Source organism: Nostocoides vanveenii (assembly GCF_039531165.1).
Classification (GTDB): domain Bacteria; phylum Actinomycetota; class Actinomycetes; order Actinomycetales; family Dermatophilaceae; genus Nostocoides_A; species Nostocoides_A vanveenii.
Genome location: NZ_BAAAPN010000043.1, coordinates 1 through 55,910 on the forward strand (window position 1 = coordinate 1; position 55,910 = coordinate 55,910).

Annotated in this window: 57 protein-coding genes (1 of these 57 running past the window's edge); 36 read left to right on the forward strand and 21 right to left on the reverse strand. The window is 69.6% G+C overall.

The window, feature by feature from the left end; translation table 11 throughout:
* Positions 1 to 458: 458 nt before the first annotated feature.
* On the reverse strand, positions 459 to 1,826 hold the full coding sequence (locus tag ABD209_RS08125; protein WP_344064579.1) for a transaminase: 1,368 nt from the start codon (positions 1,824 to 1,826) through the stop codon (positions 459 to 461).
* 136 nt (positions 1,827 to 1,962) lie between these two features.
* Complete coding sequence (locus ABD209_RS08130) at positions 1,963 to 2,583, reverse strand: inorganic diphosphatase (RefSeq protein ID WP_344064581.1); 621 nt, start codon at positions 2,581 to 2,583, stop codon at positions 1,963 to 1,965.
* 86 nt (positions 2,584 to 2,669) lie between these two features.
* On the opposite strand from ABD209_RS08130, the gene ABD209_RS08135 reads away from it, so the two are divergent.
* From ABD209_RS08135 to ABD209_RS08175, 9 genes are all read left to right on the forward strand, one after another.
* A complete protein-coding gene (locus tag ABD209_RS08135) occupies positions 2,670 to 4,139 on the forward strand; it encodes a D-alanyl-D-alanine carboxypeptidase/D-alanyl-D-alanine-endopeptidase (RefSeq protein WP_344064584.1) in 1,470 nt (489 codons plus the stop codon).
* 23 nt (positions 4,140 to 4,162) lie between these two features.
* Complete coding sequence (locus ABD209_RS08140; RefSeq protein WP_344064587.1) at positions 4,163 to 5,338, forward strand: zinc-dependent metalloprotease; 1,176 nt, start codon at positions 4,163 to 4,165, stop codon at positions 5,336 to 5,338.
* A 37-nt stretch (positions 5,339 to 5,375) separates the two neighbouring features.
* The gene (gene tilS / locus ABD209_RS08145) at positions 5,376 to 6,356 is read left to right on the forward strand and encodes a tRNA lysidine(34) synthetase TilS (protein ID WP_344064590.1); all 981 of its coding nucleotides are present in this window, start codon (positions 5,376 to 5,378) and stop codon (positions 6,354 to 6,356) included.
* Positions 6,357 to 6,365: 9 nt separating this feature from the next.
* Positions 6,366 to 6,917, forward strand: coding sequence for a hypoxanthine phosphoribosyltransferase (gene hpt, locus ABD209_RS08150; protein WP_324388574.1), 552 nt, complete (start codon positions 6,366 to 6,368; stop codon positions 6,915 to 6,917).
* 175 nt (positions 6,918 to 7,092) lie between these two features.
* Positions 7,093 to 9,204 carry an ATP-dependent zinc metalloprotease FtsH gene (ftsH, locus tag ABD209_RS08155; protein ID WP_344064593.1) on the forward strand — a complete coding sequence of 704 codons (2,112 nt, stop codon included), beginning with the start codon at positions 7,093 to 7,095 and terminating at the stop codon, positions 9,202 to 9,204.
* On the forward strand, positions 9,128 to 9,811 hold the full coding sequence (folE, locus tag ABD209_RS08160; RefSeq protein WP_425564620.1) for a GTP cyclohydrolase I FolE: 684 nt from the start codon (positions 9,128 to 9,130) through the stop codon (positions 9,809 to 9,811). Before ftsH ends, folE begins: the two co-directional genes overlap by 77 nt.
* Before the next feature lie 19 nt (positions 9,812 to 9,830).
* Positions 9,831 to 10,655: a dihydropteroate synthase gene (folP, locus tag ABD209_RS08165; protein ID WP_344064596.1), complete on the forward strand. Its 825-nt coding sequence runs from the start codon at positions 9,831 to 9,833 to the stop codon at positions 10,653 to 10,655.
* The gene (gene folK, locus ABD209_RS08170) at positions 10,652 to 11,821 is read left to right on the forward strand and encodes a 2-amino-4-hydroxy-6-hydroxymethyldihydropteridine diphosphokinase (protein WP_344064599.1); all 1,170 of its coding nucleotides are present in this window, start codon (positions 10,652 to 10,654) and stop codon (positions 11,819 to 11,821) included. The genes folP and folK overlap by 4 nt, the downstream gene beginning before the upstream one ends.
* Positions 11,808 to 12,284 (forward strand): DUF3180 domain-containing protein, encoded by a 477-nt coding sequence (locus ABD209_RS08175; protein WP_344064602.1) that lies wholly within the window; start codon positions 11,808 to 11,810, stop codon positions 12,282 to 12,284. The genes folK and ABD209_RS08175 overlap by 14 nt, the downstream gene beginning before the upstream one ends.
* A gap of 382 nt (positions 12,285 to 12,666) precedes the next feature.
* Here the strand turns inward: ABD209_RS08175 and ABD209_RS08180 are convergent, their stop codons facing one another.
* Complete coding sequence (locus ABD209_RS08180; RefSeq protein WP_344064753.1) at positions 12,667 to 13,770, reverse strand: NADH-quinone oxidoreductase subunit D; 1,104 nt, start codon at positions 13,768 to 13,770, stop codon at positions 12,667 to 12,669.
* Between the two features lie 149 nt (positions 13,771 to 13,919).
* Here ABD209_RS08180 and ABD209_RS08185 point away from each other — a divergent pair, with 149 nt between their 5' ends.
* The 3 genes from ABD209_RS08185 to ABD209_RS08195 are packed head-to-tail and all read left to right on the forward strand — an operon-like array spanning position 13,920 to position 15,800.
* A complete protein-coding gene (locus tag ABD209_RS08185; RefSeq protein ID WP_344064605.1) occupies positions 13,920 to 15,110 on the forward strand; it encodes a cytochrome P450 in 1,191 nt (396 codons plus the stop codon).
* A gap of 28 nt (positions 15,111 to 15,138) precedes the next feature.
* A complete protein-coding gene (locus ABD209_RS08190) occupies positions 15,139 to 15,399 on the forward strand; it encodes a type II toxin-antitoxin system VapB family antitoxin (protein WP_344064608.1) in 261 nt (86 codons plus the stop codon).
* Complete coding sequence (locus tag ABD209_RS08195) at positions 15,396 to 15,800, forward strand: type II toxin-antitoxin system VapC family toxin (protein WP_344064611.1); 405 nt, start codon at positions 15,396 to 15,398, stop codon at positions 15,798 to 15,800. The genes ABD209_RS08190 and ABD209_RS08195 overlap by 4 nt, the downstream gene beginning before the upstream one ends.
* Here the strand turns inward: ABD209_RS08195 and ABD209_RS08200 are convergent.
* Positions 15,784 to 16,737, reverse strand: coding sequence for an SAM-dependent methyltransferase (locus ABD209_RS08200; RefSeq protein ID WP_344064614.1), 954 nt, complete (start codon positions 16,735 to 16,737; stop codon positions 15,784 to 15,786). The genes ABD209_RS08195 and ABD209_RS08200 overlap by 17 nt on opposite strands.
* Positions 16,738 to 16,746: 9 nt before the next feature.
* Positions 16,747 to 17,010 carry a hypothetical protein gene (locus tag ABD209_RS08205; protein WP_344064617.1) on the reverse strand — a complete coding sequence of 88 codons (264 nt, stop codon included), beginning with the start codon at positions 17,008 to 17,010 and terminating at the stop codon, positions 16,747 to 16,749.
* A 53-nt stretch (positions 17,011 to 17,063) separates the two neighbouring features.
* Here ABD209_RS08205 and ABD209_RS08210 point away from each other — a divergent pair, with 53 nt between their 5' ends.
* The 5 genes from ABD209_RS08210 to nadC are packed head-to-tail and all read left to right on the forward strand — an operon-like array spanning position 17,064 to position 21,876.
* Positions 17,064 to 17,969 carry a Rossmann-like and DUF2520 domain-containing protein gene (locus tag ABD209_RS08210; RefSeq protein ID WP_344064619.1) on the forward strand — a complete coding sequence of 302 codons (906 nt, stop codon included), beginning with the start codon at positions 17,064 to 17,066 and terminating at the stop codon, positions 17,967 to 17,969.
* Complete coding sequence (gene panC / locus ABD209_RS08215; protein WP_344064622.1) at positions 17,966 to 18,892, forward strand: pantoate--beta-alanine ligase; 927 nt, start codon at positions 17,966 to 17,968, stop codon at positions 18,890 to 18,892. The genes ABD209_RS08210 and panC overlap by 4 nt, the downstream gene beginning before the upstream one ends.
* Positions 18,893 to 18,900: 8 nt before the next feature.
* Positions 18,901 to 19,326 carry an aspartate 1-decarboxylase gene (panD, locus tag ABD209_RS08220; protein ID WP_324387929.1) on the forward strand — a complete coding sequence of 142 codons (426 nt, stop codon included), beginning with the start codon at positions 18,901 to 18,903 and terminating at the stop codon, positions 19,324 to 19,326.
* Entirely contained in the window at positions 19,319 to 21,007 is a 1,689-nt protein-coding gene (locus ABD209_RS08225; protein WP_344064626.1) for an L-aspartate oxidase, read from the forward strand. Before panD ends, ABD209_RS08225 begins: the two co-directional genes overlap by 8 nt.
* Entirely contained in the window at positions 21,004 to 21,876 is an 873-nt protein-coding gene (nadC, locus tag ABD209_RS08230) for a carboxylating nicotinate-nucleotide diphosphorylase (protein ID WP_344064629.1), read from the forward strand. The genes ABD209_RS08225 and nadC overlap by 4 nt, the downstream gene beginning before the upstream one ends.
* 114 nt (positions 21,877 to 21,990) lie before the next feature.
* Here nadC and ABD209_RS08235 read toward each other — a convergent pair whose 3' ends face one another.
* Both ABD209_RS08235 and ABD209_RS08240 read right to left on the reverse strand, forming a co-directional pair.
* Complete coding sequence (locus tag ABD209_RS08235) at positions 21,991 to 22,701, reverse strand: phosphotransferase (protein WP_344064632.1); 711 nt, start codon at positions 22,699 to 22,701, stop codon at positions 21,991 to 21,993.
* Between the two features lie 285 nt (positions 22,702 to 22,986).
* The gene (locus ABD209_RS08240; protein WP_344064635.1) at positions 22,987 to 23,715 is read right to left on the reverse strand and encodes an AAA family ATPase; all 729 of its coding nucleotides are present in this window, start codon (positions 23,713 to 23,715) and stop codon (positions 22,987 to 22,989) included.
* A gap of 122 nt (positions 23,716 to 23,837) precedes the next feature.
* Between ABD209_RS08240 and ABD209_RS08245 the strand changes: the two genes are divergently transcribed.
* The 3 genes from ABD209_RS08245 (at position 23,838) to ABD209_RS08255 (ending at position 26,006) form a co-directional block, all read left to right on the forward strand.
* Positions 23,838 to 25,364 (forward strand): lysine--tRNA ligase, encoded by a 1,527-nt coding sequence (locus ABD209_RS08245; protein WP_425564621.1) that lies wholly within the window; start codon positions 23,838 to 23,840, stop codon positions 25,362 to 25,364.
* A 3-nt stretch (positions 25,365 to 25,367) separates the two neighbouring features.
* The gene (locus tag ABD209_RS08250) at positions 25,368 to 25,541 is read left to right on the forward strand and encodes a hypothetical protein (protein WP_344064638.1); all 174 of its coding nucleotides are present in this window, start codon (positions 25,368 to 25,370) and stop codon (positions 25,539 to 25,541) included.
* 135 nt (positions 25,542 to 25,676) lie between these two features.
* Positions 25,677 to 26,006, forward strand: coding sequence for a histone-like nucleoid-structuring protein Lsr2 (locus ABD209_RS08255; protein ID WP_344064641.1), 330 nt, complete (start codon positions 25,677 to 25,679; stop codon positions 26,004 to 26,006).
* Positions 26,007 to 26,022: 16 nt separating this feature from the next.
* Here the strand turns inward: ABD209_RS08255 and ligD (ABD209_RS08260) are convergent, their stop codons facing one another.
* Positions 26,023 to 26,907 carry a non-homologous end-joining DNA ligase gene (ligD, locus tag ABD209_RS08260; protein WP_344064643.1) on the reverse strand — a complete coding sequence of 295 codons (885 nt, stop codon included), beginning with the start codon at positions 26,905 to 26,907 and terminating at the stop codon, positions 26,023 to 26,025.
* A 13-nt stretch (positions 26,908 to 26,920) separates the two neighbouring features.
* Complete coding sequence (gene ligD, locus ABD209_RS08265; RefSeq protein WP_344064646.1) at positions 26,921 to 27,850, reverse strand: non-homologous end-joining DNA ligase; 930 nt, start codon at positions 27,848 to 27,850, stop codon at positions 26,921 to 26,923.
* Between the two features lie 46 nt (positions 27,851 to 27,896).
* On the opposite strand from ligD (ABD209_RS08265), the gene ku reads away from it, so the two are divergent.
* A complete protein-coding gene (gene ku / locus ABD209_RS08270) occupies positions 27,897 to 28,742 on the forward strand; it encodes a non-homologous end joining protein Ku (protein ID WP_344064650.1) in 846 nt (281 codons plus the stop codon).
* Between the two features lie 42 nt (positions 28,743 to 28,784).
* On the opposite strand, the gene ABD209_RS08275 is transcribed toward ku, so the two are convergent.
* Positions 28,785 to 30,185, reverse strand: a complete 1,401-nt coding sequence (locus ABD209_RS08275) for an FGGY-family carbohydrate kinase (RefSeq protein WP_344064653.1) — start codon at positions 30,183 to 30,185, stop codon at positions 28,785 to 28,787.
* A gap of 135 nt (positions 30,186 to 30,320) precedes the next feature.
* On the opposite strand from ABD209_RS08275, the gene ABD209_RS08280 reads away from it, so the two are divergent.
* Together ABD209_RS08280 and ABD209_RS08285 are read left to right on the forward strand one after the other, a co-directional pair.
* On the forward strand, positions 30,321 to 31,316 hold the full coding sequence (locus ABD209_RS08280; RefSeq protein WP_344064656.1) for a hypothetical protein: 996 nt from the start codon (positions 30,321 to 30,323) through the stop codon (positions 31,314 to 31,316).
* 62 nt (positions 31,317 to 31,378) lie between these two features.
* Positions 31,379 to 32,284 carry an Fpg/Nei family DNA glycosylase gene (locus tag ABD209_RS08285; RefSeq protein ID WP_324386270.1) on the forward strand — a complete coding sequence of 302 codons (906 nt, stop codon included), beginning with the start codon at positions 31,379 to 31,381 and terminating at the stop codon, positions 32,282 to 32,284.
* A gap of 82 nt (positions 32,285 to 32,366) precedes the next feature.
* On the opposite strand, the gene ABD209_RS08290 is transcribed toward ABD209_RS08285, so the two are convergent.
* Positions 32,367 to 32,993: a TetR/AcrR family transcriptional regulator gene (locus ABD209_RS08290; RefSeq protein ID WP_344064661.1), complete on the reverse strand. Its 627-nt coding sequence runs from the start codon at positions 32,991 to 32,993 to the stop codon at positions 32,367 to 32,369.
* A 132-nt stretch (positions 32,994 to 33,125) separates the two neighbouring features.
* Here ABD209_RS08290 and ABD209_RS08295 point away from each other — a divergent pair, with 132 nt between their 5' ends.
* From ABD209_RS08295 to ABD209_RS08315, 5 genes are all read left to right on the forward strand, one after another.
* Positions 33,126 to 33,917, forward strand: a complete 792-nt coding sequence (locus ABD209_RS08295) for an SDR family NAD(P)-dependent oxidoreductase (RefSeq protein ID WP_344064664.1) — start codon at positions 33,126 to 33,128, stop codon at positions 33,915 to 33,917.
* A gap of 79 nt (positions 33,918 to 33,996) precedes the next feature.
* Positions 33,997 to 35,529 carry an AMP-binding protein gene (locus ABD209_RS08300; RefSeq protein WP_344064667.1) on the forward strand — a complete coding sequence of 511 codons (1,533 nt, stop codon included), beginning with the start codon at positions 33,997 to 33,999 and terminating at the stop codon, positions 35,527 to 35,529.
* A gap of 104 nt (positions 35,530 to 35,633) precedes the next feature.
* Entirely contained in the window at positions 35,634 to 35,867 is a 234-nt protein-coding gene (locus ABD209_RS08305; protein ID WP_344064670.1) for a type II toxin-antitoxin system Phd/YefM family antitoxin, read from the forward strand.
* On the forward strand, positions 35,864 to 36,247 hold the full coding sequence (locus ABD209_RS08310; protein ID WP_344064673.1) for a type II toxin-antitoxin system VapC family toxin: 384 nt from the start codon (positions 35,864 to 35,866) through the stop codon (positions 36,245 to 36,247). Before ABD209_RS08305 ends, ABD209_RS08310 begins: the two co-directional genes overlap by 4 nt.
* Before the next feature lie 332 nt (positions 36,248 to 36,579).
* Positions 36,580 to 39,093: an ATP-dependent Clp protease ATP-binding subunit gene (locus ABD209_RS08315; protein WP_324386276.1), complete on the forward strand. Its 2,514-nt coding sequence runs from the start codon at positions 36,580 to 36,582 to the stop codon at positions 39,091 to 39,093.
* Positions 39,094 to 39,678: 585 nt separating this feature from the next.
* Here the strand turns inward: ABD209_RS08315 and ABD209_RS08320 are convergent.
* The 6 genes from ABD209_RS08320 to disA form a co-directional block, all read right to left on the reverse strand.
* Positions 39,679 to 40,227 carry a hypothetical protein gene (locus tag ABD209_RS08320; RefSeq protein ID WP_344064676.1) on the reverse strand — a complete coding sequence of 183 codons (549 nt, stop codon included), beginning with the start codon at positions 40,225 to 40,227 and terminating at the stop codon, positions 39,679 to 39,681.
* A gap of 170 nt (positions 40,228 to 40,397) precedes the next feature.
* Positions 40,398 to 40,520: a hypothetical protein gene (locus ABD209_RS08325; RefSeq protein ID WP_344064678.1), complete on the reverse strand. Its 123-nt coding sequence runs from the start codon at positions 40,518 to 40,520 to the stop codon at positions 40,398 to 40,400.
* 406 nt (positions 40,521 to 40,926) lie between these two features.
* On the reverse strand, positions 40,927 to 41,463 hold the full coding sequence (locus ABD209_RS08330; protein WP_344064682.1) for a hypothetical protein: 537 nt from the start codon (positions 41,461 to 41,463) through the stop codon (positions 40,927 to 40,929).
* Positions 41,464 to 41,879: 416 nt separating this feature from the next.
* Positions 41,880 to 43,373: an LCP family protein gene (locus ABD209_RS08335; protein ID WP_344064685.1), complete on the reverse strand. Its 1,494-nt coding sequence runs from the start codon at positions 43,371 to 43,373 to the stop codon at positions 41,880 to 41,882.
* Between the two features lie 109 nt (positions 43,374 to 43,482).
* Entirely contained in the window at positions 43,483 to 44,373 is an 891-nt protein-coding gene (locus ABD209_RS08340) for an HhH-GPD family protein (protein WP_344064688.1), read from the reverse strand.
* Positions 44,370 to 45,476 carry a DNA integrity scanning diadenylate cyclase DisA gene (gene disA, locus ABD209_RS08345; RefSeq protein WP_344064691.1) on the reverse strand — a complete coding sequence of 369 codons (1,107 nt, stop codon included), beginning with the start codon at positions 45,474 to 45,476 and terminating at the stop codon, positions 44,370 to 44,372. The genes ABD209_RS08340 and disA overlap by 4 nt, the downstream gene beginning before the upstream one ends.
* Positions 45,477 to 45,595: 119 nt before the next feature.
* Between disA and radA the strand changes: the two genes are divergently transcribed.
* Complete coding sequence (radA, locus tag ABD209_RS08350; RefSeq protein ID WP_344064696.1) at positions 45,596 to 46,984, forward strand: DNA repair protein RadA; 1,389 nt, start codon at positions 45,596 to 45,598, stop codon at positions 46,982 to 46,984.
* A 164-nt stretch (positions 46,985 to 47,148) separates the two neighbouring features.
* Here the strand turns inward: radA and ABD209_RS08355 are convergent, their stop codons facing one another.
* Together ABD209_RS08355 and ABD209_RS08360 are read right to left on the reverse strand one after the other, a co-directional pair.
* Positions 47,149 to 47,907 carry a class I SAM-dependent methyltransferase gene (locus ABD209_RS08355; RefSeq protein ID WP_344064700.1) on the reverse strand — a complete coding sequence of 253 codons (759 nt, stop codon included), beginning with the start codon at positions 47,905 to 47,907 and terminating at the stop codon, positions 47,149 to 47,151.
* 100 nt (positions 47,908 to 48,007) lie between these two features.
* Positions 48,008 to 48,817 (reverse strand): DUF3109 family protein, encoded by an 810-nt coding sequence (locus ABD209_RS08360; protein ID WP_344064703.1) that lies wholly within the window; start codon positions 48,815 to 48,817, stop codon positions 48,008 to 48,010.
* An 86-nt stretch (positions 48,818 to 48,903) separates the two neighbouring features.
* On the opposite strand from ABD209_RS08360, the gene ABD209_RS08365 reads away from it, so the two are divergent.
* From ABD209_RS08365 to ABD209_RS08375, 3 genes are read left to right on the forward strand one after another with little or no spacing between them, the layout of a single operon-like run.
* Positions 48,904 to 49,857 (forward strand): Ppx/GppA family phosphatase, encoded by a 954-nt coding sequence (locus ABD209_RS08365; protein WP_344064706.1) that lies wholly within the window; start codon positions 48,904 to 48,906, stop codon positions 49,855 to 49,857.
* A complete protein-coding gene (locus ABD209_RS08370) occupies positions 49,850 to 50,893 on the forward strand; it encodes a sugar phosphate isomerase/epimerase family protein (RefSeq protein ID WP_344064709.1) in 1,044 nt (347 codons plus the stop codon). The genes ABD209_RS08365 and ABD209_RS08370 overlap by 8 nt, the downstream gene beginning before the upstream one ends.
* Complete coding sequence (locus ABD209_RS08375; protein ID WP_344064711.1) at positions 50,890 to 51,507, forward strand: TetR/AcrR family transcriptional regulator; 618 nt, start codon at positions 50,890 to 50,892, stop codon at positions 51,505 to 51,507. Before ABD209_RS08370 ends, ABD209_RS08375 begins: the two co-directional genes overlap by 4 nt.
* Before the next feature lie 18 nt (positions 51,508 to 51,525).
* On the opposite strand, the gene ABD209_RS08380 is transcribed toward ABD209_RS08375, so the two are convergent.
* Together ABD209_RS08380 and ABD209_RS08385 are read right to left on the reverse strand one after the other, a co-directional pair.
* Entirely contained in the window at positions 51,526 to 52,260 is a 735-nt protein-coding gene (locus tag ABD209_RS08380) for an ABC transporter permease (RefSeq protein WP_344064714.1), read from the reverse strand.
* Positions 52,257 to 52,985, reverse strand: a complete 729-nt coding sequence (locus tag ABD209_RS08385) for an ABC transporter ATP-binding protein (protein WP_344064717.1) — start codon at positions 52,983 to 52,985, stop codon at positions 52,257 to 52,259. Before ABD209_RS08385 ends, ABD209_RS08380 begins: the two co-directional genes overlap by 4 nt.
* A 72-nt stretch (positions 52,986 to 53,057) precedes the next feature.
* Here ABD209_RS08385 and ABD209_RS08390 point away from each other — a divergent pair, with 72 nt between their 5' ends.
* The 4 genes from ABD209_RS08390 to ABD209_RS08405 form a co-directional block, all read left to right on the forward strand.
* The gene (locus ABD209_RS08390; RefSeq protein ID WP_344064720.1) at positions 53,058 to 54,008 is read left to right on the forward strand and encodes a proline dehydrogenase family protein; all 951 of its coding nucleotides are present in this window, start codon (positions 53,058 to 53,060) and stop codon (positions 54,006 to 54,008) included.
* Between the two features lie 14 nt (positions 54,009 to 54,022).
* Positions 54,023 to 54,820 carry a pyrroline-5-carboxylate reductase gene (gene proC / locus ABD209_RS08395; RefSeq protein ID WP_324387501.1) on the forward strand — a complete coding sequence of 266 codons (798 nt, stop codon included), beginning with the start codon at positions 54,023 to 54,025 and terminating at the stop codon, positions 54,818 to 54,820.
* Positions 54,821 to 54,893: 73 nt separating this feature from the next.
* Positions 54,894 to 55,409 carry a GNAT family N-acetyltransferase gene (locus ABD209_RS08400; RefSeq protein WP_344064724.1) on the forward strand — a complete coding sequence of 172 codons (516 nt, stop codon included), beginning with the start codon at positions 54,894 to 54,896 and terminating at the stop codon, positions 55,407 to 55,409.
* Positions 55,410 to 55,443: 34 nt separating this feature from the next.
* Positions 55,444 to 55,910: the beginning of an acetoin utilization protein AcuC gene (locus ABD209_RS08405; protein ID WP_344064726.1), read on the forward strand. Its footprint extends 724 nt past the window's final position; 467 of the gene's 1,191 nt are visible here — the first part of the coding sequence; it begins with the start codon at positions 55,444 to 55,446; the stop codon falls past the right edge of the window.

The following is a 55,910-nucleotide window of genomic DNA, read 5'->3' on the forward strand; positions in this document are numbered from 1 at the left end:
GCGGCTCCGCCCTCGGCTTCCGCAACCTCACCAACTACATCGCCCGCTCCCTACTCGAAACCGGCGGATTCAGACCACAACTACACCCTCGTTTGGGATGAGCCGATATTCAGCCAGGGACGCCAAGAAAGCGTCCCAACGCTCATCTCCGGTCGGCTGCGGTTGATCGGCCAAAAGGGCGAGGCGGTCGCCCACCGGCTCCCACGCAAACTCCTCGAGAAACTCGGCTACCAGCCGCCACCTCAGCGCATCGTCCGGCGCTTCGGCAAGGTGACCCGACAATTGCGCCAGGCGCATCGGTCGGTAGGCCATCACGCCGCGACCGTCCGCTTCCGTATAGCCGATCCTTCGGCTGGCCGCGGCGGGGGCTTCGGGACGACGTCGCCCCCCGACCTGTCCGGCGCGCCGCCTGACTCCCTTAAGCGCGGAGGGCGGTGACTAAGCGCGGAGGGCGGTGACTAAGCGCGGAGGGCGGCGACGACCTCGCGGAAGACCTCGGTGTGGCGCTCGACGTCGGCCGCGTCAGTGTCGGGGCACATCAGCGCCATATTGTGGAAGGGCGTCATCAGGATGCCGCGGTTGCACATCGCCAAGTGCATATAGGCGTCGAGTTCGTCGTCGGCCGCCGCCGCCGACTCCTCGCCGGTGCGCGGGGCGGGGGAGGTGAAGCGGTATTCGGCGCGGGCGCCGAGTTGCGCGATCGACCAGGGCAGCTCGAACTCGTCGATGGCGGCCTGCACCCCCGCGCTGAAGACTGTCGCGAGGTCGATCATCCCCTCGAAGGCTTCCGGGGTGAGCACCTCACCGAGGGTTGCCCGCATCGCCGCGAGCGAGAGCGCATTGCCGGCGAGCGTGCCGCCGACCCCGCCGACGTCGACGATGTCGGCGTCACCTGCGTCCGTATGCCGCGTCACCGCCGCCGCGACCGCCTCGCTGAGTCCGTAGGTGCCGCAAGGGATTCCGCCGCCGATCGACTTGCCGATCACGAAGATGTCCGGCTCCAGCCCCCAGGCGCGCGTCGCTCCACCCCAGCCCGTCGAGAAGGTGTGCGTCTCGTCGATCATCAGCAGCGCGCCATACCGCGTTGCCAGCGTGCGCAGGCCCTCCATGAACCCGGGCTCAGGCAGCACGATGCCGATATTGGTCAGCGCCGGCTCGGTGAGGATGGCCGCGACATCGCCGTGCGCGAGCGCGGTCTCGACCGAGGCGAGGTCGTTCCAGACGGCGGCCCGGGTGGTCAGTCCGACCGGGACCGGCGGGGCGACGTTGCCCGGGCGCGAGATGGTGGTTCCGTCAGGGCCGGCGAGCGCAAAGGCCTCATCGACCGACCCGTGATAGCTGTAGCCGAAGACCAGCACCTTGGGCCGTCCGGTGGCCAAGCGCGCCAGCCGAATCGCCCAGCGGTTGGCATCGGTGGCCGAGAGCGTGAAGCTCCACAGCGGCATACCGAAGCGGGCGGTCAACTCCGCGCCGACCCACTGGGCGTCGGCAGTGGGCAGCATCGTCGTCAGGCCACCACGATCGCCGGCCCGGCCGGCGACGGCCTTGCGGGTGGGCTCGGGGGAGTGGCCGGCCATGGCGCCGGTGTCGCCGAGGGCGAAATCGGCATACGTATGCCCGTCCACGTCGGTGATGCGCGCGCCGCGCGCGTGATCGAGATAGAGCGGGAAGCCGCCGGACCACACATTCATCCAGGTCATCGGCACGTGCCCGAAAAGGTTGGTCGCCTCCTCGTAGAGCGCGCGCGAGCGGGGGTTGGCGGCGGCATACGTGCCCTGCTCCGCGGCGAGGAGGCCGGCGAGGCGAGCGCGATCAACGGCGATCATGGCGGCCAGCGTAGGGGGCGGACGAACGCATGCCCAGCGGCGGGGTGGGCCCGGACAGGGCAAGCGAAAGGCGGGTCGCGCACGGGCTGATGTCTAGACATCAGCCCGTGCGCGACCCGCCACGACAGGGTGCGGGTCAGCGTGAGTCGCTGAGCGGCTTGTCCTTCGTTGCCGGCTCCTTGATCTGCCCGGCCGACTGCGCTTGAGAGGGTCCGGCGGGCGCAGCATGCGAGCGGGACTCGTGGGTCGGCATCCGCCAGCGGGCGGTCGTCATACCGGCGGCCTGCGCACGGGCGAGGGCCTCGTTGACCGTCTGCTCGGCCTCCTCTCGACCGGTCCAGTGAGCGCCTTCGACGGACTTGCCGGGCTCGAGGTCCTTGTAGGTCTCGAAGAAGTGCTGGATCTCGAGGATGTCGAACTTGCTGACGTCCTCCAGATCGCGGATGTGGTTTTTGCGGAGGTCACCCGCGGGGACGCACAGGAGCTTGTCGTCGCCGCCGGCCTCGTCCTTCATCCGGAACATCCCGATCGGCCGGGCGCGAACCAGGCAGCCGGGCCAGGTCGGCTCGTCCAGGAGCACCAGCGCGTCCAGGGGGTCGCCGTCCTCACCGAGCGAGTCCTCGACATAGCCGTAGTCGGCCGGGTAGGCCATGGACGTGAACAGCAGGCGGTCCAGCCGGATGCGGCCGGTCTCGTGGTCCACTTCGTACTTGTTGCGGGCACCCTTGGGGATCTCCACGGTGACGTCGAACTCCACGTTCCGGCTCCTTCGCGTTCGATGACCTAATCTCGACCGGCACAGTCTTCCGCACGAGGCGCGTTTTTGCGCAAGGGGGTTCGCGCGTGGGCAAGCGTCTCGCTGTGACCCTCGCCAGTCTCGCACTGGTGGGCGGGTATGCCGCCGCCGACATCTATGACGTGGCCCCCGGCATCCTGACGCGCACGACCGTCACGCCGCTGCCCGCGCCCCCCGCGTCGGGCGGGCCGAGCCCGACGTTCGTCCCTCTCCCGACCGCCGGTGCGGCGACCGTGCTGTCCGAGCCGCCGCCGGACGCGCCGGAGCCGAAGGCCGCTGCGCTCGCCGAGCGTCTGACGACGGCGCTGGCCGACCCTGCGCTCGGTCCGTCCGTCGGCGTCAGTGTCCGCGATGCCGTCACCGGCACCGAGCTGTATGCCCGCGACACCGCCACCGCGCGCGTGGTCGCCTCGACCCAGAAGATCCTGACCGCGGCGGCCGTGACCCAGGTGCTCGATCCGACGCAGGTGATGACCACCAAGGTGGTCTCGCCCGAGCCCGGGGAGTTGGTACTCGTCGCGGGGGGCGACACTCTGCTGGCTCGGGGCGCGGGCGATCCCGAGGTCACCGCTGGCCACGCGGGACTGGGCGACCTGGCCGCCCAGGTCGCCGCCCGGATCGCGAGGTCCGGAGCCCGCTCCTGGAGGCTTCGCCTCGACAACACGTATGCCGCGGGCCCCGGCTACCCCGACACCCCCGCCTACCCCACCGGCTGGAACCCCGCCGACGTCGCGGCCGGCTACACCCAGAGCGTCGCAATGCTCGGCTTCGCCGACCAGCGGCCCAAGCCGGGCAAACCGTCGCCGAGCGATCCGGCTGGCGCAGTGCTCGCGGCGTTCGCCGACATGGTGCGCGCCGCGCTGGCGGAGGCCGGGTCCGAGGTCGAGGTCACGGTGAGCGATACGCCGAAGCTTCGGGCGACACCGGTGCCGGCGGCCGCCACCGAACTCGGCGCGGTCGAATCGGCTCCCTATCGCGATGTGCTCGCCGAAGCGCTCGACGAGAGCGACAACGCGCTGACCGAGAACCTCGCCCGCCAGGCGGCCGTGCGGGCCGGTGAGGACGGCAGCTTCAGCGGGAATGCCGCCTTCGTCACCGCGCAACTGCGCACGCTGGGCTTCGACCTGACGGGGACCACCCTCACCGACACGTCCGGGCTGGCTCGGGGGCAGCACAGCACGGTCGCTCTGCTCTCGGCTGTCACCGCGAAGGCCGTGGCCGGCGGCCTGCCCGGGCTCGACGATGCCCTGGGCCGGCTGCCCGTTGCCGGTCTGGACGGCACTCTCTATGACCGCTTCCGCACCGAACCCGCGTCGCAGGCGGCCGGACTGGCGCGGGCCAAGACCGGCACGCTGACCGGCATTTCGGGGCTCCTGGGCACTACGGTCGATGCGGACGACCGGCAATTGATCTTTGTCATCGTGGCCGACCAGGTCCCGCCGAGCATGGGAACGTTGGCGGCCCGGGCGGCGTTGGACCGGTTCGTCGCCGCGCTCACGGCCTGTGGGTGCGGCTAACGCCCGAAAGGACGGCCGCGCCCGTGACCCACGACCCCTCGGACCTGCCCCCTGAACCGCAGGAGGGGCCGAGTGCCACGCCCCCGCGGGACGCCCTCGCCTCCTCGGCTGATCCGAATGATCAGGGCCTAGGTGGCGCCGGGGGATCGGCTCAGGCCCCGGCCTTCGTCGACTGGGAGTTCGCCAAGGCAACCGGGCGCCGGTTGACCCCGGCCGGCCCCGAGGTCAGCCCAGCTGAAGCCCAGGAGATCGTTGCGGCCATCCGGGCCGCCGCTGCGCGCGCGCAGGAGCCCGTCGCCGAGACCTCACGGATGCACGCGCCGGGCCAGGCCCCGCCCGCACTGGTCGTCGACCGGCCCACGTGGATCGCGCTCAACCTCGACTCGATGGCCGCCCTGATGAGCCCGGTCTTCGAGAAGGTCGCGGCCGACCGGCGTCTCCCGGCCACCGGGGCCGGCATGAGCGTGGGCAGCAAGATCACCGGCGCCGAGGCCGGCGCCCTGCTCGCGTTCATGGCGAACAAGATCCTCGGGCAGTACGACCTGGCCCCCCAGGGCACGCCCCGCCTCCTGCTCGTCGCGCCGAACCTCGTTGCCGTGCAGCGCGAACTGCAGGTCGATGCCGCGGACTTCCGGGCGTGGGTCTGCATGCACGAGGAGACCCACCGCGTGCAGTTCACCGCCGTCCCGTGGCTGCGGGCGCACCTGATCGAGCGTGCGACCAGCCTCGCCGGCGATATGACCCCGACCCCGAGCGAACTCGCGGCCCGGCTGCGGGAGGTCGTCGGACGGCTGCCCGACGCCCTCGGCAGCGGGGGCGGCGGCCTGGCCGATCTGTTCGCGACCCCGGAGCAGCGCGCCAAGATCGCCGAGGTCACGGCGATCATGAGCCTGCTCGAAGGCCACGCCGATGTCGTGATGGACGACGTCGGCCCCAAGGTCATCCCGACCGTGGCCGAGATCCGCGGCAAGTTCACCGAGCGCCGCAAGGGCGTCGGCGCCGCCGACCGCCTGCTGCGCCGACTGCTCGGGCTGGAGGCCAAGATGGCCCAGTACAAGGACGGCGCGGGCTTCGTGCGCGGCGTCACCGACGAGGTCGGCGTCGATGGTTTCAACGCGGTCTGGTCCTCGCCCGAAACCTTGCCCAAGCCCGCCGAGATCCACGACCCCGCGGCCTGGGTTCGCCGGGTCCACGGCTGACTCGCCGGCACCGAAGTATCGAGCGGACGCCAGAGAGATGGGCGGCGAACCGGCGTCGATGGCCTGTCGGCGGGCCGTCCGCGCCGAGCTCGCCGACCTCGCCCCGGGCACTCTCGTCCTCGCCGCGTGCTCGGGCGGCGCCGACTCCCTGGCCCTCGCTGCGGCCCTGGCGTGGGTCGCGCCGCGCGCCGGCCTGCGCGCTGGTGCCGTGTGCGTCGATCACCGTCTGCAGGAAGACTCGGCCGCAGTGGCGGGGCGGGCCGCGGCCACCTGCCGGGAGTTGGGTCTGGATCCGGTTCATGTCGTCAGCGTGACAGTGGCCACCGACAGCCCCTCCGGGCTTGAGGCCGCGGCGCGCACGGCGCGTCATACGGCGCTCACCGCGACCGCCGCGGACCTCGGCCGGGCCGTGGTCGTCCTGCTCGGGCATACGGCCGATGACCAGGCCGAACAAGTGCTCCTCGGGCTCACCCGCGGCTCCGGTGCCCGATCGCTCGCCGGCATGCCTCGCCGTCGGGACTGCTTCCGGCGCCCCTTGCTCGACCTCGACCGCACCACCACCGAAGCGTCCTGCGACGAACTCGGCCTGACACCCTGGCGCGACCCGCACAACGACGAACCCGCCTACCTGCGCGTCCGCGCCCGTGCGGCGCTGGCCGACCTGACCCGCGATCTCGGGCCGGGGGTGCGCGCGGGTCTGCTGCGCACGGCCGAGCTGGCCCGCGCGGACGCGGACTTCCTGGAGGGGGAGGCGCAGCGGCATACGGCACGATTGGGCACCCCGCCATGGGCGGTTGCCGATCTGGAAAAGCTCCCGCAGGCCCTGCGCGGGCGGGTCTGGCGAGCCGCCCTCCTCGCCGCGGGCGCACCGCCGACCGATCTGACTCGCGACCACGTCCGCGAATGCGACCGGCTCCTCACCCACTGGCATGGGCAAGGCCCGATCACCGTCCCGGGGCGGGTGTGGGTCCGGCGCTCCCAGGGGCTGATCCACGTCGATGCCGATCCTTACGGTTAGATAACAGGCGTGGACGCTGCGGACATGGGTGCCGACCTCGAGAAGGTCCTGATCACCGAGGAAGAGATCCAGGCCCGCCTGGCCGAGCTGGCAACCGAGATCTGGGAGAACTACGCGGGCGAGCCCTTCCTGCTCGTCGGCATCCTCAAGGGCGCCGTGCTGGTGATGGCCGACCTCATGCGCGCCATCCCCGGCAGCGTCCCAATGGACTGGATGGCGGTCTCCTCCTATGGCTCCGGCACCAAGTCCTCCGGGGTCGTGCGCATCCTGAAGGATCTCGACACCGACATCACCGGGCGGCACGTCGTGATCGTCGAGGACATCATCGACTCCGGCCTGACCTTGTCGTGGATCCGCGCGAACCTGGAGTCCCGCGGCCCGAAGTCGGTCGAGATCTGCACCCTGCTGCGCAAACCCGATGCGGCCAAGGTCGCCATCGACTGCCGGTGGGTGGGCTTCGACATCCCCAACGACTTCGTCGTCGGCTACGGGCTCGATTTCGCCGAGGCCTACCGCAACCTGCGCGTCGTCGGCACCCTCGCCCCGCACGTCTACTCCTGAGGCCTCATTCGCCGGCTGCGGAACACGCCCGCGCGGTCGTGCGTTTGCCTGCGTGGACGTGAACGCGCCGGGTGTCTGTAGGTCCGGGTAGTGTCGTCCTCCGATCGACCCCGTTCCCGGTCGGCCTCACCCGAGGCCGCCCGACACCGCAAGGAGCAGGCCACAGGGCCCCACGATGTCCACGAATGCCAAGCGAATCGTCCGCAACCCGCTGTTGTGGGTCCTTGCCATGTTCACGCTCATGGTCGTCCTGTTCTCCTTCAATGGAGACGGCGGGTATGCCCGCATCGACACCTCGGCGGCTGCGCAGCTGATCTCCAACAAACAGGTCGAGTCGGCCAAGTTCACCAGCGACAACGTCCTCGACCTGACGTTGAAGTCGGGCCAGACCTACACTGGTGAGGGCGTCAAGGACGCCACCAAGGTCCGCACCGAGTTCATCGATGCGCGCGCCGACGAGTTGGTGACCCTCGTCAATGAGAACGTCCCCACGGCATACAACGATGCGATCGAGCACCCCAGTCTCCTGGGCTCGCTGCTCGTCTCGATCCTGCCGCTGATCATCCTGGTCGGCCTGTTCTGGTTCCTGATGAGCCAGATGCAAGGCGGCGGGTCGCGGGTGATGCAGTTCGGCAAGTCGCGGGCCAAGCTCGCCTCCAAGGACACCCCGAAGGTCACCTTCGCCGATGTCGCGGGCGCCGACGAGGCCGTCGAAGAGTTGCAGGAGATCAAGGAGTTCCTCGCGGAGCCGGCGAAATTCCTCGCGGTCGGGGCCAAGATCCCCAAGGGCGTGCTGCTCTACGGCCCGCCCGGCACCGGTAAGACCCTGCTCGCACGGGCCGTCGCCGGTGAGGCGGGCGTGCCCTTCTACTCCATCTCGGGGTCCGACTTCGTCGAGATGTTCGTCGGTGTCGGTGCTTCTCGCGTGCGTGACCTGTTCGAGCAGGCCAAGGCCAATGCCCCGGCGATCGTCTTCGTCGACGAGATCGACGCGGTCGGCCGGCACCGCGGTGCCGGTCTCGGCGGTGGCCATGACGAGCGCGAGCAGACGCTCAACCAGCTCCTGGTCGAGATGGACGGCTTCGACGTCAAGACCAATGTCATCCTCATCGCCGCGACCAACCGGCCCGACATCCTCGACCCCGCGCTGCTTCGACCGGGCCGCTTCGACCGGCAGATCGCGGTCGAGGCCCCGGACATGATCGGCCGCCACCGCATCCTGGAGGTGCACGCCCAGGGCAAACCGATGGCTCCCGGCGTTGACCTGCTCGCCGTGGCCCGGCGCACGCCCGGCTTCACCGGTGCCGATCTGGCCAATGTCTTGAACGAGGCGGCGCTGCTGACAGCGCGCAGTTCGGGCCACCTGATCACCGACGCCACGCTCGATGAGGCCATTGACCGAGTGATGGCCGGCCCGCAGAAGCGCACCCGGATCATGAGTGCCAAGGAGCGCAAGATCACCGCCTATCACGAGGGCGGGCACGCGCTCGTCGCCGCGGCGATGAATCACACTGACCCGGTCAACAAGATCACGATCCTGCCGCGTGGCCGTGCGCTGGGCTACACGATGGTGCTGCCGAGCGACGACAAGTACTCCACGACGCGCAACGAGATCCTCGACCAGCTGGCGTATGCCTTGGGTGGCCGGGTCGCCGAGGAAATCATCTTCCACGACCCCACCACGGGTGCCGCGAACGACATCGAGAAGGCCACGGCGATGGCCCGCAAGATGGTCACCGAATACGGCATGTCCGAGCGGGTCGGCGCGATCAAGCTCGGCCAGAGCCAGGGGGAGGTCTTCCTCGGGCGCGACTACGGCCACCAGCGCGACTACTCCGAGCACGTCGCTGGGATCGTCGACGAGGAGGTCCGCCGCCTGATCGAGTCGGCCCACGATGAGGCCTGGCACGCGCTCAACGACAACCGCGATGTCCTCGACCGCCTCGTCCTGGAGTTGCTCGAGCGCGAGACACTAAACGCCAAGGACATCGCCGCGATCTTTCACGACGTGCGCAAGCGGCCGGTCCGGCCGACCTGGCTCTCCTCGGAGCACCGCCTCATCTCGGACAAGCCCCCGGTCCTGACGCCTGCCGAGCAAGCGGCGCTCAACGGCTCGGGCGCCCCCGTGGGTGCAGTCGCCAGTCCGGGGAACCGGGCGACCGAGCGGGCCATCGACGCGGCCGCGGCCGTCGGCGCCTCGCCGTATGCCGATGACAAGCCGCCCGCACAGATCGTCGAAACCCCCGAGGGCCAGCCGGTCGACCCCCGGGCCGGCGACCCCTACTGAGCCTGCAGAAAGGGCGCCCGTGAGCGAGTCAGCCGTGAGCGGCTTCGACCAGGCCCGGATCGAGGCCGCCGTCCGCGAGATCCTCGCGGCCATCGGTGAGGATCCCGACCGTGACGGCCTGATCGAAACGCCGGCACGAGTCGCGCGCGCGTATGCCGAGGCGTTCGCCGGTCTCCACCAGCACGCCGGCGATGTGCTCGCCAAGAAGTTCGAGGTCGATCACGACGAGTTGGTGATCGTCCGCGATATCGCTCTCTACAGCACCTGCGAGCACCACTTGCTGCCCTTTCACGGCGTCGCGCACATCGGCTACCTCCCCAGCGGCGGCCAGGTCACCGGCCTGTCCAAACTCGCGCGCCTCGTCGACGTCTATGCCCGGCGTCCGCAGGTCCAGGAGCGTTTGACCAGCCAGATTGCCGACGCCCTCGTGGAGCACCTGAGCGTGATGGGCTGCATCGTGGTCGTCGAGGCGGAGCACCTGTGCATGTCGATGCGCGGGGTGCGCAAGCCCGGCGCGCAGACCATCACCTCCGCCGTGCGCGGCAGCCTCCGGCACCCTGCCACGCGCGCCGAAGCCATGTCGTTGCTGCTCGGCGGGGCGCGGTGATCCGTCCGGGCGGGGCACCTTGAGCGGCCCGGTGCTGGTGGGCGTCGTCAATGTCACCCCCGACTCGTTCTCCGATGGTGGGGCGTGGTTCGACGCGGATGCCGCCGTCGAGCACGGCCGCGAGCTGATGGCTGCGGGAGCCGACGTCGTGGATGTCGGGGGGGAGTCCACCCGACCTGGTGCCCTGCGTCCGGACCTCGATGAGGAGTTGCGCCGGACCATCCCGGTCGTCGCGGCGCTCGCGACGTCCGGTGCGATGGTTTCGATCGATACCATGCGCGCCGAGGTCGCCCAGGCGGCGATCGCTGCGGGCGCGCGGATCGTCAACGACGTCTCAGGTGCCTTGGCCGACCCAGGGATGGCGTCCGTCGTCGCTGACGCGGGCGTCGACTTCGTCGCCATGCACTGGCGCGGACACTCCGCGACCATGCAGGCGCGTGCCCATTACGACGATGTCATGGCGGACGTATGCCGTGAGCTCACCACCCGCATCGACGCCCTGACCTCCCAGGGTGTGCGCCCGGAGCAGATCATCCTCGACCCGGGTCTCGGCTTTGCCAAGCTGCCCGAGCACAACTGGGCCCTGCTGCGCGGTCTCCCGGAGATCATGGCGCTCGGGCACCGGGTGCTGGTTGGCACATCCCGCAAGCGCTTTCTCGGCCTGGTCGGCCGGAGCGAGGAGACGATCCGCGGTGCCGATGAGCGCGAGGTGGCCACCGCCGTCACCTCGGCCTACGCCGCCGAGGCGGGTGTGTGGGGGATCCGCGTGCACGACATCACGGCCACGCGCGACGCGCTCGACGTGGCGACCGCCTGGGGGAAGCTGCCCGGGGGTGGGGAGTGACGGCATACGGCCCGGAGCGGGACGCGATCACGCTGACGGGGCTGCGCGGCAAGGGTTTTCACGGTGTCTTCGACTTCGAGAAGGCGACCGGCCAAGAGTTCGTCGTCGACATCGTGCTGCACGCCGACCTGCGGGCAGCGGGCGCCAGCGACGATCTGGCGGACACGGTCAACTACGGCGTCGTCGCGGATCTGGCCATGGCCCGGCTGACCGGGCCGAGCTTCGATCTGATCGAAGCGCTCGCCGAGGCGATCGCTTCGGATGTCCTCGCCCTGGGCGAGCTCGTCGCGGTGGATGTCACCGTGCACAAGCCGACCGCGCCGATCGCGCACGCCTTCGCCGATGTCAGCGTGACGATCCGGCGGCGTCGGACGGCCGAATTCGTCGTCGCGCTGGGGAGCAACCTAGGTGACCGGGTCGCGACCCTGGGCGCCGCTGTCGAGGAACTTCGGGCCGCCCCGGGCGTGCGCGTTGATGCGGTCTCCCAGCTCGTCGAGACCGACCCGGTGGGTGGCCCGGAGCAGGCCGACTACCTCAACGCCGCGCTCGTCGGGCACACCGAGTTGACCCCCCCCGACCTGCTGGCCGCGCTGCACCGGATCGAGGCGCGACACGGCCGCGTGCGCGCGGTGCGCTGGGGTGAGCGCACGCTCGACCTGGACTTGATCCAGTACGGCACGCCGGGCGGCCCCGACGAGGTCAGCAGTGACGACCCGGCGCTCCTCCTGCCCCACCCGCGGGCGAATGAGCGCGCCTTCGTCCTCGTGACGTGGTCGGATGCCGACCCGAGCGCGCGCGTGCGGGTCGGTGAGCGCGTCGTTGGCGTCGCCGAGCGCCTGGCCAAACTCGACCGCACCGGCGTGCGGCCCGGCCCGCCCTGGCCGGGTGGCGACTCGGCCGCGGCCGCGGGCAACAGCGCCGGGGCCAGCGGTGACCAGGCGACCGGCGGTGACCACGCGGACGCCGATACCCCGCCGGCAACCGGTGACCACGCGGCAGCCGGTGACCCGTCGGTCGCCGGTGACCACGCGGCAGCCGGTGACCCTTCGCTCGCCGGTGACCACGCGGCAGCCGGTGACCACGCGGCCGCCGGTGACCACGCGGCCGCCGGTGACCACGCGGCCGCCGGCAACCCCGCGGCGGGAGGCGCGCATGGGGACCGGTAATCGCGGACTGTCCTGGCGGGTGCCTGTGCTGGTCACACTCGTGGTCGGCGTGATTTCGGCGCTGCTGACGCACCGGCTGATGGCAGGGGGCACCTTTCCGCCCGCGGTGCCGACGCTCGCGCTCGTGCTGCTCGGAGGCGTCGGCCTGCTCGTGCTGTGGTTCGGTTGGGCGGTTCGCGGCTATCTGCGCGGTCGCAAGGCGAACCTCGACCCGATGCGCGCCGCCCGCACCCTCGCACTCGCCCAGGCTGCCGCCCTCACCGGAGCCGCTCTCGTCGGCCTCTACGCCGGGAACGCGCTCGGGCTGCTGCCGGACTGGGATCTCACGATTTCGGAACGCCTGCTGTGGAGCTATCTCGGCGGCACGCTCGCCGGCGGCTATCTCGTCGTGTGCGGTCTCCTTTCCCAGCACTGGTGCCGCATCCCACCGCGGGAGAACGGCGGCGCCGGCGAGGCGGCGTGACCAGGCGCGCCTGATCTTCGCGCGGGCGGAGCACCGCGCATCCGACGCGCTCTTGATTGGCGTCGATCACCAGCCAATGCAGGAGACGCAGATGCGTCACGTCACGACCTCAGTCCTCCTGGCCCTGAGCCTGGCCAGCCTCACCATCGCCACCCAAGGGCCGGCAGGTATCCAGGACCTCGCGAGGACGTCAATGGCGGTGGCCTGATTCGTTGCGACGCCACGGGAGCGGAGAAGACCCTCGGCGTCGGCTACCACCTCGTCATGTCCGCCGACGGCGAGATGGTCGCCTTCCCGGACGGACCGCAGTTCAAACTGTGGAATGTGACCACGGGCGCGGTGGCGCTGCTCAGCCGCACCACCGGCTGACCGGCGGCACTGGCTACTTGTCGACGTCGCCGACGACGAAGAACATCGAGCCCAGGATGCTGACCATGTCGGCGACCAGACACCCGGGCAGCAACCGCGAGAGCACCTGGACATTGTTGAAGGATGCCGAGCGCAACTTCAGGCGGTGCGGGGTCTTCTCGCCGCGCGAGACCAGGTAGTAGCCGTTGAAGCCCAAGGGGTTCTCGGTGGCGGTGTAGAGATCGCCCTCGGGCACCTTGAGCACCTTGGGCAGTTTGACGTTGACCGGGCCCTGGGGCAGGGCGGCGAGCTTCTCGACGCACGCCTGCGCGAGGTCGAGGCTGACCTCGACCTGCTCATAGAGCACCTCGAGGCGGGCCAGGGCGTCGCCCGCTTTGCGCGTGACGACGCGGCCGGGGCCGCCAGGGGTGAACAACTCGGCATACGCCAAGTAGGGCGCGTCGCGCCGCAGGTCGATGTCGATGCCGCTCGCCCGCGCAATCGGGCCAGAGACCCCGTATGCCGCACCCACGTCCGCGCTCAGCACGCCGACGCCGCGGGTGCGGGCATTGACGATCTCGTTGCCAAGGATCAGCGAGGCGATATCCGGCAGGCGCCGGCGGACGACGGCGATGGCGTCGGCCACCCGGTCGAGCCACCCCGACGGCAGGTCCTCCTTTAGGCCCCCGACGCGGTTGAACATGTAGTGCATGCGGCCACCCGAGGCCTCTTCGAGGACGGCCTGGATCTCCTCCCGCTCACGGAAGGCGTAGAAGACCGGCGTGATCGCGCCCAGTTCCAGCGGATAGGACCCGAGGAACATCAGGTGGTTGAGCACGCGGTTGAGTTCGGCGAGGAGGGTGCGCGCCCAGACCGCGCGGACCGGCACCTCCATTCCGAGCATCTCCTCGACGCCGAGCACGACGCCGAGTTCGTTGCTGAAGGCGCTCAGCCAGTCATGCCGGTTGGCGAGCACGACGATCTGGCGATAGTCGCGCACCTCGAAGAGCTTCTCGGCGCCCCGGTGCATATAGCCGATGATCGGGTCGGCGCTGACGATGCGTTCGCCGTCGAGGACGATCTTCAGGCGCAGGACGCCGTGGGTGGCCGGATGCTGGGGCCCGATATTGAGGACCATGTCGGCGGTGGTGAGCCCGCCGGCTCCGACACCGACGGTCAGTTCGGTGGGCGTCGACGTGGTCACCTGCTCATGCTAGGCGGCGCACGCCGCGCGTGGTCCGGGCGGCCGGAGGCGGCGGGACCCGCGGGCCTGGCAAGGTAGGCGCCATGCCTGGATTCGACGCCGCGACCGTCCTCGACCTCAGCGACCCGGCCACCCTCGCCGATCCGTATGCCGGCTTCGCCGCCGCCCGTGCGCAGGCGCCGGTCGCGTGGCACTCCGGCTTGGGGATGTATATCGCAACCTCGCACGCGGCGTGCTCCGCCCTGCTCCGGGATCGCCGCCTGGGCCGGATCTTCCGCGATCGCGAGCCGGTGGCCGACTGGGACACCTTCAACTGGTTGCATGCGGATTCGATCCTCGACTGCGAGCCGCCTAAGCACACCCGCTTGCGGCGGCTGGTGGCCGGAGCATTCGGCCGCGGGCATGTGCAGCGATTGCAGCCGCGCATCGAGGAGTTGTCGCGGCAGCTGCTCGACGAGGTCGGTGGTGTCGAGGAGTTCGATGTCATCGCCGGGCTGGCCGAGCCCCTGCCGGTCATGGTGATCGCCGATTTGCTGGGCTTCCCCAACACCGATCTGCACTTGCTGCGCCCGTGGAGCCAAGCCATCGTGAAGATGTACGAGCCCGACCGCTCCCCGGCCGACGACGCGCGTGCGCAGCAGGCATGTGGTGAGTTCGCGGCATACGTGCGGGAGTTGGCGGCCCACCGGGCGGCGCATCCGGGGGAGGATCTGCTGACCGATCTGGTGCAGGTGCGCGACGGCAGCGACAAGCTGAGCGAGCGCGAGCTGATCGCGACCGCGGTGCTGCTGCTCAACGCCGGGCACGAGGCGAGCGTCAACGGTTTCGGCAACGGGCTGCACTCGTGGCTGGCGGCCGGACAGCCGCCCATCGACGCCGCCGACCCGGCTGCGGTCGAGCGGCTGGTCGAGGAATTTCTGCGGCACGACAGCCCGTCGCAGCTCTTTGACCGGACGGCGACCGAGCCCGTCGACCTGCTCGGGGTGCATATCGAGCCAGGGGAAAAGATTGCGGCGCTGCTCGGGGCGGCGAATCGTGACCCGGCAGTTTTCGCTGAGCCCGAACGGTTCGACCCGGCGCGCGAGCCCAACAACCACCTGGCTTTCGGCCTCGGGATCCACTTCTGCATCGGCGCCCCGCTGGCCCGGCTGGAGATGCAGACCTCGGTGCGCGAGTTGCTGGCGCGTCACCCCCGGCTGCGGGTGGTCGAGGCCGAGCGTCGCCCGACCTTCGTGCTGCGCGGTTTCGAGCGGCTGATCATCGCGTCTTACTGACTTCAGTAGTGACAGCTAGCATTACTGCATGACCATCACGATCAAGAACGACGAGGTCGAGCGCAAGGTGCGTGAACTCGCCCTGCGTACCGGTCAGACCCTCACCGGTGCCATCGCGTCTGCTGTGGCTCGCGAACTGGCTGCCACGCCCAGGACGCACGAGACGCGCCAAGAGCGCTATGACCGGCTTCGTCGGTTGAGCCAAGAAACGGGCCGCTACATTCGCGAGCGCAACCTGCGTTTCCTGACCGACGACGATCTCTACGACGAGCTCGGCTTGCCCAAATGATTGTGGATGCCTCGGCGATCATCGCCGTCCTGAGAGATGAGGCTGATGCGCCTCAGCTGACATCGGCCCTCGTTGGCGCGCAGAGCTTGCTGTTCTCCGCGGCAAGCTATCTCGAAGCAGGGATCGTGATCGACAGTCCGCGCGACCCCACGCTCTCGCGTCGGCTCGATGAACTGCTCGAGGATTTCGACATCACCGTCGTGCCGGTCACGCCCGAGCAGGCCCGCATCGCGCGGGACGCCTATCGCGACTTCGGTCGCGGGTCAGGGCATCCGGCGCGGCTGACTTTCGGCGACTGCTTCAGCTATGCGCTGGCCAGCGAGCGGCGCGAGCCGCTGCTCTTCAAGGGCGACGATTTCGGTCACACCGACGTGCGGTCGGCGCTCACGGCACCCGACTGATCGCCCACCAGAAATCGCCGAGGCCAGGGCCGCGAAGAGCGCTGATCGCGGAATTGCGTTCCAGCGCAGCGAGATAGCCGCGTGGATCGCTCCGCGCCTGCTCGTATGACGCCCGCTCGCCCACCAGCCCTAGCTCGCCGAGTGCGTCGCGCTGGGTGATCAGACGGTCCGCGCCAAGCGCGTCCATCGCGACGTGCGCGGTCAGATCACAGGTCGCGTCGGGGACCGGGCTGACCTGGTGGCCGGCGCGATAGCCGGTCAGCGTGCCACCCGCCGGCCGGTCGGCGCGCAGGTGGCCGTAGTCGATCGCGACGACCAGCGAGCCCGGGGCGCAGGCGGCGAGCAGGCGGGCATACGCCTCGTCGCGTGAGCGGCCGATCTCGATCCGCTCGCCGCGCACCCATCGGTCGACGCCGCGGCGGGCGGGCCACCAGCGCGACGCCCAGGCACGGTCGCCTGCGGACACCGCCGACCCGAGCGACTCCCTTCCGGCACCGTCGACGAGCACCTCCCGCACTCGGCCGGAGGCATCCGCTTCGGCGACCAGGCAGGGCACGACGTCCAGCCACTCATTCGCGATAACGAGCGCCGTCCCGAGGTCGTGCAGGTCGGGAATATCGGACCCTCCATCGGAACGACGCCACTCCACGGGCTGCGGAAGCCCTTGTGGTGCCACGACATCCACGCCGAGCAATCGCACATCAGCGGCAACCGGCGATGCCGCCAGGAACCCGAGCAACTCGCCCCGGCCGCTGCCGACATCGACGATCGTCGCGAGTCCCTCCCGCTCGGCCAGGCGTCCGATCGCGGAGGCGAAGACGACGCCAAGGGCGCCGTGACAGGACGTCGTGAAGTGACCGGCCGGACCGGAGGCGTCACGATAGAAGCCGCCCTCGGCATACAGGGCGTGCTGCCACGCCGTCGCCCAGGGGATCACCGGGTGAGGCTACGGCCGGGTGGGGTCCGCGTCATACTCGCCGATCGCATAGCGCAAGCGCTGGCCGATGTCCTCGAGGATGGCGGCGACCGAGTCCAGCCGGGCCGGCTCGTGCGGGTCGAGCAGCCCGACCGAGCGGCAGCGAGCGCCGAGGGTCTCGATGGCGGGGCCGGACATCGCCCCGCCACGCAGTTCTGCTTCGAATCGCCCCAGCACGGCGATCAGGACCAGGGCATCGCTGGTCAGGATGGGATTGGGCGTCGCCTCGGACATCGCAGTCCACCTCTCTCACGTGAGGCTGGCTTCCAGGATGACAGACTTGGCCGGTGACGTCGCCGCCGCCGCTGCTGCCTCCGGGCCGCCTTCGCGTCGGCATTGTCGGTGCCGGGAAGGTCGGCGCGGTCCTCGGTGCCGCCCTGGCCAATGCCGGTCATCTCGTCATCGGGGCCAGCGCCGTCAGCGCCGCGTCCCTTGCTCGCGCCGAAGCGCTGCTCCCCGATGTCCCGATCCTGCCGGTCGATGACGTGGTCGCGACCTGCGATTTGGCGGTTCTCGCCGTTCCCGACGACGCTCTCGCGCCGCTCGTCGCCGGCCTCGCGACCACGGACGTATGGCAGCGTGGGCAGCTCGCGCTGCACACCTCTGGGCGCAGCGGGCTGGGTCCGCTCGCCCCCGCGATCGCCCTCGGCGTGGGCGGCATGGCCATCCATCCGGCGATGTCCTTCACCGGGACGGTGATGGACATCACGCGCCTGCGGGACTGCTGCTTCGGTGTGACGGCGCCTCCAGACCTGCTGGCCCCCGCCCAGGCCCTGGTCGTCGAGATGGGCGGCGAGCCGGTGATCGTCGACGAGTTCGACCGGACGCGCTATCACCTCGGCCTGGTCCACGGCTCGAACTACCTGATCACTCTCGCCGCCCAGGCTGCGCAGATCCTGCGCGGAGCCGGGATCGAGGACACCGACCGCATGCTGCGACCTCTGATGAGCGCTGCCCTCGACAACGCGCTGCGCTCGGGTGACGCCGCTCTCACCGGACCCGTCGCCCGCGGCGATGCCGGTACGGTTTCCGAGCACCTCCACGTGCTCGCTTCCGAGTCCCCGGATGTGCAGGCGGTCTACCGCGTCCTCGCGGAGGCCACCCTTCGCCGGGCGATCGACGGTGGCCGATTGGCGCCCCACTCCGCTTCGACGCTCGACCAGGTTCTCCACCCCCAGGAGGAAGCACCGTGACTGCGACCACAACGACGACGCCGGTTGTCGCCCGGACCCGCGATGAGCTGCGTGCGGCGCGAGCCGCGTTGAGCGGCAAGGAGATCGCCGTCGTGATGACGATGGGTGCCCTTCATGAGGGCCATGCGACGCTGATCGAGCAAGCTCGCGCAGAGGCCGACCACGTGATCGTGACGATCTTCCTCAATCCGCTGCAATTCGGGCCGAAAGAGGATCTCTCGCGCTATCCGCGGACCTTCGACTCCGACCTGGAGATCTGCAGCCGGTATGGGGCCGATCTGGTCTTCGCACCTACGCCCGATGTCATCTATCAGGACGGCGACCCGGGCGTCCGGATCTCAGCCGGGCCCTTGGGGACGCTGCTCGAAGGACATTCGCGCCCAGGGCATTTCGACGGCATGCTCACCGTCGTCGCCAAACTCATGCACCTGAGCGCAGGCACTCGCTTCTATTTCGGGCAGAAGGATGCCCAGCAGTTGCTGCTCATCCGGCGGATGGTGCGCGATCTCGATTTCCCGGCCCGAGTCATCTCGGTGCCCACGGTCCGGGAGCCCGACGGACTGGCGATGTCGAGCCGCAATACCTACCTGACCGAGAGCGATCGCGAGGTCGCGTTGTCCCTCTCCCGGGCCCTGCGCGCCGGAGCGGCAGCGGCACCCGAGGGACCCTCGGCCATTCGTCGCGCAGCCCGTGGAGTCCTGGTCGCCGAGCCGCTCGTGCTCGTCGACTATCTCGTGCTCGTCCATGCGACGACCCTGCGTGACGTCCCGGAGTGGTATCGCGGCGAGGCCCTGCTCGCGGTGGCCGGCAAGGTCGGCACCACCCGGTTGATCGACAATCTGCCCGTGCTCGTGGGTCCGGGCGGCGGAGCCCTGGACGTCTTCAGCAATCCCGACGATCTCGGCGCCGCCGAGCCGATGTGAGGACACCGATGCAACGCATCATGCTGCACAGCAAAATCCATCGAGCCACCGTCACTCAGGCCGACCTGCACTACGTCGGCTCGATGACAATCGACCGCGACCTGATGGACGCCGCGAACCTCCTTCCGGGACAACAGGTCGACGTCGTCGATGTCGACAACGGCAACCGGCTGACGACCTATGCCATCGAGGGCAAGCGAGGCTCTGGCACCGTCTGCATCAATGGCGCCGCGGCCCGGCTGATCTCCCCGGGCGATCTGGTCATCGTGATCGCCTACGCGATGATGGACGATAAGGAGGCGCGCAGCTTCGAGCCGCAGGTCGTCTTCGTCGACACGTTCAACCGGATCGTCGAGGTCGGCCACGACGGCGGCGACGTCCCGGACGGCTACGGTCTCAAGACGTCGGCCGTGACCAAGCGGCGTCATGGCTGACCACACGGAGTTGCCCGAGGTGCGGATCCCCCGCTATCTGCTGGCAGGGGAGCCGGGGTGGAGGACCGAGGCCGATGTCATCGTCGTCGGCTCGGGGATCGCCGGGCTGACCTGCGCGCTGCGACTGCGCGAGCAGGTGGACCGGGTGTTGCTCGTGACCAAGACCGTGCTCTCTGCCGGGTCAACGGCCTGGGCCCAGGGCGGCATCGCGGCCGCGCTCGACCCGGAGGACTCACCCGAGGAGCACCTCCAGGACACACTGGTCGCCGGCGTCGGGCTGTGCGACGAAGCCGCAGTCCGGGCCTTGGTCACCGAAGGGCCGGAGCGCGTGCGCGAACTCGTCGCTCTCGGGACGGAATTCGATCGTGCCGCGGACGGCGGGATCCTATTGACCCGCGAGGGTGGGCATCACCGCGACCGGATCGCGCATGCCGGCGGGGACGCCACGGGGGCCGAGATCTCGCGCGCATTGATCGCCGCGCTCGATCGCGTCATCACCGACCCGGGCATCGAGGTCATTGAGCACGCCCTCGTCGTCGACCTGCTGCAGGATGCCGGCGGACGGGTGGCGGGCGTGACCTTGCACGTGATCGGCGAGGGCGACCACGACGGGGTGGGCGCGGCATACGCCCGCGCGGTGGTGCTCGCCACCGGCGGACTGGGGCAGATCTACGTCTCGACCACCAATCCCAGCGTCGCGACCGGTGACGGCATGGCGGCGGCGCTGCGGGCCGGGGCCCTGCTGACCGACCTTGAGTTCGTCCAGTTCCATCCCACGGTGCTCTTCCTCGGTGAGGGCGCGCAGGGGCAGCAGCCGCTGATCTCGGAAGCCGTCCGCGGCGAAGGGGCCTTCCTCGTCGACAAGGACGGCATGCGTTTCATGCAGGGCGTGCACCCGATGGCCGACCTGGCGCCGCGCGATGTCGTGGCGCGGGCCATCGTCGCGCGGACGGCGCAGACGGGCAGCGATCACGTGTGGCTCGATGCGCGGCACCTCGGAGCCGTGTTCTTGGAGAAGCGATTTCCGTCGATCGTTGCGCGCTGCCGGGAGCTCGGCATCGATCCCGCAACACAACTCATCCCCGTCGCGCCCGCGCAGCACTACGCCTCCGGCGGCGTGTGGACCGACGTCGCCGGCCGCTCCACTCTCGACGGCCTGTATGCCTGCGGTGAGACCGCCTGCACCGGCGTCCACGGCGCCAACCGGCTCGCGTCGAACTCCCTGCTCGAAGGTCTGGTCTTCGCACACCGGATCGCGGACGACATCGCTGCGCGGGTGACGGCGGGCGAGTTGGCGCCCGGCGCGCCGTTGCCGCCCGGCGGCGACACGGGCCTGCTCGATCCCGCGAACCGGGCGGAGGTTCAGCGGGCCATGACAGCGGGAGCCGGACCGGTGCGCACGGCGGAGTCGACGCGGCATACGCACGCGGTGCTTGCGGAGCTAGTCGGGAGGTCCAGCGCTGAGCAGCCGACGACACAGGCGTGGGAGACAACGAATCTCGCGCATGTGGGGCTGGCCTTGTGTGTCGGCGCGCACGCGCGCGAGGAGACGCGGGGCGGGCACGAGCGTGCCGACTTCCCCGAGCGCGACGACCGGCATTGGCTCGGCCATCTCTCGCACGTGCGGACCGAGGATGGGGTCGCACTGACGTATATGGCGCAGGAGGAGTCGCGGCGATGACGGTGGAATTCCCGGTGGCGGACGCCCGGCGGGTGGTGCGCGAGGCGCTGATCGAGGATCTCGGCGGACTCGACGGCATCGATGTGACGACGGCCGCGACGATCGACCCGGCGGGCCGTGAGCGCGGGCACGTCGTCGCCCGGGAGGCCGGCGTCATCGCCGGATTGCCGGTGATCGCGCTCGTGGTGGACGAGGTCGCGGGCATCACCCGAGGCGGCACCGTGGACGTGCATCTGCTGGGTGCGGACGGCGACCGGGTCGTGGCCGGGCAGGTGATGGCCGAGCTGGACGGGCCGGCGACGACGATCCTGACCGCGGAGCGGACCCTGCTCAACATCATTTCCCGGCTCTCGGGAGTCGCCACCGTGACCCGGCAATGGGCCGATGCCCTGGCCGGCACCGGCACGACCGTGCTCGACACGCGCAAGACGACACCGGGGTTGCGGGCGCTGGAGAAGTATGCCGTGCGTGCCGGTGGCGGCACCAACAAGCGCATGGGCCTGTATGACGTGGCGATGATCAAGGACAACCACAAACTGGCGGCGGGCTCGATCACCGCGGCCTACGAGCGGATCCGGGCACGCTTCCCCGACGTGCCCATCCAGGTCGAGGTCACGACCGTCGACGAGGCCCGTGAAGCGGTGGCCGCCGGCGCGCGATTCGTGATGTGCGACAACATGTCGCCGGAGTTGCTCGGCGAGACGGTCGCCGCGATCCGCGCGAGCGGTGAGAGCGTCGAGATCGAAGCCACCGGCGGCCTGACGCTCGTCAAGGCCCCCGCCTATGCCGCCACCGGCGTCGACTATCTGTCCGTTGGCGCCTTGACGCATTCCGCGCCGATCCTCGACGTCGCCCTCGACCTGGTCTGAGACGGCGTTTTGGGGCACAGCTTTCCCGCCCGATGCCACAAACCCCTTGGTCGGGCGAAAAAACTTCCGTTGCCTACGAGAGCCTTCCCGCGCGGATGCCGTTGGGTTGCCGCGTCAGGGGCCCCCGAGCACTTCGCGTATGGTGCGCATTCCGAGGGCGTACATGCCCAGGTTGCTCTTCTCGTCGTAGTGCACGAGGCCCATCGCCTGGACGAAGGCCCAGGCGCGGCCGCGTTCCCACTCCAGATCCGATGACGCGATTGCCGCGCGGAGCCGCCCGCGGCGTGGGGTGTCGAGCACATGCCATGCGGCCACGAGGTCCAGCGCCGGGTCCGCCGGCCCGAAGCCGCCGCCGTCGAGGACGCCGATCAGTTTGCCGCCGCCGACAAGGAGATTGCCGGGCACGAGGTCACCGTGGTTCATGACATCCGGGTCTTCGCGAGCAAGCTCGCGCAGGTGGCCCCAGAGCGCCGCGGTGCGGGCAGGGTCGAACCAGGGGGCGTTCCGCCGGATGCACTCCGCGACCCAGTCGTCGTGGTCGGTCAGCGCGCCGCCGCGACCATCGCCGCGAAATCGCCGGCCACGCGTCGGCGCGCTGCGTAAGGCGAGGACGAGGGCGGCGAGGTCGTCGGCGAGTTGGTCGGAATCGGCATACTGGCCGATCCGCGGAACGCTGCCGGGCACCCAGGTCTGGATGGCGAAGGGCATCGGATAGCCGATCCCTGGCCTGCCCAGGGCGACCGGTCGCGGGGCAGGAACGGGACTGACCTCGGCCAGTTCGGCCTGCGCCGCGCACTCGGCCGTGAGCCAATCGGGGCGCGGCAACGGCATCCTGAGGCCGCAGTGGCAATCGCGCGGTGAGCGATGCGCCCAGCCGGAAGATCGCGTTGACAGTGCCAGCGGTGACCAGTCGGGTGACGGGCAGATCGCGCCACCGCGGGAACTGATCGGCCACGAGGGCGCGCACGGTTGTGGTCTCGATAACGAGTTCATCGTCGTGCATCGGCACAGCAGACGATACGCATGGCAAACCCCTTGTCGGCAAGGGAAATCGTCCCGTGCGCACGAGGGGTTTGTGGCATCGGGCGGGAAGCAGTGACGCCTGTGGTTTCAGTCGATGACGTGGCGGAGGTACTGGCCCGGGGTGGCCAGGAACCGGCGGTAGTGGTCCACGACATCGAGATCGGACCAGTCGCGAGGGTGCAGGCCCTCGTGGTCGAGTTCGAGGATGGTCGCCCCCGGGATGGCGGCGAGCACGGGGGAGTGGGTGGCCATGAGCACTTGGGCGCTGCGGTGTTGCGCCAGCGCGTGCAGGGTGCCGACGAGGGCGAGTTGGGCGCTGAAGGACAGGCCGGCCTCGGGTTCGTCCATCACGAAGAAGCCGTCGCCCCGGAACCGGCTGCTGCCTAGCATTGCCAAGAAGGACTCGCCGTGGCTCATCCGGTGGAAGTCGGGATCGCGTGGGCCGGGATTGTTGGCGAGATAGGTGAAGAGCCCGTGGGTGGTCTCGGCGCGCAGGAAGTAGCCCCACTTGCTCGCGCCGGCCCCCCGCTCGAGGGTGAGGTCGTCGTGGAGGGCGGATTCGCTGGCATACGTGCGGTGCATTGCGCCGGTCGACCCGCCCTCGGCGGCGAGGCCGAAGGCCATCGCGATGGCCTCGACCAGGGTGGACTTGCCGGTGCCGTTCTCGCCGACGAGCACCGTGATCCGGCCGAGGTCGAGGCCCTCCCGAAGCAACTGGCGCACCGGGGCCAGGGTCATCGGCCACTGATCCGGGTCCGGAGAGGCATCGCTCGCCCGGCGCACGCGACGGACGGGCAGGGGATCGGACCAGCGCATAAAGGAACTGTAGGGACAGGGGCCGACACACCGCCTTCGGACTGAACCGGCCTTTCGACGGGGCTGAACCGGCCTTTCGACGGGGGGGAGGTGCGCTTTCGACGGGACTTAAACTGGAGCGTGTGACCGCCACCGACGCGCCAGCGGGCGCCACCGACGCGCCTGAGCTGCCCGAAGCCGAACTCACCGAGCAGATGCGCTTCCGGCACGCCAAGCGCGAGCGGCTGCTGTCGGCGGGCCGCGCGCCCTATCCGGTGACGGTCGGCCGCACCCACACCCTGGCCGAGGTGCGCGACCGGTGGGGTGATCTGACGGCAGGCGAGGAGACCGGCGAGAGTGTCGCCGTCGCGGGCCGGGTCGTGTTCATCCGCAACACCGGCAAGCTCGCCTTCGCCACCCTCCAGGAGGGCATCGGCACTCGGCTGCAGGTCATGCTCAGCCTCGCCGAGGTGGGCGAGGAGGCGCTGGCCGACTGGAAGGCCGATGTCGACCTAGGGGATCACGTGCTGGTCGAGGGCCGGGTGATCGCCTCCAAGCGCGGCGAACTGTCCGTGCTCGCCACCCGGTGGCAGATGGCCTCCAAGGCCCTGCGCCCGCTGCCCGTCTTCCACAAGGAACTCGCCGAGGAGACCCGCGTCCGGCAGCGGTATGCCGATTTGATCGTTAGGCAGGACGCCCGCGACATGGTGCGCCTGAAGGCTGCGGCGATGAAGGCGACGCGCGCCGTGCTGGACGCCGAGGGTTTTGTCGAGGTCGAAACGCCCATCCTCCAACTGATTCACGGCGGCGCCCAGGCCCGGCCCTTCCGGACGCATATCAACGCCTTCGACCAGGAGATGGTGCTTCGCATCGCCCTTGAGCTCAACCTCAAAAAGGCGATCGTCGGCGGCGTCGACCGGGTCTATGAGCTCGGCCGGATCTTCCGCAACGAAGGCGTCGACGCCACGCACAGCCCCGAGTTCACGATGCTGGAGTTCTATCAGGCGTATGGCGATCAGACGTCCGTCGCCGACCTGACCCGGCGGATCATCCTCGCCATCGCCGATGCCGGCGGCGGCCGGCAGATCGAGACGCCCAAGGGGGTCGTCGACCTCGACGGGGAATGGCGCTGGCTGCCGGTCTACCACGCGGTCAGCGACGCCGTCGGCGAGAGCGTGACGGTCGACACCGACGCCGAGACCCTGCACCGCCTGGCGCGCGAGCACGGCGTGGCGCTCGACCCTGCCCTGGAGAAGGACAAGGTCTTCCTCGAACTGCTCTCCGAACTGGTCGAGCCGGGGCTACTGCAGCCGACTTTCCTGTGCGACTACCCCGCTATCGCCCAGCCGCTCGCCCGGCCGCACCGGTCCCTGCCCGGCCAGATCGAAGCGTGGGACCTGATCATCGCGGGCGTCGAGCGCGGCACCGGATTCTCGGAGCTGATCGATCCGGTCATCCAGCGCGAGGTCCTGACCGCACAGTCCCTACGGGCGGCGGGCGGCGACCCCGAGGCGATGCAGTTGGACGAGGACTTCCTGCGGGCCCTCGAATACGGCGCTCCGCCGATGGGCGGGGTCGGCATGGGCCTGGACCGGGTGATCGCCCTCTTCCGAGGCGTGTCGCTGCGCGAGACGATCCTGTTTCCCCATCTGAAGCCGGAGGTGAACTGAAAAATGAGCGAGTGGATGCCGTATGCCGCGGCGGTCTTGCCGTCTATCGGCGTGGGCTATCTGTTCTATGTGATCATCAAGAACCTCCTCGAGGGCGACCGCAACGAGCGCGCCGCGATGGCCCGCTGGGAGAAGGAGCAGGACCGGCAAATCGAGGACTCCAACCCATCGGTCTGAATACGCGCGCGTATTCAGACCGATGGGTTCGGCAATAAGAAAGTTTGGTAGGCATCCCAGGATTCATGACTTAGGATGACAAGACAGGCTGTACCTCAACACAGACCACCTACCGAAGGGTTAAGGGCTCATACAATGGCTCAACGCGTCCAAGTTATGCTCATCGACGATGTCGACTCGACCGCCGCCGACGAGACTGTGACTTTTGCACTCGACGGCGTCACCTACGAAATCGACCTCAGTTCGGGCAACGCGACTTCGCTGCGTTCCGACCTCGCCCGCTGGATCGGCCATGCGCGCCGCACGGGCGGGCGGAAGTCCACGGGCGCGACGGCAGCCAAGGGCAAGAGCCGCGAAGAACTGGCCAAGGTGCGCGAATGGGCGCGCTCCGCCGGCCACGTCGTCAGTGACCGCGGCCGCATCTCGGCGGCCATCCAAGAGGCCTACGACCGCGCCCACGGCTGAGCGCCATCTGAATCGATCACCTGCGCAAAAGCGGGGTCAATAGGTCGCCGTAGGTGGCTATTCGGTCGAGGGCGTCATCGAACATCACCTGTTCGATGACGCCTTCCCCGTGTGCGGCCGCCTCGACCTCGGCCCACGTGCGCGGTGCGGCGACGTGAGGCAACTCTGTGCCCCGCAAGGAGTAGGGGCAGATCGTGGTCTTGGCCGCGACATTCTGGCTCCAGTCGAAGAAGATCTTGCCCGGCCGCAACGACTTCGTCATCTTCCACGTGACGAGATCGGGCAACCTCTTGGTCAATTCCTGGGCGAGTTGCGCAGCCAAATTGCGTACTTCGTCCGATGTCAGATCGCCGCCGAGCGCGGCATACAGTTGCATGCCCTTGCTCCCCGAGGAAACGGGAAACAATGTCATGCCCAGACCTTGCAGGCGTTCGCGAACGGCAAGGGCGACCCTGCAGCATTCGGTCAGCCCGGCGGGCTTTCCTGGATCGAGGTCGATGACCAGGCGATCAGGATTCGCGCGCCCGCCATTGGCGGCTACCCGCCATTGGGGGATGTGAAACTCCAACGAGTTCAGGTTGACCAGATAGGTCAGATCGGCCAGATTCGTTACTAATGGGTAGGTGACATCATCGATCTTGGCGGATCGCAACCAGGGCGGTGCCCCCGACGGCAGATTCTTCTCGAAGAAGGACTGATCGCCGACCCCGTGGGGCCAGCGCACGCGCGTAACCGGACGTTCGGCCAGATAGCTCAGCATGATCGGGCCGATCTGCGCGTAATAGCTGAGCACCTCCGCCTTCGTCGTCTCGGTGGCGGGGTAGAGCACCTTGTCCAGGCTCGAGATCTTCAGGGTCCGCCCGTCGACATCGACGCGCGTCGTCGGGCCATCGATGGGCATGGCGTCTCCTCTTTCAGGCTTGGGCAAGGTCGTCGGCAGTCAGATCGGAGCGAACCCCGACGAAGGTCGGGTGGCGCAGCCGGCCGCCGCCGGTCTCGCCGAGGAAGCGGACGTCGACCACAACGCGCGGTTCCACCCAGGTGACGTCCTTGGCGTCGAGAGCCGGCACCTCGTCGGTGAACGGGGAGTCGCGTCGACCCAGCGGGGCGAGCAGATCGGCCATTGCCGTGCCGGGCTTGCCCGCCAGCCCGGAGCCCATCCGGCCCGCATAGCGCCACCCCTCCGGGCCCGGGCGACCCAGCAACACAGCACCGAGCCGGGCGGCGTTCCCGGTCTCGGGTCGCCACCCGCCGACGACGGCCGAGACCACCTGCCGGTGGCTGACCTTGAGCCAGTCCGAAGAGCGGCGTCCCGGGTAGTAGGCCGCGCCGCGCCGCTTGCTCACCAGGCCCTCGAGGTCCTGCTCGGCGGTCGCGGCGAGCAACTGGCGACCGTCGGCATAGGTCGGGGGCACCTGCCAATGTGTGCCGGTCAGGTCGAGCCGCTCCAGCAACTCCCGGCGAGCCGACCAGGCGTGTGCCCTCAGATCCTGCTCGAAGAGGCGCAGCAGATCGAAGATCATGAAGGTGATCGGCCTGGTCGACGACAGGCGCTCGGCCTTGCGGCGATCGGCAACGTGCATGCGTTCGGCGAGGGCTGCGAAAGAGGGTCGACCCGCGTCGAAGGCGACGACCTCGCCGTCGAGGAGGAGATCCTCATACGTCTCGGCGAGCGCAGCGAGTTCGGGGAAGGACGCGGTGACGTCCTTCTCGTTGCGTGACCACAGCGTGACCCGCCCGCCGCGCACGTCGGCGAGGATCCGCATACCGTCCCACTTGATCTCGTGCACCCAGGCCGGCCCAGGTGGTGGCGCGGGCGCCGGCGTGGCGAGCATGGGACGCATGCCCCGATTCTGCCGTGGCCCGGCGGGGCGTGGGACACTGCGACGTATGCGTCCGATCTGGAAGGGTGCCGTCTCCTTCGGCCTGGTCAACGTGCCGGTGCGGTTGTATTCGGCGACCGAGAACCACGACATCAGCTTCCGGCAGGTGCACCGCACCGATGGCGGGCGGATCAAATACCAACGGGTCTGCTCGATCGACGGCGAACTGGTCTCCTATGACGACATCGCCAAGGGCTATGAGACCGAGGATGGCGACATGGTCGTGCTCACCGACGCGGATCTGGCCGATCTGCCCTCGCGCACGAGCAAGGAGATCGCGGTCGAGAAATTCGTGCCGCAGGACCAGATCGACCCCATGCTCTTGGACAAGTCCTACTATCTGGAGCCGGACAAGGCCGCCGCGAAACCCTATGTGCTGCTTCGGGATGCGCTCGAGAGCGAGCAGCGGATGGCCCTGGTGACGGTCTCGCTGCGCACGCGGATGACGATGGCGGTGCTGCGCGTTCGCGATGGTGTCATCGTGATGCAGACGATGCTGTGGCCGGACGAGGTCCGCAGCCCGGACTTCGCCTCCCTCGGCGAGGATCAGCACGCCACCGACAAGGAACTGGCGATGGCGCACCTCCTCGTCGACCAACTGGCGGGGGACTATGACCCCGAGGAATACGAGGACGACTACGCGCAAGCCGTCGAGGCGTTGGTCAAGGCCAAGGTCGAAGGCGGCGAGGTCAAGGACCTGCCCAAGCCCGCCGAGGAGACCGGCGAGGTCGTCGACCTGCTGGCCGCGCTGGCAAAGTCGGTCGAGAAGGCCAAGGCGTCGCGCGGCGAGAGCGTCGCCGAGCCCGAAAAGGCACCGGCCAAGAAGGTGGTGGCCAAGAAGAAGGCCGGCTGACGCGCTGCGGTTGGCAGCGACTGGGGGCTCGTCGGCATCGGGTCAGGGCGCGAGCGGGAAGACGTCGATGGCAGGCGCGGGATAGGTGCTCAGGTCCGCGCGGTCGTCGTTGAGGCCGGCGGCGCGGGCGGCCAGGCGCGCGGCACCGAAGATCCCGGGTTGGTCGCACGCGCAGATCGCCAAGTCCGGAACCAGGCTGCGACGGCTCGCCCGCACCGATGCCAGGTGCGTCCAGCCGCCCGCGACCACCAACGTCGTCGCCGGTATGCCGGCGGACTCGATGATCGCGAGCAACTCACGTGCTCGATCGGTCACGTGACCCAGGGCAGCCAGCCAGACCAGGGCCGGGTCGAGTTCTCCGTCGTCGACGGTGACGGTGATCGCCTGATCGTTCATCCCGACGCCTCGAACGGTGACGGCGGCCGGGTGCTGCGGCCAGAGGGCTGCCGCGCGGGCGTCCAGCTCGTGCCGAGCCGGATCGTTCGTCCCGCCCACCATCCGCAGGATCCGCGCCAACAAGAAACCGCCCTTGAGTCCGGCCAGCACACTGGTCAGGCCGTCCACGACGTGCGGCGAAACGCTGAGCCCGAGGCCGGCCAGGCGCTCCCGGTCGGCCGCCGGCGGCAGGCGCTCGCTGACCGCCAGGATCGCCTCGGCGGTGCCCATAGAGTCCAGGGCGAAACCCGGCCGGGCCGCCCCGGCCTCGGCCGCTGCGACCAGGTGGTCGTGGCCGGCCACCGTGAGGACCGCCCCGCGGACCTCCTCGACGCGGTGGTCATCCCGGACCCGGCCGAGGGGCGCGCCTGAGGCGACGATCGGCGGCAGGAATTCGGGGGTGACGTGCAGCAGGTCGAGGGCGGACGGCCATGCGCCCCGGGTGGCGACGTCGATCAGGCCGGTGCGCCCGAAGAGTGAGATGTCGGTGGCGCGGGCGCCGCCGAGGTGATGGCAGATGTATTCGGGCAGCCCTAGCCACTGGCTCCCGTTCAGTCGAATCCCATTGTCGTGCAACCACATCAGCTTAAAGAGCGTGGGCACCGTGGTCAGGTCGAGGCCGGTCGTGACCCGGAAGTCGGTGCGGATGCGGACGGGAAGGTCATCGAGTTGGGCCTGTCCGCGCGGGTCGAACCAGGCGATCAGTGGGTAGGCCGGCCTTCCCTGGCGATCCAAGAGCACCCCTGTCTCGGCCAGTGACGCGAAGCCGATCGAACGCACCCGCACGTGGCCGAGACGGGCTCTGGCGGCGGTGGCGACGCGTTCGAGGAGGTCGTCGATCGTGGCCAGCATGCCGACCGGGTCCCGCTCGGCGCGGCCGCCGCCGAGGTGCGTCCAGTCGGTCTCCAAAGAGGCACTCGCGACCAGCGCGCCAGTGGCGTCCACGGCCACGACCTTGGTGTTCGACGTCCCCAGGTCGAAGCCGATATCGAGGTCCCCGTGGTCCATGCCCTGCCCTGTCGGTGCGATGGAATAGCGTTGCTGGCACGCCGCGTGGGCAGCGTCGCCGGCGCTCGTCAGCCTAGTCGCGAGCCGGCGTGAGACGAATCGGGGAGAGCAGTGGCAACCAGTCAGGATCTCGGGATGCTTCGGCGTTTGGCGCGGATCAGCGACACCGACGGATTCATCCGCACGGCGGCGATCGACCACCCCGAGAACTACCGCATCCTCTTCGACCCCGACCTGAGCAGGGTCACCTTCGAGGAGGTCGTGGAGTCCAAACTCGAGTTGATCACGGCGATGTCGGCGCACGCGTCCTCGCTGCTCCTGGACCCCGTGACCGCGCTCGGCCAGGCCATCATCACCGGCGCCGCGCCGGGCGATGTCGGGATCCTGAGCGGGGTCGAGGACCTCTATTACACCCCGGACGACAGCCCGGTCGGCTTTGCCACAGAGCTGAAGATCAAGCCGGGCTGGCGGCCCGCGCAATTGGCCGCGCTCGGGGTGGACGCGGCCAAGCTCGTCGTTTTCTATCGGGCCGACGCGCAGGACGCCGCCGCCGAGCACGCTCACGCCGTCGTCGCCGAGGTCGCCGCCGAATGCCACGCGTTGCATCTGCCGTTGGTGGTCGAGCCGCTCTGGTATCCCCTCCCCGGCGAGTCGCTCGACGACCCCGCGGTCCGCGCGCGCCGGACCGCGAGCGTCATCGCCTCGGCGGCGTCCTTCCGCCAGGCCGGCGCGGACATCATGAAGGTGGAGTTCCCGGTGTGCCTGGCCACGGAGGACGGCCGCGAGGGTGCGGACTCGGCTTGCGCGGCCCTTGCCGAGGGCATCGACGGCCCGTGGGTCCTACTGTCCGCCGGCGTCACCTTCGACGGCTTTGCCGAGCAGATGACCTATGGCGCCCGCCACGGCGCGAGCGGCTTCATGGCCGGCCGGGCGATCTGGGGCGACGGGGTCGGCCGCCATGACGCAGACCGCCGTGCGGCCGGTGCCGCGGTTGCCTGCGAGCGGCTCGACCGCCTCACCGAGATCCTGCACGCCGAAGGGGCGCGGCGGGCCTGGGTGCCGGTCGCGGCCGACCGGGCCGCCGCCGAGGTCCCCGAGGACTGGTATCTCGGGTTGTCCCAAGGCGAGTAGTCACATCTCTGAGGCGCGTGGCGCCGCCGGCGGGGCATACCCTCACGGCATACCCTCACGGCATGCCCGAAGGCCACACCCTGCACCGGCTCGCCGGCGCTCTCGATGTCGCGTTCTCCGGGACCGCGCCGCTGGTCACAAGCCCGCAGGGGCGCTTCACCGAAGGAGCCGCGCTGCTGAGCGGGCGCGCGGTCGAGCGCGCGGAGGCCTATGGCAAGCACCTCTTCGTCCGCTTCGCCGGTGACGCGGTGCTCAATGTTCACCTCGGACTGATCGGCTCCTTCGACGTGCTGACGTATGCCGATCCCGCTCCGCCGCCGCCGACCGGCGCCGTGCGGGTCCGGATGGTCAATGAGCGGGCGTTCGCCGACCTGCGTGGCGCGACCCTGGTTCAGATCGTCGGCCCGGAGGAGGTCGAGGCGACCATCGCCCGGCTCGGGCCTGACCCGTTGCGCGTCGGAACGCCCGGCAACGACCCGACGCGCTCCCTGACCCGCCTGGCCCGCACCCAACGCTCGGTCGCTGAATGCCTGATGGATCAGTCGATCATCGCCGGTGTCGGCAATGTCTACCGCTGCGAGGTGCTCTTCCGGCACCGGGTCAATCCCTTCACGCCGGGCGCGAAGGTCAAGAAGCGCACGTGGCTGGCGATGTGGGACGACCTGGTCGCGCTCTTGCCGATGGGGGTGGCCTTCGGGCAGATCATCACGCTCGAGGATCAGCTCGACGCGGCGCGTGAGTTGCTCGCGGGGCGGGACCCGACGGCATACGTGCCGGAATGGGGTGGGGTGATGCCGGGTGAACGGGGGCGCTTCGTGCGTGGTGGCGCCGTGGCCCCGTTCCCGCGCGAGTATGCCGTCTATAAGCGCGATGGACTGCCGTGCCTGGTCTGCGGCTCGAAGATCCGCACCGCGGTCGTCGCCGGGCGCAACCTGTTCTGGTGCGGCCGCTGTCAGCGGCGCAGCTGAGCCTGCGGGTTAGGGTCGACGGCCCGGACGGCTTGGCCGAGTTGCGGCGGCGGATCATGGCCGGTCCGCCCCGGCGCCTGAGTCAGGACACCTCGGCCTGAGCCAACAGCCGGGGGAGCATGGCCACGGCGCGCTCGCGCAGGAAGTCCAACGCCTCGGGCTGTCCGGCCAGGTGGCGAAGAAGCGCCCGCTCGAAGACGCCGTCGAGCATCGCGTAGGCCGTGGCGGAGTCGGTCCCGAGTTCCCCGCCGGCCAAGACGGCATACCTGCTCAGCACCCGCCAGATCATGTCCTCGAGCGTGGCGTCGATCATCAGCACGTCGGGGCGCAGGACGTCTTCGAACATCGCCTGGGTGCGCAGGTCGTACCAGAGCCGGTGCATGGCGGCATCCTCGACGAGCGTCTGCGTCAGACGCTCCGCGAAAGCATCGAGAAGCGCTGGGGCAGAGACGGATTCGGCGATGATGTCGTCGTAGCGCGTGACGCATTGGGTCTTGTAATAGCGCACGCAATACGTGATCAGCTCGGTTTTGTCGCTGAAGTAATAGTGCACGACGCCATGGCTGAACGGGGAGTTCGCGGCGATATCGCGCAGGCTGGTGCGGGCATATCCGAGTTCGCCGAGTGTGAGCAGTGCAGACTCGGCGAGTTCGTTGCGCCGCTCTAAACCCTTGCGGTGGCGAGCGCGGCTCGGGCCGGGCGAACTCACGAGCGCTCATGCTACTCGCCATCGGCCCCGAGCCCAAGGTCTTGACCATCGTCAAGAAGTTCACCAGAGTTGGTGCCGGCACACCGTGGTGCCGACCGGCCCGGTGCCGGCGCGAAACGACGAAGGAGCGGTATGACGTCCATCGACCTGACCGGACGCAAGGCCATGGTGACCGGCGGAGCCCAGGGCCTCGGCGAAGGGATGGCGCAGGCGCTCGCTGCCGCCGGCGCGCGCGTCATGATCGCCGATGTGCAGAAGAGCGGCGCACAGACGGCCGAAGCGCTCGGTGCCGGCCACGGGTTCGTCCGGCTCGATGTGACCGATGACGCGAGCTGGGAACAGGCGATCGCCGCAGCTGTCGATCACCTCGGCGGGCTTGACATCCTCGTCAACAACGCCGGTATCGAGATCACCAGCCTGATCACCGAGCTCGACCCGGCCGACGTGCGCAAGATGCTCGAGGTCAACGTCCTCGGCACCGCACTCGGGCTCAAGCACGGCCTGCGGACGATGCGCCCAGGAGGTGCGGCGGGCAATGGCGGCACGATCATCAATGTCGCCAGTGTTGCGGCGACCATCGCCTTCCCGGCCATCGCCGTCTATTCGGCGACGAAGTCAGCCGTGGACCGGCTGACCCGGGTCGCCGCGATGGAGGCCGGCAAGCTCGGCTATGGCGTGCGCATCAACTGCATCTACCCCGGTCTGGTGCCGACGGCGATGGGCGCCGGTCTGGCGAACGACGTTGCCTCCATTGGACTTTTCGAGAGCCCGGAGGCCGCTGTCGGTGCGGTGGTCGAGTTGACGCCCTCGGGCCGGCTGGGGCAGGTCGACGACATGGCGGACGCCGTCGTTTTCCTCGCCTCCGACGCCGCGAAGTTCGTCAACGGCGTCGGGCTGCCCGTCGACGGCGGCATGGGCATGTGATCGTGCCGGCCCGGCCCCCCTGCGCGCCGGGCCGGCCTCGCGGCATCGACGCCACCCTCGGACAGCAAGGAGCAGACGCGTGCGCATCGTCGACTATCTCGACAAGGGGGCCTCGCTCGGCCCGAACCGGGCGTGCCTGACCACCGAGGGCCGGTCCCTGTCCTACGCCGACGTCGTCGACACCTCGTATGCCGTCGCTGCCGCGCTGGCGGGCTCCGGTGTCGTCGCGGGTGACAAGGTCGCCATCATCTCCAGCAATGACCCGGTCGCGTTCTCCTGTGTCTTCGGCATCAGCCGCGCCGGGGCGGTGTGGTGCCCGATCAACCCCCGCAACGAGGCGGCGGAGAATCGCGAGCTGCTCGCGCTTTTCGACTGCGCCACAGTCATTTTCAAATCGTCGTATACCGATCTGGTCGCCCGGATCCGCGACGACCTGCCCGCGGTGCGCACCTGGGTGTGCTTCGACGCGCAGGTCGAGGGTGCCTTGACGTGGGACGCGTTCGTGGCCCGGGGAGAGGGCGCCAGCCGGGTGGACCGGGCCGCCGTCGACGACCTGGCCATGATCGCCGGCACCGGCGGCACGACCGGCCGGCCCAAGGGGGTGATGCTCAGCGGGCGCAATCTGGAGACGATGTCGGCGCTGACGTTGATGGGCTACCCCTTCGACGGGCGCCCGGTCTATCTGGCGCTAGCACCGCTGACGCACGCGGCGGGAGTGCTGTGTTTCCCGGTGCTCGCGCGTGGCGGCGAGATCGTCATCATGCGAGCACCGGATGTCGGTGAGTTCCTCGGCCTGATCGAGCGGCACCGGGTGACGCACACCTTTTTGCCGCCGACGTTGATCTATATGGTGCTGGGCCACGAGGCGCTCGGTGCCACGGATCTGGGCTCGCTGCAATGCTTCTGGTACGGCGCGGCGCCGATGAGCGCGGCGCGGCTGGAGGAGGCGCTCACTCGGATCGGGCCGATGGCTCAACTCTTCGGGCAGACCGAGGCGCCGATGATGATCTCGATGATGCCGCCCGCGGACCACTATCGGGCCGACGGCTCGGTTGCCACCGAGAAGCTCTCGTCCGCGGGTCGCCCGGCACCGCTGGTCACCGTCGGGATTATGGACGAGGCCGGTGCCCTGCTTCCGCTAGGGGAGCGGGGCGAGATCGTCGTGCGCAGTTCGCTGGTGACACCCGGCTACTACAAGGACCCCGAGGCGACGGCCGCGGCGAGCACGCACGGCTGGCACCACACCGGCGACATCGGCTATGTCGACGCGGACAACTTCCTCTTTATCGTCGACCGCGCCAAGGACATGATCATCAGCGGCGGTTTCAACGTCTACTCCACCGAGGTCGAGCAGGCGGTGCTCTCGCACCCCGATGTCCAGGACTGTGCCGTGATCGGCCTCCCGGACGAGAAGTGGGGCGAACGGGTTGTCGCGGTCGTCCAGCCGCAGCCCGGGAAGCTGATCGACGGGGGCGAGCTCACGGCATACGTCAAGGGGTTGATCGGCAGCGTGAAGGCGCCCAAGCAGGTCGAGGTCTGGCCCGACCTGCCGCGCTCGAAGGTCGGCAAGGTGGTCAAGACCGATATCAAGGCGGCGCTCACCGGGGGATAACCCGTCGGCGCCCCGGACGTGGGGGCCCGGGATCCCAGCCCTCTCGGTGAGCGGCAGCCGCACTCAGTCTGGTCTGGTCTGGTCTGGTTTGGTAGGCTAAGTGTATGACGACCGTGAACATCCAGGAGGCGAAGACGCACTTGTCGCGACTGCTGGAGCAGGTCCGCGCGGGTGAGCGAGTGATCATTGCCAAGGCTGGGGAACCCATCGCCGAGCTTGTGCCTGTCACCCGCCCGGACATCGTCTTCGGTGCCCTCGTCGGACAGGTCACGATCGACTTCGACGCCTTCGATGCGGCCGATGACGACCTCGCGACGATGTGGGATGGCACGCCGTGATCCTGCTGGACACGCACGTCGCCCTGTGGCTGGTGGCGGCGCCCGATCGGATCGGAGCGCGTTCCCGGCACGCGATGGAACGAAGTGAGGTCTGCTACTTCTCGGCGATCTCGCTCGCCGAGTGCGCGATCAAGCGGATGATCGGCCGCCTGGACGTGCCGGCGGACCTGGCTCGCGTGCTGACCGAGTCGGGTCTGCGCGCTCTGGCCCTGCTGCCCGAGCATGCGGAAGCGATCGAGAAATTCCCCGAACTCGCGCGTCATGATCCCTTTGACCGACTGCTTCTCGGGCAGGCCCTCGTCGAGCGGTGCCGCTTCCTGACCGCGGACCGGCGCCTGCTGGCGTTGCACAAGGCGTGGATCATCCCCGCCGACGAGTGAGGCGGACGCAACGGTCACCGCGGTGTTCGTCACTGCTACCGGGGTTCGTCACCCGTACACCCGTCTGGACGCGTGCCGGGGTGACCAACCGGTGCCGGCATGCCGCTGGGCAAGCGGAGGATTGTGCCCGCCGACGAGTGCCCTGTGAGGGTCGCTGGCCCGCACGGTGCTCCGCTCACAGCGAACGGGTGGCAGCGGCATACGGACGGGCGGAACATCTGCGCGACCCCAGGGGTTGATCAAACAGATCGGCCCGCCGCAGGCGCGAATACGCACGCACCCGCACGGGGCCCGCAGATACGATCGAGGCGACTCGATAGCTAGGAGCAGCCATGTTTGAACGGTTTACCGACCGGGCCCGGCGGGTGGTCGTGCTTGCGCAAGAGGAAGCGCGCATGCTCAACCACAACTACATCGGGACCGAACACATCCTGCTCGGCCTCATCCACGAAGGCGACGGGGTCGCCAGCAAGGCGCTGGAATCCCTCGGTATCGAGCTGGAGAATGTGCGCGAGCAGGTTCAGGAGATCATCGGCCAGGGCCAGCAAGCGCCGTCGGGGCACATCCCCTTCACGCCGCGCGCCAAGAAGGTGCTCGAGCTGAGCCTGCGCGAGGCGCTGCAGCTTGGCCACAACTATATCGGGACCGAGCACATCCTGCTCGGCCTCATCCGCGAGGGCGAGGGCGTCGCCGCGCAGGTCCTCGTCAAGCTCGGCGCCGACCTGAACAAGGTGCGCCAGCAGGTCATCCAACTGATCAGCGGCTATCAGGGCAAGGAGAGCGCCGCGGCCGGGGTCGGCCCGTCCAGCCAGCAGGCCGAGGGCACGCCGGCCGGGTCACTGGTGCTCGACCAGTTCGGGCGCAACCTGACCCAGGCGGCTCGCGAGTCCAAGCTCGACCCGGTGATCGGGCGCGAGAAGGAAATCGAGCGGGTCATGCAGGTGCTCTCGAGGCGCACCAAGAACAACCCGGTCCTGATCGGTGAGCCCGGCGTCGGCAAGACGGCCGTCGTCGAGGGCCTGGCCCAAGACATCGTGCGCGGCGATGTGCCCGAGACCCTCAAGGACAAGCAGCTCTACACCCTCGACCTCGGCTCCCTGGTGGCTGGCAGCCGCTACCGCGGTGACTTCGAGGAGCGCTTGAAGAAGGTGCTGAAGGAGATCCGCACCCGTGGCGACATCATCTTGTTCATCGACGAGATCCACACCCTCGTCGGTGCGGGTGCGGCCGAAGGCGCGATCGACGCCGCGTCGATCCTGAAGCCGATGCTGGCCCGCGGCGAGCTCCAGACCATCGGCGCGACGACGCTGGATGAGTACCGCAAGTACATCGAGAAGGACTCCGCGCTGGAGCGCCGCTTCCAGCCGATCCAGGTCGCCGAGCCCACGCTCGCGCACACCATCGAGATCCTCAAGGGTCTGCGGGACCGGTATGAAGCGCACCACCGCGTCACCATCACCGACGGGGCGCTGGTGAACGCGGCGAACCTCGCCGACCGCTATGTCAACGACCGCTTCCTGCCGGACAAGGCGATCGACTTGATCGACGAGGCCGGTGCGCGGTTGCGTATCCGCCGGATGACCGCACCACCGGACCTGCGCGAGTATGACGACCGGATCGCCCAGGTGCGCCTGGAGAAAGAATCCGCCATCGACGGGCAGGACTTCGAGAAGGCCGCGCGCCTGCGCGACGACGAGAAGAAGCTGCTCGGCGAGAAGGCCCGTCGCGAGCAGGAGTGGAAGGCCGGCGATATGGACGTCGTCGCCGAGGTCGATGAGGAGTTGATCGCCGAGGTGCTCGCCGCCTCGACCGGTATCCCCGTCTTCAAGCTCTCCGAGGAGGAGTCCAGCCGCCTGCTCAACATGGAGGCCGAGCTGCACAAGCGCGTCGTCGGCATGGATGACGCCATCCGGGCACTGAGCCAGGCCATCCGCCGCACCCGCGCGGGCCTGAAGGACCCGCGCCGTCCCGGCGGCTCGTTCATCTTCGCCGGGCCCACGGGCGTCGGCAAGACCGAACTCGCCAAGACGCTCGCGGAGTTCCTCTTCGGCGACGAGGACGCCCTGATCCAGCTCGATATGTCGGAGTACAGCGAGAAGCACACTGTCTCGCGGCTCTTCGGCTCACCCCCCGGCTATGTCGGCTACGAAGAGGGTGGCCAGCTGACCGAGAAGGTGCGACGCCGGCCGTTCTCCGTGGTGCTCTTCGACGAGGTCGAGAAGGCCCACCCAGAGATCTTCAACTCGCTTCTTCAGGTGCTCGAGGACGGACGACTGACCGACTCCCAAGGCCGGATGGTCGACTTTAAGAACACCGTCATCATCATGACGACCAACCTCGGCACCCGCGACATCGCCAAGGGCGTCTCGCTCGGCTTCTCGGCCGGTCCCGACTCCCGCAGCGACTACGAGCGGATGAAGAACAAGGTCCAGGACGAGTTGAAGAACCACTTCCGTCCCGAGTTCCTCAACCGCGTCGACGACACGATCGTCTTCCCGCAGTTGACGCAGGACGAGATCGTCCAGATCGTCGACCTGGAGATCGCCAAGCTCGACAAGCGCCTCAAGGACAAGGACATGGGGATCGAGTTGCAGCCCGCGGCCAAGCAGCTGCTGGCCAAGAAGGGCTACGACCCCGTGCTCGGTGCCCGGCCGCTGCGGCGCACCATCCAGCGCGAGATCGAGGACGTGCTGTCCGAGAAGATCCTCTACGGCGAACTCAAGGCCGGCGAGATCGTCCTGGTCGGCACCGAGGGGGAAGGCAAGGCAGAGACCTTCACCTTCATCGGAACCCCGCACCCCGGAGCCATCCAGGACCTGCCGCTCGTCGTCGCCGACGCGGAGTAGGCCCCGCGCCCGCCGACAGACGTATGCCGCCCCCGTCACCGACGGGGGCGGCATACATCTGTCTGTGGGGGGGCAGGTCGAGCGGCGGAAGTAATGGCGGTGTAAGGGCGGGGTGGCACGGTCCTGCATGCAGGTAGCCGACGAGTGGGCTGCCACGCGAGAAAGATCAACACCATGCCCTCGACACGAGCGCGCGCCACCATTGCATCCGCCGTCCTTGCACTCGGGCTGGCCGGATGCTCATCCGGATCGACCACAGCACCTCGCCCGGGCCGACGGGCTCGCCAGCAACAGGCGGGTCGAGCTCGTCCGGGTCAGCGAGCGCGCCGGCGCCAAGCGCGTCCGAATCGGGCGCGTCCAGCGCCGCCCCCGGGGACTCGAAGCCACCGCCGAGGTCGGGCTCGGGCCGGGCGATCCCGTCACCGGTGTGGCGGGCACTGAGCCGGTCGGCCTGTGCAACTGGCTGAGCGCCAAGGCGTCTTGGTGGTCTTCTGGCTCTCATCGCGCAGCGCCATCCGTGCCCATAGGCCACTCTCGCCGCCGCCGTGGAAGGTCGATATCCGCAGATCGCCGTCCTCGGTGGAGTCATAGGAAGCATTGAGGGGTCAAGGCCATCCAGCGGGGCGCGGTGGTGGCGATGGTGGCGGCCCCGGCGTCACCGGGACTGTAGACCTCGAAACTGGCGAAACCCGGCCCGACGCGCGCGGCGTCCTTCGACCGGAAGGTGCCGCCCGGAATCGTGTAGCGCACCTCGATGGTGCGTGACTGGCCATAGAGCAGCCGCGACGGGAAAGCGAGATTGGCATAATCGAAGCCCTGCTGGGTGCTCGTCGACACGCTCACGGGCGCGCCATTGGAGGTCGCGCGCAAGCCCTTGACGCCCGTGGGCAGCCACAGCGCATACTCCGACCCGTAGTAGTAGGTCGTGGCGGTCGAGGGCTGGACATTGGTGAACGTGATGGTTGTCGTGACCTCGACCGGCGAGCCATCATCGCGCACGTCGTAGTGCGCCGTCCCCGTAACATGGATGCCCTCCTGAGCGTATGCCGCGGTCGGGGCAACTGCGATCCCGGCGCCGACGAGCGCCGCCGCGAGCGCGACGCGCAGGGACGCGCGGAGGGGAGCGGGCGGCATGCGGCGAGCGTATGCCGTTCATCCGCTCCCGCTCAGGCGGCCCGAACGCCGCAGCCCGATCGTGATCTCCGGGAGCGATCCGGCCCGGACCGCCGGGGATGCCGCCCATTTGCCGGCGCGCCTGCTCGGCGCCCGGGGCCTCGATCGGCACCACGCGGGTGTCGGGGTGCTCAGGGCGCGTGCAGCAGCAGCGCCCGCAGTGCCTCGCCGGCAGACGCGGGCTCGGGAAGTGTTGCGGGTGGGGGACCGATGAGCGTGGTCAGCCGCTCCCGGGTCGCGGGCGTGGGCGGCACGCCCTGACCCGACTCCGCGCAGGCCCACGCCAACCTCGCCAGTTGGGCAGCCAGCGAGGAGCCGGGATGCAGGCTCGCCAGCCCGGCGGCGGCCAGGGCGGCCGATCCCGGGTCGAATGGCCCAGCCGGGCGGATGCCCCGCGCAATGTCAACTCCGCCACCGCGCGCTCGTCGCGATCGAGCATCGCCAGTCCGATGTCTCGGCGGATCACCGCAGCCGTCCGGTGATTCCCGCTGCGCTCCAGGACGGCGAGGGCGTCCGCGAGTTCGGTGGTGAGCTGGAGGTTTCCCGCCCTGTTCGGCGGTCGTCCGGGCGACTTCCTGAGCCATCAGGGGGCCGGTGACCGGCGAGGCGTCCCCCTCTGCGCAGGCGAGCAGGCGGCGCTGGAGTTCCTGGACGCCCCCATTAGCCCCGGACTCGGCTCAGCCCGAGGGCGAACCGCAGGGTGACAACGGCAGCGTGGGCGTCGCCGAGCGCCGTGAATGTCTCGGCCACCTCGATAAGGCCGTCCGTCGCATCTGGTGACGTGGCATCGGTGCTGTCGATGGCCATGCCCAGTTGGCGCACATTGGCATCGACCCACGGAGAACTGCCAGCCTGGGCCGCCGCGGTCGCGGCCGAGAGATCGCTGAGCGCGTCGGCCCGCAGCCCGGACCACGCACGTCCCACGCTGCGGAAGGCGTACGCCATCGCCGTCAGCGACTTCTCTGGTGAATCCGTCGATTCGAGCAGGCCGATGGCCTGGTCCAGCAACGGCAGGTGGGTGGCGAAGCGCGCCAGGCCACCGCCGCGCGTCAAACCGATCAGCGCGCTCGCTCGGCCGAGCGGGTCGGAACCCTCGACCGATCCGTCCAGCGCCGCCGTCAACCAGGCATGACCCTCCTGCGCTCTGCCGAAATAGGCAAAGAAGTCGGTCAAGCCGGTCGCGAGTCGCAGGATCACGGCGGGGTCGGAGGTGGCCCATCGGGCCAGCGCCGGGTCCAGATTGGTCCCTTCGCCCGCGGCGTCGTTGATTCCGGCGACCGATGGGACCGCGGTTGGGCGGCCACCGCCGGCGCGACACCGGCCAGCAGCAGGAGGAAGGCGAGCAGCACTGGGAGCTTCCCGCGCGCCTTCCTCCTCCGGCCACCATCGTTGCGCCCCCGGCGGGTGATGACCGATCCGTACTCCATGCCGCGCATTCCAGTGCCTTCTTCCTGCGGCAGCACAAGACGGATCGCCGCGGGAACCAGGCAACAATGCCGGGCGTACATTCCGCTTACACGGCTGAGCTGACTCCGGGCCGGGCGCTCAGCAACGCCGGCGACGCACCCCGCGTCGCGCACCGCGGTCGTCGCGGGCCTCGGCCTCGACCAGACTCAGCAGGCGGCCTTCAGCGTGGTCAAGCCGTCGCCGGCGTCGGTGCTGCTGCTGGAGGTCGGCGGGGTGCTCGACGTCGTGCCGGCCGGCGTGGAGGCGCTCGTCGATGCGGGGGTCGTGCTGGTCGTCGGGTTGTCCGAGATGGCGTTGGCGACCAGCTCGCGGATCTTGGCGTAGTCGGGGTTCACGACGTTGATGACCTTGTTGGTCAGGGGCAGGCTGCGCATCGTCCCGTCGCGCTGGATCTTCTCGATCAGCGGCACCCAGGCTTGCAGGTGTGCCTGGGGGATGTCGATGCTGACATCCGCCTTGAGGACCTCGGCAAGTTGCGGGTAGCGCAGCAGCATCGTGCCCGGGCTGACCTGGTTGACCAGGGCGCCGACCACGCACCGCTGGCGGCGCATCCGGGAGAAGTCGTCGGTGGAGGCCCGGGAGCGGGCATACCAGAGGGCGTGATAGCCGTCGAGGTGTTGCGGGCCCGGCTCGATCCACCCGGTGGTCCCGACGATGGTGCCATCGGGTAGGGCCTTGCAACCGATGCAGACGCGTTCCTTGACATTGACGTCGACCCCGCCCATGGCGTTGACCAGGGCGGCAAAGCCGGAGAGGTCGATGACCACGGAGTTGTCGATCCGCAGGCCGAGGATCTCGCCGATGACATCGCGGGTCGAGCGCAGCCCGGGGTTCGTCTCGCCCGGGAAGAGGTCGGCGTGCTCCTCGGCGAGGGTCCAAATGGCGTTCATCAGGCATTGATCGCCGCAGTCGTAGCCATGGGGATAGAGCGTGGACAGCGGGTTCGACGCGGGGATCGGAGCGCGTTCGAGGTTGCGGGGGATCCCGATCAGCACGGCGTCCCCGGTCCGCGTGTTGATGCTGGCGACCATCATCGAGTCCGGGCGCACACCGACCCGGTCGGCCCCGGCGTCGGAGCCGATGAGCAGCACATTGACGCGTGGGACGGTCTTCCACGGGTCATCTTGCCCCACGGCCGGTATGCCGGCGGTCGCCGTCCCGGTGCTGGTCGGGTCGTGCGCGAAGACGGTCTCGACGACGGAGCGCTGCAGCGTGAGAGTGCGGGCGGCATACAGGCTTGGGGCGGCGACCGCGAGGCAACACAAGAAGGCGACCATCGTGGTGGCGAGGCGTTCGTCACGACTGAGGCCGTGCGGCCGGGTCACCGCCGTGGTGAGGACGATCGAGACCATCCAGACCACGGCCCCGGCGAGCACCGCCCAGAACAACAGCATCAACCGGCCGCTGTTCAGACCGAGGGAGAGCGCCGAGCCGACCAAGCCGTTGCGCAGCAGCGTGTAGATGCCGAAGAGCAGCACGAGAGCCGTCGTGCCCATCAAGACCGTGCCGAACCCGCGCAGGCGGGTGCGCAGCAGGCCGGCGCCGGGGAGCACGGTGCCCAGGAGGGTCATGGCGTAGGTGTGCCGCAGCGGGTGCGGGGTGCGCCGCGTGGGCGGGCGCGTCGGCGCTCGGTCGCTCATCGACTCGGTGCATCCCCCTCATGGGTGTCGGTCGGCTCACTTCATCGTCGCTGCCACTGACGCCTGAACGGCCCAGCGGGTTGTCCGCGCGGCGCTCGGGCTGGGCCGGTCACCGCGGGAGATGGTAGCCGTCGCGGCTGTGCTCGAGTAAGCCATCGGCGATCAACGCGATCAGCAATTTGTCCACCCGGGCCTGGTCGGCACATGGGTCGAAGTCGGCGCGGGGGTGCGGAGCGTCGTCATCGCGCACGAGCGCAAGGATGCGGCCGCGCACTTCCCGGTCGGTGCCGGCATACCCCTGGGGCCGCTTGCGCACGCCGGCGTATGCCGGGTGGCCGGCCGTGCGCCAGCGGCACAGGTCGCGCACTGGGCAGGTCGCGCATTGCGGCGTGCGGGCGGTGCAGACCAGTGCGCCCAGTTCCATGGATGCGACATTCCACCGGTTCGCGTCGGCGCAGTCGTCGGGGAGCCACGCGGCGGCGAGGTCGCGTTCGCCCCTGGTCGGGGTGGGTGCGGCCTGGGCCTCGCCGATCGCGATCCGCGCCAGGACACGACGGACATTGGTGTCCAGGACCGGGAGGGGATTGCCGAAGGCGAAGCTCGCGACGGCCGCAACCGTGTAGTCGCCGACGCCGGGAAGGGCGCGCAGGGCGGCGGGGTCCTCAGGCACCTGACCGGCGTGGTGCTCGACCATGGCCTTGGCGGCCGCGTGGAGGTTGACCGCGCGGCGCGGATACCCGAGCCGACCCCAGGCGCGGAGCACGTCGCCGCGCGAGGCGGCCGCGAGGTCGGCGGGGGTGGGCCATCGCCCCATCCAGGACTGCCAGGGCGCCAGGATCCGGGCGATCGGCGTCTGCTGCGCCATGATCTCGCTGACATAGACTCCCCAGGGCGAGCAGTCCGGGTGGCGCCAGGGCAGGTCGCGTCCCGCCACGGCGTACCAGGCCAGGACGGCTGTATGGACGCGCCCGCGGAACTCGGCCTCGGCGCCCCCGCTCACACGTAGCGTTCGAGGATGCTGGACTCGGCCAGGCGGGTCAGACCCTCGCGGATGGTCCGGGCTCGGCCTTCGCCGACTCCGTCGACGAGCATCAGGTCGTCCTGGGTCGCCGCGAGCAGGCGCTGGAGTGAGCCGAAATGATCGACCAGCCGCTCGAAGACCGGGCCGGGCAGACGCGGCACCTTGTTGAGCAGGCGATATCCCCGGGGCGAGACGCTGGTGTCGAGGCCGTCCGGGCCGGACAGGCCGATCACCTTCGCGGCGGTCCCGGGGTCGAGCAGCTCGGCGCGCGACAGGGCGCCGAGGCCGTGAATGACGGCGTCGACGATGTCGCCGCTGTCGTGTCCCTCGTGGTCGGTGTCGGTCAGGCGGTCGGCCGGTGCGTAATCGCGGATCAGCCAGCCGACATCGTCGGTGACACCGGCGGTGAGTTCTTCCAGCTGCAGGGTCAGCAGGCGTCCGTCGACACCGAGCTCGACGACATACGCGCTGATCTCGCCGCTGATGCGGCGCACCATCTCCATGCGTTGCAGGACGGCGGCGACATCGCGCACGGTGACCAGGTCCTCGATCTCGAGGGCCGAGAGAGTGGCCGTCACCTCATCGAGCCGGGCGCGGTAGCGCTCCATCGTCTGCAGCGCCTGGTTGGCGTGGCTGAGCAACTCGATCGAGCTCTCCAGCACGTGGCGGCGACCCGCGACATAGAGCGCGACGATGCGCATCGACTGGCTGACCGAGACGACGGGCAGGCCGGTCTGCTTCGCCACCCGCTCGGCGGTTCGGTGTCGGGTGCCGGACTCAGAGGTCTCGATGGAGGGGTCGGGGACCAGTTGGGTCGCGGCCCGCACGATGCGTGAGACGTCGGAGTTGACGACGATCGCCCCGTCCATCTTGGCCAACTCGCGCAGTCGCGTCGCGGAGAACTCGACGTCGAGGGGGAAGCCGCCGGTGCACAATGATTCGACGGTGCGATCGTGGCCCAGCACGATCAGGGCGCCGGTGTTGCCGCGCAGGATGCGTTCGAGGCCGTCGCGCAACTCCGTCCCCGGCGCAACAGCGGCCAGGGTCGAGCGCAGCAGATCCTCGTCGTTGTGGTGGGCCACCTCACGCCTTTCGTCATCCCGCCCGGGCGTTCCCGTGCCCGGCCTGAGTCTAACGATGCTGCGTTGATACCGCCCGGCGTGCCGAGGGGTTGTCGGTGGTCTCGTTTAGCGTCTCGGGCATGGCGAAGACGGTGCGGAGCATAACCTTCCGGTGCAGCGAGTGCGGCTGGAGCGGGCCCAAATGGGTGGGCCGGTGCGGGGAGTGCCAGGCGTGGGGGACGGTCGCCGAGGTGGGTGCGCCGGGGGCGCGGACCCGGGCGGTGACGACGCCCGGGCGGCCGGCGCTGCCGATCGGCGAGGTGGACATCACTCGGGCCGCGGCGAACCCCAGCGGGGTTGAGGAGTTCGACCGGGTGCTCGGCGGGGGACTGGTGCCGGGTGCGGTCGTGCTGGTGGCGGGGGAGCCCGGCATCGGCAAGTCCACCCTGCTGCTCGACGTGGCCGCACGGGCGGCGCAATCGGGGGCGACGGCGCTCTATGTCAGCGGGGAGGAGTCCGCGGCCCAGGTGCGCTCACGCGCCGAGCGCATCGAGGCGATGGCGCGGTCGTTGTTCCTTGCCGCCGAGACCGACCTCGCCACCGTGCTCGGCCAGATCGACCAGGTGCAGCCCGATCTGCTGGTCATCGACTCCGTTCAGACGATCGCCAGTGCCGAGGTCGACGGGGCGGCCGGCAATGTCAGCCAGGTCCGCGAGGTGGCCGCGGCGATCATTTCGGTGGCCAAGCAGCGCGGGATCGCGGCGTTGATCGTCGGGCATGTGACCAAGGACGGTTCGATCGCCGGCCCGCGGATCTTGGAGCACCTCGTCGACGTCGTCGTGACCTTCGAGGGGGAGCGGCACTCACGGTTGCGCCTGGTGCGCGCGGTGAAGAATCGTTTCGGGCCGACAGACGAGGTGGGGTGTTTCGACCTCAGTGATGCCGGGATCACTGGGCTGCCCGACCCGAGCGGGTTGTTCCTGTCGCAGCGCGCAGCGCCAGTGTCGGGAACGTGCATCACCGCGACGGTCGAGGGCCGGCGACCCCTGCTGGCCGAAGTGCAGGCCCTGGTGGCGGCCACGACCGCGCCACAGCCACGTCGGGCGACCAGCGGCGTTGACTCGGCGCGGGTGGCGATGATCACGGCGGTGCTGGAGCGCCGGGCCAATGCGCCTCTGAAGGGGCACGACGTCTATGTCTCGACCGTCGGCGGGGTGCGGCTGCGCGAGCCGTCGAGCGACCTCGCCGTGGCGATGGCGCTCGCCAGCGCGATCCTGGACATCCCGACCGATCCGCGGCTGATCGCCATCGGCGAGGTCGGCCTGGCGGGCGAGATCCGGCCGGTCCCCGGCGTGGAGCGGCGGCTGGCGGAGGCGTCCCGGCTGGCGTTCACCACCGCGCTGGTGCCCGTCGGGACGCGCGGCACTGCCTCGATCCCCGAACGACTGGAGGTGATCGAAGTGCCCGATCTGACATCCGCCGTCCGCCGCCTGGGCGCCGGCCCGCGCCTGGCGGTCGTCGATGGCTGACCCCTCCGCCGCCGACGCATACGCATCGGTGGCCCCAGCTGTTGCTGTCGACGGTTCCGACCGCGGCCCGCTACACGGCCCCGCCGACGTCTGTATGGCCGCCGTCAGTGTGCGCGGTGCCCCGTCAGTGAGCGGGGTGCCCCGTCAGTGAGCGGGGTGCCCCGTCAGTGAGTGCGGTGCCAGAGAGTGACGGCGTAGTCGACGCTGGTGCCCGGATGGGTGGCCAAGATGCGATCGGCGAGCGCGGGCTCGAACTCGATGCGCACGATCGCCTCGAAGGTGGCACGGTCGGGGCATTCCCAGGCCAGGTCGAGGTCGAGGGCGGTGAACCCCTGCCGTCGCCAGAAGCGGCGCACGGCGATCGGGTCATAGGCCGGCAAGGACGCGGCGAACCAGCCGCCGAACCGCGACCTCGTGGCGTCGTTGTCGAGGAACGCGGCGAGCCCACCGGGACGAAGAACCCGCTCGACTTCGGCAAGTCCGGGCTCGCAGCCCGGGCCGAAGAAGTAGGCCCAACGGGCGACGGCGACATCGACCGTGGCGTTCGCCAGGGGCAGATGCTCGGCCTCGCCGGTCAGCACCCCTGCTCGCCGCGCCACGGCCGGGCTCGGCGCCGGCGGCCCCGGGGCCGGTTCCGGCGCCGGAGATGGCGCCTGCCGCGCGCTGCTCTCGGGGCGATCGGCTAGGCGCGCGGCGGCCAGCCGGGCCAGAGGTGGGTGAGGTTCGAGCCCGAGGACGCGCGCACCTCGGTCGGCGAACCCCGGCAGGTGGTAGCCCGTGCCGCAACCGATGTCGAGCAGCGTCGCGCCCGCCAGCGGATGCAGGGCATCGATCGCCGCGCCGACCTGATCGGCCCGGTCGAAGGCCTGATTCTCCAACTCGTAGACGTCCGGGGTATGCCAGATGTTCGGGCTGGGTCGCACTCCGCCGTGTTCGCCGGCCGCTCGACTCACGGCTGCCGATATCTGCGCGACGTGCACCGCGCGCCGCCGGACCGCAAGGGGGTGCGCTCGCGGCCGGAGGTCATCGCCGGCGCCGCGGGCGCGGACGAGCCCGCGCGGCCACGGTCGCGGGGTGGATCAGGAGCGGGAGCAGCGTCTTGGCGCCGCTGGAGCGCACCAGCCGCACATTGTGCATGTGGGCCTCGCACCGGAGCACTAACTCGGCATACGCCTCGGCGCCCATCAACTCGATCAACTCCGGGCGCAGGCTGCGGTAGACGGGCTCGCGCCCGACGTGCGCATCGGGGTTGCCCGAGCAGTACCAATCCAGGTCGTGCCCGCCCGGGCCCCAGCCGCGCCGGTCGTACTCGGTGATGCTGATCTCGAGATAGGACGTGTCGTCCGGGAGATTGACCGTGCGATAGGTGCGCCGGATGGGCAGTTGCCAGCAGACGTCCGGCTTTGCCGTATGCGGTGCCCGCCCGGTCCGCACCGCCTGTTGGTGCAGGGCGCAACCGGCGCCCGCCGGGAAGCCCGGCCGGTTGAGGAAGATGCACGCACCGTCGACGACCTTGGTCTTGGTCGCCTCATCCTCCTTCTCGGTCCAGTCGCGACGACGAACCGATCCGGGATGGTGCTGCCAGGTCTCCTCGTCCAGTTCCGCGGCGATGACGGCGACGCGGCGCACATCATCGCGGTCGGTGAAATGGGAGCCTAGGGTGCAGCAGCCGTCATCGGGCCGGTCGGCATAGATGCCCTGGCAGCCGCCTCCGAAGATGCACGTCCAACTCGACGTGAGCCAGGTCAGGTCGCAGCGGAAGCGTTGCGCCGAGTCCGCCGGATCGTCGAATTCCACCCAGACACGAGGGATCTCCAGCGGGGTCTCACTCACAAGCGCCAACTGTAGGCACGCGCCTCGCCCATTCGCACCTACGCGGCCGGACGGGTGCGGTGGGCGGGCCCTATTAGGCTGGCCGGGTGCGCCTGGGTGTCATCGACATCGGATCGAATACGGTCCATCTGCTCGTCGTCGACGCCCATTACGGTGCCCATCCACTGCCGGCGGTCTCACACAAGATCGAATTGCGCCTGTCCGAGCACCTAGTCGACAACACCGTGGACGCGGCCGGTATCGCGGCGCTCTCGACCTTCATGCAGGAGGCTCGCGAACTCGCCGACGACCACGGCGTGGAAGAGATGCTGGCCTTCGCCACGTCCGCCATCCGCGAGGCCGGGAACGGCCAGGCCGTCCTTGACACGCTCGGCGCGCAAGCCGGCGTCCCGGTCCAGGTGCTGGCCGGGTCGGACGAGGCCCGCGTCACCTTCCTCGCCGCCCGCCGCTGGTGCGGCTGGTCGGCGGGCAATCTGCTGGTCCTCGACATCGGTGGCGGCTCCCTGGAACTAGCCATCGGCGTGGACGAGGAACCGGACGCCGCCGTGTCGGTGCCGCTCGGCGCGGGCCGGGTGACCAACGATCTGCTCGCCGGCGATCCACCCACGCCGGCGCGGATCAAGGAGGCCCGCCGCACCATCCGAGCCACACTGGCTGCGGGCGTGCGGCCGATCCTGCGCGCCCAGGACGCCGACACCGTGGTCGGGACCTCCAAGACCTTCCGTTCCCTGGCCCGCCTTGCGGGCGCGGCCCCGAGCAACGCCGGCCCCCTGGTCACCCGCACCCTGGACCGCGACGACCTGCGGGAGGTGATCGCCACGCTGGCGCCGCTGACCGGCGCCGAGCGCACGCGACTCCCGGGCGTATCAGGGGTGCGCTCCCACCAGGTGCTCGCCGGCGCCCTCGTCGCCGAAGCCGCCATGGATCTGCTGCACGTCCAGCGCTTGACCATCTGCCCATGGGCCCTGCGCGAAGGCTTGATCCTTCGGCGCCTCGACGTCATCCCCGATCCGGGAGGAAGCAGTCCTGGGGATGCCTGATCGCCCGGTCGTCGCGCTGTCCTCGGCCTCGGTCTATCCCGAGTCCACGGCTTCGGCATTTGCGCTCGCTTCCCGCCTCGGCTACGACGGGGTCGAGGTGATGGTCATGCCGGATCCGGTCAGCCGCGAGGCCGGGGCCCTCGCGCGACTGAGCGAACTCCACGGCCTGCCCATCGTCGCCATCCACGCACCGACCCTGCTTCTCACCCAGCGGATCTGGGGTCCTGACCCATGGACCAAGGTGGACCGGTCCATCGAGTTGGCCCAGGAGGTCGGCGCATCGGTCGTCGTGGTGCACCCGCCCTTCCGCTGGCAGAAGGGTTATGCCGAGACCTTCGTGCAGGGGGTCGCCGCGCGGGAGTCCACGTCGGGGATCACCATCGCGGTCGAGAATATGTATCCCTGGCGGGCCCGCCAGCGCGAGGTGCTGGCCTATCTGCCCCACTGGGACCCGACCCCGCAGCCGTTCCGGCACGTCACGCTCGATCTCTCGCATACGGCGACCGCCGGCTCGGACGCGATGGCGATGACGCGCGAACTGGGGTCGAGGCTGACCCATTTGCACCTGGCCGACGGCCTGGGTGGCCCGATGGACGAGCACCTCGTGCCGGGTCGGGGGAACCAGCCATGTGCCGAGGTCCTTGAGCACCTGGTGGCCGACGCGTTCGCCGGTTCGGTGGTCGTGGAGGTGAGCACCCGGCGACTCGACCCCCACGCCCGGGCCGGTGACCTCGCCGAGGCGCTGGCCTTCGCCCGCCTGCACCTCGACCCGCCCGAGCGGTCCGCGGCCGCAGCGGCCGTGCACGAGCCCACAGCTGTGGACCTCGCCAGGATCGACGCCCGCGCCGAGGCCGGCGTGGTGGGCGTGACCGCTGACGCTAGCGAGATCGACGGCGCGCCGGGACGCAAACGCCCGACGCGGGCCCGCGCGCCGCGGGCAGCGCGCGCAACCAAACCCGCCCGGACGGCCCGGGCGCCCAAGGCGGCAGCACCGCCGAAGTCTTGTCGGCCCAAACCGCCGCGGAGCGAGTCGTGAGTCCGCGCGGGCGGCGGCCGGTGGGAGCCGACACCCGCGGCGAGATCGTCGCGGCGGCGCGGATCGAGTTCGCCGCCAAGGGTTATGACGCCACGTCGCTGCGCGCGATCGCCAGCCGGGCTGGCGTCGACCCGGCGCTGATCCACCACTATTTCTCCGGCAAAGCAGCCCTCTTTGCCACCGTCATGGCCATCCCGATTGACCCGAGCGTCATCGTTTCCGGCCTACTGCACACCCCCCGGGAGCAGATCGGGGCGGCGATGGTCCGCAGCTTCTTCGCGATCTGGGACCAGCCGCCGGGGCGGGAGCGGATGCAAGGGCTCATGCGGTCTGCCATCACCAACCACGAGGCGGGCCGGATGCTGCGGGAGTTCCTCACCGGCGAGGTGTTCACGCGGGTGACCGCGGAGATGGATGCTCGCGTACCGACCGTCGAGCGGCCCACGTCAACGCCCGAGATCCGCGGCGGGTTGGCCGCGGCGCAGATGGTCGGCGTCGCGATCATGCGCTATGTCATCGAATACGGACCGGTCGTCGATGCGGGCGTGGAGGAGTTGGTCGCCCTGCTCGGCCCGACCCTCCAGGCGTATGTCGCACCTCCGCCCCGATCGTGAGCGCGGCCGGCGCGCAGGTCAGTCGGTTCGTCGGCGCAACGTCAAGGAGCCGAGCAGCAAGGCCCCGATGATGAACCCGAGCAGGATCAGCACGTCGCCGCGCACCTGACCCCAGGGGGAGGAACTCGTGGTCACCGCGGACATGGCGTCAACGGCATACGACAACGGCAGCACATCGGAGAGCCAGCGCAGCGGGTCGGCAAGGCCGGCGCGCGGCGCGAGCAGGCCGCACAGAAGGAACTGCGGGAGCACGAAGGCCGGCATGAACTGCACGGCTTGGAACTCTGTGTGCGCGAAGGCGCTCGCGAGCAGACCCAGCGCCGTGCCGAGAACGGCGTCGATGACGGCGATGGCGACAAGCATCCAGACCGGTCCGGAGATGTCCAGCCCGCAGACGTAGATCGAGAAGGCGGTCGCGATGACCGCCTGGAGGATCGCCATGACCGCGAAGGCCAGGGCATACCCGACCATGAAGTCGCCCCGGCCGAGCGGCGTGGTCAGCAGCCGTTCCAGGGTTCCGGAGGTGCGTTCGCGCAAGGTGGCAACGCTGGTGACGACGAACATCACGACGAAGGGGAACACGCCGAGCAGGGCCGGCCCGACCCGGTCGAAAAGGGGAGTGCCGTCGAAGACCCACGCCAGCAGGCCCATCAGCACGCACGGCACGACCAGGAGCAGGGCGACGGTGCGGTGGTCGCCGCGGATCTGGGCGAGCACCCGGCCGGCCGTCGCCAGGGTCAGGCGCGGGTTCACTGCGCCACCTGCGACGATTCGATGAGGGTCAAGAAGGCCGTTTCGGGGTCGTTGGTGCCCGTGCGGGCGAGCAACTCGGCCGGCGTGGTGTCCGCCACCAGCCGTCCCCCGCGCAGCAACAGCAACCGGTCGCACCGGGTCGCCTCGTCCATGACATGGCTCGACACCAGCAAGGAGGTGCCGGATTCCGCGAGGCCGTGGAAGAGCGCCCATAGATCGCGGCGCAAGACGGGGTCGAGTCCGACCGTGGGCTCGTCGAGCACCAGCAGGTCGGGACCGCCGACCAGGGCCGCCGCGAGCGAGACCCGCGAGCGCTGGCCGCCGGAGAGGGTCTCGACGCGGCGATCGCGATAGGGGGTCAGATCGACGCCGGCGATGGCTTGATCCACGGCCTCCTCGCCGACCCCGACCATCGCCGCGAAATAGGCGACATTGGCGCGGACCGACAGATCGGCATACACGCTCGGGCCCTGGGTGACATAGCCGACCCGGCGCCGCAGTTGGGGGCTGCCGGCCTCCAGGCCGAAGACCTCCACTCGCCCGCTGGCGATCCGCTGGACACCGACGATGGATCGCATCAAGGTGGACTTACCGCTGCCGCTCGGGCCCATCAGGCCCACGACCTGGCCGGGCGGGACGGCGAAGGAGAGATCAGGCAGGACCGGTCGCCCACCACGGGTGACGACCAGGCCCTCGACGGCTACTGCCGGCGAGATATTCACCATGTGCTGAAATATAGCACCTCGAAGGCTCGTCTCCTGAAGGGCCCGCACCACCCGGGTGAGTAGCCTGCTGCCATGGGTCCGGCTGAACTGCTGCGCAAGTCCCTCCTCACGCTCGCCGACTCCGGCCGCGTGCGCGACATCGTCGAGCGGGCGCCGGTTTCGCGCTCGGTCGTCAAACGGTATGTGCCGGGCGCGTATGCCGCGGATGTCGTCACTGCGGTCGCGGACCTCGGTGCCAACGGGCGGGCGGCGACCATCGACTACCTGGGCGAATACACGACCGACGTGGAACAGGCCGAAGCGACCACCCAGGCCTACCTCGACCTGTTGCGCCTGCTCGCTGACGAAGGGCTCACCAGCGAAGGACGCGCCGAGGTCAGCGTCAAACTCAGCGCGATCGGCCAATCGCTGCCCGCCGACGGGCCGGCGATCGCCCTGGAGAACGCGCGGACGATCTGCTCTGCCGCGCTCGCGGCAGGAACGACGGTGACCCTCGACATGGAGGACCACACCACGACGGACGCCACCTTGGAGGCCCTGCAGGCGCTACGCGCCGACTTCTCCTTCGTCGGTGTGGCGATCCAGGCCTACCTGCACCGCACCGAGGGCGACTGTCGCGATCTGGCCACGGACGGCAGCCGGGTGCGCCTGTGCAAGGGCGCGTACGCCGAGCCCGAGTCGGTCGCTTATCAGGACGCCGATGACGTGGCCAAGTCCTATGTCCGGTGCCTGAAGGTCCTGCTCGCCGGCCCTGGCTACCCGATGATCGCCACCCACGACCCCCGGCTGGTCGAGATCGCCGCGGCGTTGACCCGCCACCACGGCCGTCCGACCGACAGCTACGAGTTCCAGATGCTCTACGGCGTGCGGCCCGAGGAGCAACGCCGGATCGCCGACCGGGGCAATCAGATGCGCGTTTATGTGCCGTATGGCGAGGAGTGGTACGGATACCTCATGCGCCGGATGGCCGAACGACCGGCCAACGCCTTCCTTTTCGCCCGCTCGCTCATCTCCCGAAACTAAGGACCCGCCAGCCCATGACCATCGCCATCTTCGGTGCCGGAGTGATGGGTGAGACCCTCCTGTCCGGCCTGATTCGCAGCGGCCGAGCACCCGGCGACCTCGTCATCACCGAGCGCCGCGCGGATCGCGCCGCCGAACTCGAAGCCAAATACGGCATCTCGGTCGTCGACAACGCGGCCGCCGCCGAATCGGCCGACGTGCTCGTGCTCGTCGTCAAGCCCCAGGACATGCGCAGCCTGCTGGCCGAGATCGCCCCGGCCATCGCCGTGGGCAATGTCGTCATCTCGCTTGCGGCTGGTATCACCACCGAGGTGCTCGAAGGCGGCCTGCCGGCAGGCACCAGCGTCGTGCGGGTGATGCCCAACACCCCGGCCCTGGTCGACCAGGGCATGGCGGCGCTCTCGCGCGGTGCCCACTGCACCGATGAGCACATGGCCATCGCATCGGACCTGCTCGCCTCCTGCGGGAAAGTGATCGAGGTCCCTGAGTCCTATCAGGACGCGGTGACAGCCATCTCTGGGTCCGGGCCGGCATACGTCTTCTATGTCGTCGAGGCGATGATCGAGGCGGGCGTCGTGCTGGGCCTGCCACGCGCGACCGCGACGGAGTTGACCGTCCAGACTCTCTACGGAGCGGCGACCATGATCCGCCAGACCGGCACCCACCCGACGGTCCTTCGTGAGCAGGTCACCTCGCCAGGAGGCACCACCGCGGCCGCGCTGCGCATCCTCGACGACCACCGGGTGCGGGCGGCCTTCGTCAGCGCCGTTGAGGCGGCCGCGGAGCGCTCCGGCGAGCTGTCCCGCTCCTGAACACCGGCCCCAGCCAGGGTGAACAGCGGCCGTCCGATCCGCCCGCATCCCCGCGGCATGACACGATGGGCCCATGACGGAGATCGTGGTTCGCGCCTTGACCGAGGACGAGTGGGAGCTGCTGCGCTCCTTGCGCCTGAACGCCCTCCGGGAGTCTCCCGACGCGTTCGTGGCCTCCTACGACGACGAGGCCGACGAGTCCGAGGACTTCTGGCGCGCCCGCCTGAGCCGGTCGCGCCGCCTGGTCGCCGAGGCCGATGGTGAGGCCGCCGGCCTGGTGAGCATAGGCACGCTCGACGGCGTGGACAACGGCGCCGAGTTCTTCGGTCTGTGGGTCGCGCCGCAATGGCGCGGGCGCAGCATCGCCGCCAATCTGGTGAAGTCCGGAGCGACGTATGCCGCCGAGCAGGGCTTCGACCGGATCGCCTACTGGGTGGGCACCGACAACGGTCGCGCGGTGGCTTTTGCCTCCAGTTTCGGCTTCCGCCCCACGGGCCGCCGCCGCCCGATGCGGGTCCAAAACGGCGACGGCGACGAGGAAGAGATCGCCATGGTGTTGCCGCTGACCGAGGACCGCCGCGGATTCTGATCGGGCGGCTCCCAGGCCGCGATAGCGTTCCCGTATGGGCGATGGGGCGCGGCTGATCTGGGATCCGGTCTTCACCGGGTACAACTTCGGTGACGGGCACCCCATGGGCCCGCTCCGACTCGACCTGACGGCCCGGCTGTGCAAGGAGTTCGGCCTCTTCGACATCGTCGCGCCGATAGCGCCCGAACCCGCGGACGACGACCTGCTGGCGACGGTCCACGACCGGGGCTTCATCGCTGCCGTCAAGCGGGCGTCCGCCGATCCCGCGACGGCGGAATCGGCATACGGGCTGGGGACGGAGGACGATCCGGCCTTCGTGGGGATGCACGAGGCGAGCGCTCGCATCGTGGGCGGCACGGTGGAGATGTGCCGGGCTGTCCACGCGGGCGAGATCGAGCACGGGGTCAACTTCTGCGGCGGCCTGCACCATGCGATGCGGGATCGGGCCAGCGGCTTCTGCATCTACAACGACATCGCGGTCGGCATCGCGTGGCTACTCGA

Bases quoted from the DNA above. Each gene is read 5' to 3' on its own strand.
- ligD (WP_344064646.1), bottom strand. From the start codon at position 27,850: ATGCGTCCCATGCTCGCCACGCCGGCGCCCGCGCCACCACCTGGGCCG.
- ABD209_RS08190 (WP_344064608.1), top strand. From the start codon at position 15,139: ATGACCATCACGATCAAGAACGACGAGGTCGAGCGCAAGGTGCGTGAA.
- ABD209_RS08205 (WP_344064617.1), bottom strand. From the start codon at position 17,010: ATGTCCGAGGCGACGCCCAATCCCATCCTGACCAGCGATGCCCTGGTC.
- ABD209_RS08295 (WP_344064664.1), top strand. From the start codon at position 33,126: ATGACGTCCATCGACCTGACCGGACGCAAGGCCATGGTGACCGGCGGA.
- ABD209_RS08180 (WP_344064753.1), bottom strand. From the start codon at position 13,770: ATGGTCCTCAATATCGGGCCCCAGCATCCGGCCACCCACGGCGTCCTG.
- panD (WP_324387929.1), top strand. From the start codon at position 18,901: ATGCAACGCATCATGCTGCACAGCAAAATCCATCGAGCCACCGTCACT.
- ABD209_RS08240 (WP_344064635.1), bottom strand. From the start codon at position 23,715: ATGCGCTGGTCCGATCCCCTGCCCGTCCGTCGCGTGCGCCGGGCGAGC.
- proC (WP_324387501.1), top strand. From the start codon at position 54,023: ATGACCATCGCCATCTTCGGTGCCGGAGTGATGGGTGAGACCCTCCTG.
- tilS (WP_344064590.1), top strand. From the start codon at position 5,376: ATGGGCGGCGAACCGGCGTCGATGGCCTGTCGGCGGGCCGTCCGCGCC.
- ABD209_RS08175 (WP_344064602.1), top strand. From the start codon at position 11,808: ATGGGGACCGGTAATCGCGGACTGTCCTGGCGGGTGCCTGTGCTGGTC.
- ABD209_RS08185 (WP_344064605.1), top strand. From the start codon at position 13,920: ATGCCTGGATTCGACGCCGCGACCGTCCTCGACCTCAGCGACCCGGCC.
- ku (WP_344064650.1), top strand. From the start codon at position 27,897: ATGCGTCCGATCTGGAAGGGTGCCGTCTCCTTCGGCCTGGTCAACGTG.
- ABD209_RS08285 (WP_324386270.1), top strand. From the start codon at position 31,379: ATGCCCGAAGGCCACACCCTGCACCGGCTCGCCGGCGCTCTCGATGTC.
- ABD209_RS08390 (WP_344064720.1), top strand. From the start codon at position 53,058: ATGGGTCCGGCTGAACTGCTGCGCAAGTCCCTCCTCACGCTCGCCGAC.
- ABD209_RS08315 (WP_324386276.1), top strand. From the start codon at position 36,580: ATGTTTGAACGGTTTACCGACCGGGCCCGGCGGGTGGTCGTGCTTGCG.
- ABD209_RS08305 (WP_344064670.1), top strand. From the start codon at position 35,634: ATGACGACCGTGAACATCCAGGAGGCGAAGACGCACTTGTCGCGACTG.
- ABD209_RS08125 (WP_344064579.1), bottom strand. From the start codon at position 1,826: ATGATCGCCGTTGATCGCGCTCGCCTCGCCGGCCTCCTCGCCGCGGAG.
- ligD (WP_344064643.1), bottom strand. From the start codon at position 26,907: ATGCCCATCGATGGCCCGACGACGCGCGTCGATGTCGACGGGCGGACC.
- ABD209_RS08320 (WP_344064676.1), bottom strand. From the start codon at position 40,227: ATGCCGCCCGCTCCCCTCCGCGCGTCCCTGCGCGTCGCGCTCGCGGCG.
- ABD209_RS08335 (WP_344064685.1), bottom strand. From the start codon at position 43,373: ATGAGCGACCGAGCGCCGACGCGCCCGCCCACGCGGCGCACCCCGCAC.
- ABD209_RS08195 (WP_344064611.1), top strand. From the start codon at position 15,396: ATGATTGTGGATGCCTCGGCGATCATCGCCGTCCTGAGAGATGAGGCT.
- ABD209_RS08250 (WP_344064638.1), top strand. From the start codon at position 25,368: ATGAGCGAGTGGATGCCGTATGCCGCGGCGGTCTTGCCGTCTATCGGC.
- ftsH (WP_344064593.1), top strand. From the start codon at position 7,093: ATGTCCACGAATGCCAAGCGAATCGTCCGCAACCCGCTGTTGTGGGTC.
- folE (WP_425564620.1), top strand. From the start codon at position 9,128: ATGACAAGCCGCCCGCACAGATCGTCGAAACCCCCGAGGGCCAGCCGG.
- nadC (WP_344064629.1), top strand. From the start codon at position 21,004: ATGACGGTGGAATTCCCGGTGGCGGACGCCCGGCGGGTGGTGCGCGAG.
- ABD209_RS08385 (WP_344064717.1), bottom strand. From the start codon at position 52,985: ATGGTGAATATCTCGCCGGCAGTAGCCGTCGAGGGCCTGGTCGTCACC.
- ABD209_RS08280 (WP_344064656.1), top strand. From the start codon at position 30,321: ATGCTTCGGCGTTTGGCGCGGATCAGCGACACCGACGGATTCATCCGC.
- radA (WP_344064696.1), top strand. From the start codon at position 45,596: ATGGCGAAGACGGTGCGGAGCATAACCTTCCGGTGCAGCGAGTGCGGC.
- ABD209_RS08370 (WP_344064709.1), top strand. From the start codon at position 49,850: ATGCCTGATCGCCCGGTCGTCGCGCTGTCCTCGGCCTCGGTCTATCCC.
- ABD209_RS08255 (WP_344064641.1), top strand. From the start codon at position 25,677: ATGGCTCAACGCGTCCAAGTTATGCTCATCGACGATGTCGACTCGACC.
- ABD209_RS08275 (WP_344064653.1), bottom strand. From the start codon at position 30,185: ATGGACCACGGGGACCTCGATATCGGCTTCGACCTGGGGACGTCGAAC.
- ABD209_RS08225 (WP_344064626.1), top strand. From the start codon at position 19,319: ATGGCTGACCACACGGAGTTGCCCGAGGTGCGGATCCCCCGCTATCTG.
- ABD209_RS08400 (WP_344064724.1), top strand. From the start codon at position 54,894: ATGACGGAGATCGTGGTTCGCGCCTTGACCGAGGACGAGTGGGAGCTG.